Source organism: Pseudomonas sp. BT-42-2, from assembly GCF_025847435.2.
Lineage (GTDB): Bacteria > Pseudomonadota > Gammaproteobacteria > Pseudomonadales > Pseudomonadaceae > Aquipseudomonas > Aquipseudomonas urmiensis.
Map to the genome: position 1 here is coordinate 170858 of NZ_JAOYTM010000012.1, position 55761 is coordinate 226618.

51 protein-coding genes, 2 tRNA genes and 1 riboswitch (2 of these 54 only partly in view) are annotated in these 55761 nt (G+C 62.9%); of the genes, 33 read left to right on the plus strand and 20 right to left on the minus strand.

Going from position 1 to position 55761, the window contains the following annotated elements; genetic code table 11:
* Positions 1–668, plus strand: the 3' portion of a protein-coding gene (serA, locus tag OIU19_RS15465) for a phosphoglycerate dehydrogenase (protein WP_264235734.1). 562 nt of this gene lie to the left of the window's left edge; only the last 668 of its 1230 coding nucleotides appear in the window; its start codon lies off the left edge, out of view; it ends in the stop codon at positions 666–668.
* Positions 669–809: 141 nt separating this feature from the next.
* Here the strand turns inward: serA and OIU19_RS15470 are convergent, their stop codons facing one another.
* Entirely contained in the window at positions 810–1286 is a 477-nt protein-coding gene (locus OIU19_RS15470; protein ID WP_264235735.1) for a DUF4399 domain-containing protein, read from the minus strand.
* A 225-nt stretch (positions 1287–1511) separates the two neighbouring features.
* Here OIU19_RS15470 and OIU19_RS15475 point away from each other — a divergent pair, with 225 nt between their 5' ends.
* A complete protein-coding gene (locus OIU19_RS15475; protein ID WP_264235736.1) occupies positions 1512–2000 on the plus strand; it encodes a transporter substrate-binding domain-containing protein in 489 nt (162 codons plus the stop codon).
* Positions 2001–2207: 207 nt separating this feature from the next.
* On the opposite strand, the gene OIU19_RS15480 is transcribed toward OIU19_RS15475, so the two are convergent.
* From OIU19_RS15480 to purM, 3 genes are read right to left on the minus strand one after another with little or no spacing between them, the layout of a single operon-like run.
* Positions 2208–2918, minus strand: a complete 711-nt coding sequence (locus OIU19_RS15480) for a DUF3108 domain-containing protein (protein ID WP_264235737.1) — start codon at positions 2916–2918, stop codon at positions 2208–2210.
* 8 nt (positions 2919–2926) lie between these two features.
* Positions 2927–3580 (minus strand): phosphoribosylglycinamide formyltransferase, encoded by a 654-nt coding sequence (gene purN, locus OIU19_RS15485; RefSeq protein WP_264235738.1) that lies wholly within the window; start codon positions 3578–3580, stop codon positions 2927–2929.
* Positions 3580–4638: a phosphoribosylformylglycinamidine cyclo-ligase gene (gene purM / locus OIU19_RS15490; RefSeq protein WP_186554651.1), complete on the minus strand. Its 1059-nt coding sequence runs from the start codon at positions 4636–4638 to the stop codon at positions 3580–3582. The genes purN and purM overlap by 1 nt, the downstream gene beginning before the upstream one ends.
* A gap of 341 nt (positions 4639–4979) precedes the next feature.
* Here purM and OIU19_RS15495 point away from each other — a divergent pair, with 341 nt between their 5' ends.
* The 6 genes from OIU19_RS15495 (at position 4980) to OIU19_RS15520 (ending at position 12485) form a co-directional block, all read left to right on the plus strand.
* Complete coding sequence (locus OIU19_RS15495; protein ID WP_264235740.1) at positions 4980–6050, plus strand: DUF2066 domain-containing protein; 1071 nt, start codon at positions 4980–4982, stop codon at positions 6048–6050.
* A 15-nt stretch (positions 6051–6065) separates the two neighbouring features.
* Positions 6066–7139: an AI-2E family transporter gene (locus tag OIU19_RS15500; protein ID WP_264235828.1), complete on the plus strand. Its 1074-nt coding sequence runs from the start codon at positions 6066–6068 to the stop codon at positions 7137–7139.
* 166 nt (positions 7140–7305) lie between these two features.
* Positions 7306–8010, plus strand: coding sequence for a DnaA regulatory inactivator Hda (gene hda / locus OIU19_RS15505; protein WP_186554653.1), 705 nt, complete (start codon positions 7306–7308; stop codon positions 8008–8010).
* A gap of 127 nt (positions 8011–8137) precedes the next feature.
* Positions 8138–8776: a C40 family peptidase gene (locus OIU19_RS15510; protein ID WP_264235741.1), complete on the plus strand. Its 639-nt coding sequence runs from the start codon at positions 8138–8140 to the stop codon at positions 8774–8776.
* 135 nt (positions 8777–8911) lie between these two features.
* Positions 8912–9448, plus strand: a complete 537-nt coding sequence (locus OIU19_RS15515; protein ID WP_264235742.1) for a C40 family peptidase — start codon at positions 8912–8914, stop codon at positions 9446–9448.
* 475 nt (positions 9449–9923) lie between these two features.
* The gene (locus tag OIU19_RS15520; protein WP_264235743.1) at positions 9924–12485 is read left to right on the plus strand and encodes a dermonecrotic toxin domain-containing protein; all 2562 of its coding nucleotides are present in this window, start codon (positions 9924–9926) and stop codon (positions 12483–12485) included.
* Positions 12486–12491: 6 nt separating this feature from the next.
* On the opposite strand, the gene OIU19_RS15525 is transcribed toward OIU19_RS15520, so the two are convergent.
* Positions 12492–13409, minus strand: a complete 918-nt coding sequence (locus OIU19_RS15525) for a LysR family transcriptional regulator (protein ID WP_264235744.1) — start codon at positions 13407–13409, stop codon at positions 12492–12494.
* A gap of 124 nt (positions 13410–13533) precedes the next feature.
* Here OIU19_RS15525 and OIU19_RS15530 point away from each other — a divergent pair, with 124 nt between their 5' ends.
* Both OIU19_RS15530 and OIU19_RS15535 read left to right on the plus strand, forming a co-directional pair.
* Positions 13534–14592: a tartrate dehydrogenase gene (locus OIU19_RS15530; protein WP_186554658.1), complete on the plus strand. Its 1059-nt coding sequence runs from the start codon at positions 13534–13536 to the stop codon at positions 14590–14592.
* Positions 14593–14673: 81 nt separating this feature from the next.
* Complete coding sequence (locus OIU19_RS15535) at positions 14674–15981, plus strand: dicarboxylate/amino acid:cation symporter (RefSeq protein ID WP_264235745.1); 1308 nt, start codon at positions 14674–14676, stop codon at positions 15979–15981.
* Positions 15982–16020: 39 nt separating this feature from the next.
* On the opposite strand, the gene OIU19_RS15540 is transcribed toward OIU19_RS15535, so the two are convergent.
* Positions 16021–16599 (minus strand): hypothetical protein, encoded by a 579-nt coding sequence (locus OIU19_RS15540; protein WP_264235746.1) that lies wholly within the window; start codon positions 16597–16599, stop codon positions 16021–16023.
* Positions 16600–16751: 152 nt separating this feature from the next.
* Positions 16752–16959: riboswitch (cobalamin riboswitch) on the plus strand.
* Between the two features lie 121 nt (positions 16960–17080).
* Between OIU19_RS15540 and cobO the strand changes: the two genes are divergently transcribed.
* The 15 genes from cobO (at position 17081) to OIU19_RS15615 (ending at position 29640) form a co-directional block, all read left to right on the plus strand.
* Positions 17081–17692, plus strand: coding sequence for a cob(I)yrinic acid a,c-diamide adenosyltransferase (gene cobO / locus OIU19_RS15545; RefSeq protein ID WP_264235747.1), 612 nt, complete (start codon positions 17081–17083; stop codon positions 17690–17692).
* The gene (locus OIU19_RS15550) at positions 17689–18984 is read left to right on the plus strand and encodes a cobyrinate a,c-diamide synthase (RefSeq protein WP_264235748.1); all 1296 of its coding nucleotides are present in this window, start codon (positions 17689–17691) and stop codon (positions 18982–18984) included. Before cobO ends, OIU19_RS15550 begins: the two co-directional genes overlap by 4 nt.
* The gene (gene bluB, locus OIU19_RS15555) at positions 18981–19631 is read left to right on the plus strand and encodes a 5,6-dimethylbenzimidazole synthase (RefSeq protein ID WP_264235749.1); all 651 of its coding nucleotides are present in this window, start codon (positions 18981–18983) and stop codon (positions 19629–19631) included. The genes OIU19_RS15550 and bluB overlap by 4 nt, the downstream gene beginning before the upstream one ends.
* Positions 19628–20536: an adenosylcobinamide-phosphate synthase CbiB gene (gene cbiB, locus OIU19_RS15560; RefSeq protein ID WP_264235751.1), complete on the plus strand. Its 909-nt coding sequence runs from the start codon at positions 19628–19630 to the stop codon at positions 20534–20536. Before bluB ends, cbiB begins: the two co-directional genes overlap by 4 nt.
* A complete protein-coding gene (cobD, locus tag OIU19_RS15565) occupies positions 20529–21521 on the plus strand; it encodes a threonine-phosphate decarboxylase CobD (RefSeq protein WP_264235752.1) in 993 nt (330 codons plus the stop codon). The genes cbiB and cobD overlap by 8 nt, the downstream gene beginning before the upstream one ends.
* Entirely contained in the window at positions 21518–22972 is a 1455-nt protein-coding gene (locus OIU19_RS15570) for a cobyric acid synthase (protein ID WP_264235753.1), read from the plus strand. Before cobD ends, OIU19_RS15570 begins: the two co-directional genes overlap by 4 nt.
* Before the next feature lies 1 nt (position 22973).
* Complete coding sequence (gene cobU / locus OIU19_RS15575) at positions 22974–23495, plus strand: bifunctional adenosylcobinamide kinase/adenosylcobinamide-phosphate guanylyltransferase (RefSeq protein ID WP_264235754.1); 522 nt, start codon at positions 22974–22976, stop codon at positions 23493–23495.
* A complete protein-coding gene (cobT, locus tag OIU19_RS15580) occupies positions 23492–24547 on the plus strand; it encodes a nicotinate-nucleotide--dimethylbenzimidazole phosphoribosyltransferase (protein WP_264235755.1) in 1056 nt (351 codons plus the stop codon). The genes cobU and cobT overlap by 4 nt, the downstream gene beginning before the upstream one ends.
* Positions 24544–25113: an alpha-ribazole phosphatase family protein gene (gene cobC / locus OIU19_RS15585; RefSeq protein ID WP_264235756.1), complete on the plus strand. Its 570-nt coding sequence runs from the start codon at positions 24544–24546 to the stop codon at positions 25111–25113. Before cobT ends, cobC begins: the two co-directional genes overlap by 4 nt.
* 1 nt (position 25114) lies before the next feature.
* Positions 25115–25855 carry an adenosylcobinamide-GDP ribazoletransferase gene (locus OIU19_RS15590; protein ID WP_264235757.1) on the plus strand — a complete coding sequence of 247 codons (741 nt, stop codon included), beginning with the start codon at positions 25115–25117 and terminating at the stop codon, positions 25853–25855.
* A 163-nt stretch (positions 25856–26018) separates the two neighbouring features.
* Positions 26019–27197 (plus strand): glycoside hydrolase family 5 protein, encoded by a 1179-nt coding sequence (locus OIU19_RS15595; protein ID WP_372353321.1) that lies wholly within the window; start codon positions 26019–26021, stop codon positions 27195–27197.
* Positions 27198–27250: 53 nt separating this feature from the next.
* Positions 27251–27655 carry a MarR family winged helix-turn-helix transcriptional regulator gene (locus tag OIU19_RS15600; RefSeq protein ID WP_264235758.1) on the plus strand — a complete coding sequence of 135 codons (405 nt, stop codon included), beginning with the start codon at positions 27251–27253 and terminating at the stop codon, positions 27653–27655.
* 64 nt (positions 27656–27719) lie between these two features.
* Positions 27720–28922, plus strand: a complete 1203-nt coding sequence (locus OIU19_RS15605) for an MFS transporter (protein WP_264235759.1) — start codon at positions 27720–27722, stop codon at positions 28920–28922.
* Positions 28919–29041: a hypothetical protein gene (locus OIU19_RS15610; RefSeq protein WP_264082859.1), complete on the plus strand. Its 123-nt coding sequence runs from the start codon at positions 28919–28921 to the stop codon at positions 29039–29041. The genes OIU19_RS15605 and OIU19_RS15610 overlap by 4 nt, the downstream gene beginning before the upstream one ends.
* A 47-nt stretch (positions 29042–29088) precedes the next feature.
* Positions 29089–29640, plus strand: coding sequence for a glutathione peroxidase (locus OIU19_RS15615; RefSeq protein WP_264235830.1), 552 nt, complete (start codon positions 29089–29091; stop codon positions 29638–29640).
* A gap of 3 nt (positions 29641–29643) precedes the next feature.
* Here the strand turns inward: OIU19_RS15615 and OIU19_RS15620 are convergent, their stop codons facing one another.
* Positions 29644–29904: a DUF2798 domain-containing protein gene (locus OIU19_RS15620; protein ID WP_264235761.1), complete on the minus strand. Its 261-nt coding sequence runs from the start codon at positions 29902–29904 to the stop codon at positions 29644–29646.
* A 114-nt stretch (positions 29905–30018) separates the two neighbouring features.
* Between OIU19_RS15620 and OIU19_RS15625 the strand changes: the two genes are divergently transcribed.
* On the plus strand, positions 30019–30963 hold the full coding sequence (locus tag OIU19_RS15625; protein WP_264235762.1) for a LysR family transcriptional regulator: 945 nt from the start codon (positions 30019–30021) through the stop codon (positions 30961–30963).
* Between the two features lie 103 nt (positions 30964–31066).
* Here the strand turns inward: OIU19_RS15625 and OIU19_RS15630 are convergent, their stop codons facing one another.
* The 3 genes from OIU19_RS15630 to OIU19_RS15640 form a co-directional block, all read right to left on the minus strand.
* Positions 31067–32365, minus strand: a complete 1299-nt coding sequence (locus OIU19_RS15630) for an OmpP1/FadL family transporter (protein WP_264235764.1) — start codon at positions 32363–32365, stop codon at positions 31067–31069.
* Positions 32366–32512: 147 nt separating this feature from the next.
* The gene (locus OIU19_RS15635) at positions 32513–32995 is read right to left on the minus strand and encodes a hypothetical protein (RefSeq protein WP_186554677.1); all 483 of its coding nucleotides are present in this window, start codon (positions 32993–32995) and stop codon (positions 32513–32515) included.
* Between the two features lie 248 nt (positions 32996–33243).
* Entirely contained in the window at positions 33244–33468 is a 225-nt protein-coding gene (locus OIU19_RS15640; protein ID WP_264235765.1) for a hypothetical protein, read from the minus strand.
* 954 nt (positions 33469–34422) lie between these two features.
* Between OIU19_RS15640 and OIU19_RS15645 the strand changes: the two genes are divergently transcribed.
* Together OIU19_RS15645 and rmuC are read left to right on the plus strand one after the other, a co-directional pair.
* Complete coding sequence (locus OIU19_RS15645) at positions 34423–34839, plus strand: tetratricopeptide repeat protein (RefSeq protein ID WP_264235767.1); 417 nt, start codon at positions 34423–34425, stop codon at positions 34837–34839.
* A 271-nt stretch (positions 34840–35110) separates the two neighbouring features.
* Positions 35111–36469, plus strand: coding sequence for a DNA recombination protein RmuC (gene rmuC / locus OIU19_RS15650; protein WP_264235831.1), 1359 nt, complete (start codon positions 35111–35113; stop codon positions 36467–36469).
* On the opposite strand, the gene OIU19_RS15655 is transcribed toward rmuC, so the two are convergent.
* The 4 genes from OIU19_RS15655 to OIU19_RS15670 all read right to left on the minus strand — a co-directional run bounded on the left by OIU19_RS15655 (position 36441) and on the right by OIU19_RS15670 (position 42984).
* A complete protein-coding gene (locus OIU19_RS15655) occupies positions 36441–39920 on the minus strand; it encodes a NahK/ErcS family hybrid sensor histidine kinase/response regulator (RefSeq protein ID WP_264235768.1) in 3480 nt (1159 codons plus the stop codon). The two genes, rmuC and OIU19_RS15655, sit on opposite strands and share 29 nt — an antisense overlap.
* 121 nt (positions 39921–40041) lie before the next feature.
* A complete protein-coding gene (locus tag OIU19_RS15660) occupies positions 40042–41220 on the minus strand; it encodes an MFS transporter (RefSeq protein ID WP_264235769.1) in 1179 nt (392 codons plus the stop codon).
* An 82-nt stretch (positions 41221–41302) separates the two neighbouring features.
* Positions 41303–41872 carry a LemA family protein gene (locus OIU19_RS15665; protein WP_264235770.1) on the minus strand — a complete coding sequence of 190 codons (570 nt, stop codon included), beginning with the start codon at positions 41870–41872 and terminating at the stop codon, positions 41303–41305.
* Between the two features lie 2 nt (positions 41873–41874).
* The gene (locus tag OIU19_RS15670) at positions 41875–42984 is read right to left on the minus strand and encodes a hypothetical protein (protein WP_264235771.1); all 1110 of its coding nucleotides are present in this window, start codon (positions 42982–42984) and stop codon (positions 41875–41877) included.
* A 357-nt stretch (positions 42985–43341) separates the two neighbouring features.
* Here OIU19_RS15670 and OIU19_RS15675 point away from each other — a divergent pair, with 357 nt between their 5' ends.
* Positions 43342–45216 carry an MFS transporter gene (locus OIU19_RS15675; protein ID WP_264235772.1) on the plus strand — a complete coding sequence of 625 codons (1875 nt, stop codon included), beginning with the start codon at positions 43342–43344 and terminating at the stop codon, positions 45214–45216.
* 17 nt (positions 45217–45233) lie between these two features.
* On the opposite strand, the gene sugE is transcribed toward OIU19_RS15675, so the two are convergent.
* The 3 genes from sugE to rdgC all read right to left on the minus strand — a co-directional run bounded on the left by sugE (position 45234) and on the right by rdgC (position 47781).
* Positions 45234–45551 (minus strand): quaternary ammonium compound efflux SMR transporter SugE, encoded by a 318-nt coding sequence (gene sugE, locus OIU19_RS15680; RefSeq protein WP_186554686.1) that lies wholly within the window; start codon positions 45549–45551, stop codon positions 45234–45236.
* A 171-nt stretch (positions 45552–45722) separates the two neighbouring features.
* A complete protein-coding gene (locus OIU19_RS15685) occupies positions 45723–46688 on the minus strand; it encodes a bile acid:sodium symporter family protein (RefSeq protein WP_264235773.1) in 966 nt (321 codons plus the stop codon).
* Positions 46689–46860: 172 nt separating this feature from the next.
* The gene (rdgC, locus tag OIU19_RS15690) at positions 46861–47781 is read right to left on the minus strand and encodes a recombination-associated protein RdgC (protein ID WP_186554688.1); all 921 of its coding nucleotides are present in this window, start codon (positions 47779–47781) and stop codon (positions 46861–46863) included.
* Between the two features lie 206 nt (positions 47782–47987).
* Between rdgC and OIU19_RS15695 the strand changes: the two genes are divergently transcribed.
* The 3 genes from OIU19_RS15695 (at position 47988) to OIU19_RS15705 (ending at position 50018) form a co-directional block, all read left to right on the plus strand.
* A tRNA-Val gene (locus OIU19_RS15695) sits at positions 47988–48063 on the plus strand.
* A gap of 13 nt (positions 48064–48076) precedes the next feature.
* Positions 48077–48153 (plus strand) — tRNA-Asp (locus tag OIU19_RS15700).
* A 158-nt stretch (positions 48154–48311) separates the two neighbouring features.
* Positions 48312–50018 (plus strand): Hsp70 family protein, encoded by a 1707-nt coding sequence (locus OIU19_RS15705; RefSeq protein WP_264235774.1) that lies wholly within the window; start codon positions 48312–48314, stop codon positions 50016–50018.
* Positions 50019–50057: 39 nt separating this feature from the next.
* Here the strand turns inward: OIU19_RS15705 and OIU19_RS15710 are convergent, their stop codons facing one another.
* The 3 genes from OIU19_RS15710 to map all read right to left on the minus strand — a co-directional run bounded on the left by OIU19_RS15710 (position 50058) and on the right by map (position 54446).
* Positions 50058–52715 (minus strand): J domain-containing protein, encoded by a 2658-nt coding sequence (locus tag OIU19_RS15710; protein ID WP_264235775.1) that lies wholly within the window; start codon positions 52713–52715, stop codon positions 50058–50060.
* Positions 52712–53404, minus strand: a complete 693-nt coding sequence (locus OIU19_RS15715) for a DUF1266 domain-containing protein (protein WP_186554691.1) — start codon at positions 53402–53404, stop codon at positions 52712–52714. The genes OIU19_RS15710 and OIU19_RS15715 overlap by 4 nt, the downstream gene beginning before the upstream one ends.
* A 241-nt stretch (positions 53405–53645) precedes the next feature.
* Positions 53646–54446 carry a type I methionyl aminopeptidase gene (gene map / locus OIU19_RS15720; RefSeq protein WP_264235776.1) on the minus strand — a complete coding sequence of 267 codons (801 nt, stop codon included), beginning with the start codon at positions 54444–54446 and terminating at the stop codon, positions 53646–53648.
* A 343-nt stretch (positions 54447–54789) separates the two neighbouring features.
* On the opposite strand from map, the gene OIU19_RS15725 reads away from it, so the two are divergent.
* Positions 54790–55761: the beginning of a bifunctional nitrate reductase/sulfite reductase flavoprotein subunit alpha gene (locus OIU19_RS15725; RefSeq protein WP_264235777.1), read on the plus strand. It continues 3057 nt past the right edge of the window; the window shows 972 of its 4029 coding nt (coding positions 1–972); it begins with the start codon at positions 54790–54792; its stop codon lies beyond the right edge, outside the window.

Consider the following 55761-nt stretch of genomic DNA (forward strand, 5'->3'; position numbering starts at 1 on the left):
TGGGTAACGCCACTCAGGTCGCCAGCCTGAACGAGCTGCTGGGCCTGGCCGACATCGTCTCGCTGCACGTGCCTGAGCTGCCATCCACCCAGTGGATGATCGGCGAGAAGGAAATCCGCGCGATGAAGAAGGGCGCGATCCTGATCAACGCCGCCCGTGGCACCGTGGTCGAGCTGGACCACCTGGCCGCCGCGATCAAGGACAAGCACCTGATCGGCGCTGCCATCGACGTATTCCCAGTCGAGCCGCGCTCCAACGACGAAGAGTTCGAAAGCCCGCTGCGCGGCCTGGACAACGTGATCCTGACCCCGCACATCGGTGGCTCCACCGCCGAAGCACAGGCCAACATTGGCCTGGAAGTGGCCGAGAAGCTGGTCAAGTACAGCGACAACGGTACTTCCGTGTCGTCGGTCAACTTCCCGGAAGTGGCCCTGCCGGCTCACCCAGGCAAACACCGCCTGCTGCACATCCACCAAAACATCCCGGGTGTGCTCAGCGAGATCAACAAAGTGTTCGCCGAGAACGGTATCAACATCTCCGGTCAGTTCCTGCAGACCAACGAGAAAGTGGGTTACGTGGTCATCGACGTAGATGCCGAATACTCGGACCTGGCCCAAGAGAAACTGCAGCACGTCAAGGGCACTATTCGCTCGCGCGTATTGTTCTAAGTTCTCTGGTTGGATGAAAAAGGGAGGCCCTGGTGGCCTCCCTTTTTTCGTTGGGTCAGTTGCGGCGCATGGACTGGCGTGGGAGCGGGCTTGCCCGGCGATGAGGCGATAACCGCCCCAGCCAATCCTGTTAGATGCGCATTACTTGACCGTAACAGTGATCTTCTGCGACTCAACGCCCGGTTTGAACGGCACGTGATACTGGTCACCCAGCACCAGCTGCAGGGTGTGCTTGCCCGGCGTCAGGGTGATGGTGGCTTCTGTCTGCGCCTTGCCGAAGTGCAGCACCTGCGGCCCAGCCGGCAGCGGCGCGTTGTTCTCTGGCATCAGGCTAGTCGGCAGCGGCATGTCCTTGACCGGCTCTTTGTCGACATCCACCAGCAAGTGGTGATGGCCGCTGTGCGGGGTCTGGTCGCCCGCAGGTTTAAGCTCCATGCCCTCGATACCGAATTTGACGGTGAAGGTCTTCTCGACCGTAGCGCCATCGGCGGGGGAAACGATGAAGACCTTGGCGCCCGTCGGCGGCTCCTGGCTCTTGAGGGCATCTGCGGCACTGGCAAACAGCGACGCCCCCATCAGCAGACCGGCAACCGCAGCACGCGAAAATAGGCTGTTCATTCACTTCTCCTGTGATTCACTTCAATAACCGCTACCGATAAACGAAAGGCAGCGGAAGTTCAACATAGACCAATTGTGGCCAAAGGTGTCTAAAACCCGCGTTATAAAAAAATCAGGGCAGACTAAAACATTAATCGGGACACACGGTCATAGCCTGCGTTCGACCGAGGCAAGACAGAAAGCCGCGGCGAATGAAATTCACCTGCCGAACCAGAAGGGGCTCTCATGCGTTTGACCATTGGCGTACTGCTGGCAGTACTGATCACTCCGTTGGCTCAGGCCGAGCTGATAGACGAAATCAACGACCGGGGCGAACTGCGCATTGCCGTACAAGCCGACACACCGCCCTATGCGTTCAAGGACGCAGAGCACCTGACCGGGTTCGATATCGAATTGGGCCAGGCCCTGGCCAAGGAGCTGGACCTGCGCGCCGAGTTCATCGAGGCGCCGGCCGAAGAGGTGTTGCCGGGTGTGGAAAGCGGCAAGTTCGACATTGCCCTGAACCAAATGAGTGTCGAGCAGAAGGTCGAAGGGGCCTTGGATGTCAGCCAATCGTTTGGCAAAGCCAAGCTGGTTATTCCCTTCCAGAAAGACAACCCGGCGTTCGAGAGCTCAGTGAACAACGCATTGCAGCGGATCAAGGATGACGGACGCTTGGCGGCGCTGGAGAAAAAATGGCTTGAGGGCGGCGAGCAGGCTACGGCAGGTCAGTGACACCCTCATCGCGGGGCAAGCCCGCTCCCACGCTGTCAGCAGTGGGCCCTCATTCGTGGGAGCGGGCTTGCCCCGCGATAGCGTCAGACCAAGCAACGCTATCGCGGGGCAAGCCCGCTCCCACGCGCCATGTATCACCCACTACCAAAGGCAAAAAAGAAACCCCGCACGCGGCGGGGTTTGTGTGTCAGCAACAAGCCCAGGCGATCAGTTACCCTTCACCGACTTGCCATCGACCGTGCCATCCTGCAGCACGATCACGTACTCTTTGCCATCAGTTTCGACCTGACGCAGTTGCACCAGCAGGTAGTCCCAGTCCTTGGCGAACCACAACTCGGTGATGCGCTTGCTTTGGCTCGGGTCGCGCACGCGCTCGACCTTGACCGCATCGACCTGGCCGGTCTTGGTGCTGACTTTCTCAGTCCCCAGCACGCGGAAGTCGTAGGTGTCGATCTCGTCACCGTCGACCACCTGATAGGTCATGCTCTTCTTGCCAGCGGCCACATCATGCTGCAGCGCCAACTGATAGGACGACTTGTCCAGCACGCCGCGGTTGAGCGGCAGGCTGATGGCATCGCCACGGTCGCTACCGGTGACCTTCTTCGCGGTCCAGTCGAAGTCCAGATCGACTTTCTTCGCTTTGCCCAGGCCGCCACGCTCGAAGTGGTACTTCTGTGGCAGCAGGGTGTCGTTGTCCAGGCGCAGGGTGCTTTGCTCGGTGAGGCTGGCAATCATCATGGAAGCCTTGAAATTAAGGTCCCAGGTACCATTGGCATTCTTCACCAGGCTACGTTCAGCGGTGCCGCTCATGGGCAGCTGCTTCCAGTCGGCGGTGTAGCTGGCCGAGAACGGCTTCAGATCGGCTGCCTGGAGGGGCAGGGCAAGCACGGCGAGAGCCAAGAGCAGGGCGCGACGCATAAATTCTCCTAGGGTCGAATCAAGTGACCGCTGGCCGCCAGCGGCTGGCCATCCAGTAATGCACCGTGTTCGCCAAGACGCAAGCGCCCTTGAGCGAACCAGCGCACCGCCAGCGGGTAGATCTGGTGTTCCTGATGGTGAACCCGGTCGGCCAGGCTTTGCACGGTGTCGTCTGGCGCTACCGCAACCACTGCCTGTACGACCAGTGGCCCGCCATCGAGTTCCTCGGTGACGAAGTGCACGCTGCAGCCGTGCTCGGCATCACCCGCCTCCAGCGCACGCTGGTGGGTATGCAGGCCCTTGTATTTGGGCAGCAACGAGGGGTGGATGTTGAGCAGGCGGCCCTGGTAGTGGCGCACGAAGTCGCCACTGAGGATGCGCATGAAGCCAGCCAGGACCACCAGGTCGGGCTGCATGCCGTCGATCAGCGCCATCAGCGCTGCATCGAAGGCTTGGCGCCCATCGAAACCCTGGTGTTGCAGCACTGCGGTGTCGATCCCGGCGGCCTTGGCCCGTTCCAGGCCATAGGCGTCGGCGCGGTTGGAGATCACCCCGCGAATCTGCACCGGGCTGTCTTGACCCAGGCTGCTGTCGATCAGCGCTTGCAGGTTGCTGCCGGAACCCGACAGCAGTACCACGACGTTGCAGGTCTTGCTCGGCATCAGTGTGCCTTGAGGTTTTGCAGCTCGACCTGGGCAGCGCCTTCGGCGGCATCGGCGATCTGGCCGATGACCCATGGCTGCTCACCCGCTGCGCGCAGCACGTTCAGGGCGTTGTCGACCTGATCCTGAGCGACGCAGATGACCATGCCAACGCCGCAGTTCAGTACGCGGTGCATTTCGTGCTCGTCGACGTTGCCTTTTTCCTGGAGGAAATCGAATACGGCCGGACGCTGCCAGCTGGCCACGTCGATGATCGCCTGGGCGTTCTTCGGCAGCACGCGTGGGATGTTGTCGAGCAGGCCACCACCGGTGATGTGGGCCATGGCTTTTACCGCGCCGGTGTCTTTGATCAGCTTGAGCAGCGGCTTGACGTAGATGCGGGTCGGGGCCATCAGCAGGTCAGCCAGCGGCTTGCCGTCGAGCTGGGTGCTGTCGATGTCGGTGTTGGACACTTCCAGGATCTTGCGGATCAGCGAGTAGCCATTGGAATGCGGGCCGGACGAGGGCAGGGCGATCAGCGCATCGCCGCTGGCGACTTTCGAGCCGTCGATGATCTCGGCCTTTTCCACCACGCCGACGCAGAAGCCGGCCAGGTCGTAGTCTTCACCTTCGTACATGCCTGGCATTTCGGCGGTTTCACCACCGACCAGGGAGCAGCCAGCCAGTTCACAGCCAGCGCCGATGCCGGTGACCACGGTCGCGGCGACGTCGACATTGAGCTTGCCGGTGGCGTAGTAGTCGAGGAAGAACAGCGGCTCGGCACCACAGACCACCAGGTCGTTGACGCACATGGCGACCAGGTCCTGGCCGATGCTGTCGTGCTTGTTCAGGTTCAGCGCCAGGCGCAGTTTGGTGCCGACGCCATCGGTGCCGGAGACCAGAACCGGCTGCTTGTAGCCGGCCGGGATCTCGCAGAGGGCGCCGAAGCCGCCCAGGCCACCCATGACTTCAGGGCGTGCGGTGCGCTTGGCCACGCCCTTGATGCGTTCGACCAGTGCTTCGCCGGCGTCGATGTCTACACCGGCGTCCTTGTAGCTCAGGGAGGGTTGCTTGCTCATTGATCCAGGCCTTTAGGAGGGAGGGATTCAGGAAAACGACCGCGACGGCCAAGGCCGGCTGTTGAAGCGGCGGCTGCCTGTTCGTCACTGGTCTGCGAAGGCGCGCGATTTTATCAGGGTTGCCGGGCAGCGGCCATCCTCAGGCCGACCGACTGGCCGGGAATCGATTAAAAAACCTTGTTTAGGCGTGCGCGACTGGTTGCCACGCCAGCGCCTGTATAAGGTATAGAAAAGGCGGCGGACTCTGATTGCTGGCGTGAAGGAGCGATTTTCTCACGCGGTGGTCTGAGCCGGCAGGCGCGATGTTCGCCGTCACTTAGCTCACTGGACAGGAATCCTCCATGCGTTTTCTCAACTACCTGGCCGCCGGTTGCCTGGCCCTGGTCGGCACTGCCGCCCAGGCCGAGGCGGTATCCGGGCTGTATCAAGTTCGCGAACCGCTGCAAGGGCAGGGCAGCGAAGCGCGTACCCAGGCCACTCGCCAAGCCCTGGATACCTTGGTACTGCGCTTGACCGGCGACCCCAAGGCGCCGCAGAGCCCGGCCCTGGCCGCGCTGCGTAGCGACCCGCAGCAGATCATCAATCAGGTCGGTAGCGATGCTGGCCCGCCGGAGAGCGTGCTGGTGGAGTTCGACCCCGGCAGCACCGAGCGCGCCCTGCGCAAGGCGGGCCTGGCCCTGTGGGGCAATAACCGGCCCGCGATTCTCGGCTGGTGGTTGAATGATAGTGTCGATGGCAGCAGCCTGGTCGGCGACGGCCAAAGCGCTGCCGAACCGCTGCGCCGCGCCGCCCAGCATCGTGGCCTGCCGCTGCGCCTGCCGTTGGCTGATCTGCAGGAACAACTGGTCGCCACCCCCAAGCAGCTGGAAGGCAAGGACCCGGCGCCGCTGCGCGAGGCCTCCGAGCGCTATGGCGCCGATGCCCTGCTGGCGGTGCACGCCCATGAAGCCGACGGCAAGTGGCAGGGCAAATGGCAGCTGTGGCTGGGGGATCAGCGCGAACAAGGCGATGCCGAAGGCACTGATCAGGCCGCGTTGGCCGATGCGGTCATGCTCGCAGTCAGCAACCGCCTGGCACCGCGCTATGTCACCCGCCCGGGAGCCAGCAGTGAGCTGCAAGTGCAAGTGCAGGGCATGAACCTGCAGCGCTACGCTGAACTCAGCCGTGTGCTCGAGCCCTATGGCCCGCGCTTGCAGATGGCCGATGGCGCCACGCTGACCTATGCCGTCACCGGCAATCGTGAGCAGCTGCGCGCCCAATTGGGCCTGGCCAAGCTTCAGGAACTGCCAGCCGAACAACCGGCCAGCCCGGCTAATCCGCCAGCGCCCGCAGCACAGCCTGGGGCCGAGCAGCCTGCGGCGGTTCAGGCCGCTGCGCCCAAGCCGTTCGACGGCCTGCGTTTTGCCTGGTAAGGATGCGTGCAAATGATGACTGACCCGCGTCGCTGGGTATGGCTGGGCGTGGCCCTGCTGATCGCCGTGCTGCTATATAGCCTGCACAACATTCTTTCTCCGTTTCTGGTCGGCATTCTCCTGGCGTATCTGGCCGACCCGCTGGTCGATCGCCTGGAACGCCTGGGCCTGTCGCGTACCTGGGGCGTGGTGGTGGTGTTCAGCCTGTTCACCTTGATCTTCATGGCCATGTTGCTGGTGCTGATCCCGATGCTGGCCAAGCAGTTGGTGCGCCTGTACGAACTGACGCCGCAAATGCTCGACTGGCTGCAGCATGTTGCGCTGCCTTGGGTACAGAGCCGCCTGGGCCTGGCCGACGGCTTCTGGAAGTTCGACAAGATCAAGGCCGCGGTCGGCGCGCACATGGGCCAGACCACCGACATCGTCGGCATGCTGCTGTCGCAGGCCACTGCTTCGAGCCTGGCGCTGATGGCGTGGCTGGCCAACCTGGTGCTGATTCCGGTGGTGGGCTTCTACTTGCTACGCGACTGGGACGTGATGATGGCCAAGCTGCGCAGTCTGCTGCCACGCCAGCGTGAGTCGCAGGTGATGGGCCTGGCGGGCGAATGCCATGAAGTACTCGGCGCCTTCGTGCGTGGTCAGTTGCTGGTGATGCTGGCGCTGGGCGTGATCTATTCCAGCGGCTTGATGCTGGTAGGCCTGGAACTGGGTCTGTTGATCGGTCTGTTGGCCGGGCTTGCGGCGATCGTGCCGTACATGGGCTTCATCATTGGCATCGGCGCCGCTTTGATTGCCGGGTTGTTCCAGTTTGGCGGCGATCCGTATCCGCTGCTGGGCATCGTCGCGGTGTTCATGATCGGCCAGGTGCTCGAGGGCATGGTGCTGACACCGATGCTGGTGGGCGATCGCATTGGCCTGCATCCGGTGGCGGTGATCTTCGCGATTCTGGCCGGGGGCGAGCTGTTTGGCTTTACCGGGGTGCTGCTGGCCTTGCCCGTGGCGGCAGTGATCATGGTGCTGCTGCGTCATGTACATGACCTGTACAAGGAGTCAGACATGTACGGCGGCGAGGTCGATCCGGACCTGTGACACCGTCAGGGGCCGTGCAAAGGCCCCTTTTTTTGCATTTTTACCGCGCAACTCATTGATTTTACTTACGCTCTTGCGCTCGCCGATTGTGCCGCCCGCGCTGCGGGTATAGACTTTGCACACTGTTCACCAAAGGCCCCCGTGGTCCTCGCGACCGTCAGCCAGCATGAAACCGATCCAGTTGCCCCTGGGTGTGCGTCTGCGCGATGACGCTACCTTCATCAACTACTATCCGGGCGCCAATGCCGCGGCATTAGGCTACGTCGAGCGGCTATGTGAAGCCGACGCCGGCTGGACCGAGAGCCTCATTTATTTATGGGGCAAACAGGGTGTGGGCCGAACTCACCTGTTGCAGGCCGCCACCCACCGTTTCCAGCAACGCGGCGAACCTGCCGTGTACCTGCCGCTGGCGCAATTGCTCGAGCGCGGCGTAGAGCTGCTCGACCACCTCGAACAATACGAGCTGGTGTGCATCGACGACTTGCATGTGATCGCTGGCAAAGCCGATTGGGAAGAGGCCATGTTCCACCTCTTCAACCGCCTGCGCGACAGTGGCCGGCGCCTGCTCTTGGCGGCCTCCAGCTCGCCGCGGGAGCTGCCGATCAAACTGCCTGACCTCAAGTCGCGCCTGACCTTGGCGCTGATCTTCCAGATGCGTGGCCTGTCCGATGAAGACAAGCTGCGCGCCTTGCAACTGCGGGCTTCGCGCCGTGGCTTGCACCTGACCGATGAGGTCGGCCATTTCATCCTCACCCGTGGCGCGCGCAGCATGAGTGCGCTGTTCGATCTGCTCGAACGCCTCGATCAAGCCTCGCTGCAGGCCCAGCGCAAACTGACCATCCCGTTCCTCAAGGAAACCCTCGGCTGGTAAGTCCTTGAAAACACCGGGCCAGAGCGTTGCGTAGGAAAAGTCACATCTTTTTCGATAAAATTTGCAAATGGCCATGATAGAGGGCATAGTCTCACCCTTCTAAAGGATTACAGACACGGTCGTGCCCATGCTCAAGCGCTTCGCACCCCTCGTGCCACTCGCACTCGTGACCCTGCTTTTTGGCTGCGCGGCTCATGGCCCGGTTTCCCAGCCTCAGGATCAACCCCAGGTTGCCGCCCATTCGGCGGTCATGGCCAACGCTTCGGCCTCTTCGGTTTTCGCTGAAGAGCCAGTGGCCACTGAAGAAGACCTCGACGCCTTTTCCAGCACCAGCAAGCCGTACCAGTTGCCAGTCCTTGCCGACAGCATCCTGGAGCGTGGCATGTCGCTGATCGGCACTCGCTATCGCTTTGGCGGTACCTCGGAGAAATCCGGTTTCGACTGCAGCGGTTTCATCGGTTATCTGTTCCGTGAGGAAGCCGGCATGACCCTGCCGCGCTCGACCCGCGAGATGATCAACGTCGATGCGCCCAAGGTTGCCCGGAACAAACTCAAGCCAGGTGATCTGCTGTTCTTCAGTACCAATGGCCGTGGCCGCGTCAGCCATGCTGGCATCTACCTGGGTGACAATCAATTCATCCACTCCAGCAGCCGCCGCAGTGGTGGTGTGCGCATCGACAACCTCGGTGACCGCTACTGGAGCAAGACCTTCATCGAGGCCAAGCGCGCCCTGGCCATGGCGCCGACCACGATCTCGCGCAACTGATAGCGAATTGCTATATTCTCTCGCGGCGGCGATGCTGAAAAGCTCGCCGCCGTGCGCATTTACAGAAAGCGTCTAATCTAATTTCTCAACTCTTTTCGGCTGCGGTCGATCGGTCTCTGACAGGAAGTTTTGGCCATGGTGATGATGGCGCGCTTCGCACTACTTTCCCTGGTGGCCTTGCTGGCTGCCTGCTCCAGCCGTGCGCCTGCACCGGCGCCGCTGGTCAAGCCACAAACTACCTTCAATCAACAAGTTAGCGCCTCGCCGGTGGCGGAAGATGTGCTGTTCCGGGCGATTGGCTTGGTCGGTACGCCCTATCGTTGGGGCGGTAATACGCCCGATTCAGGGTTCGATTGCAGTGGCTTGATTGGCTATGTGTACCGCGATGCTGCGGGGATCAGTTTGCCGCGTTCGACGCGGGAGATGATCGTCATGCGCGCGCCTACCGTGGATCAGAAGGCGCTGCAGTCGGGGGATTTGGTGTTCTTTGCGACGAACGGTGGGTCGCAGGTTAGCCATGCCGGAATTTATGTGGGGGAGGGGCGCTTTGTTCATGCGCCTTCCACGGGTGGGACAGTGCGTCTGGATTATCTTTCCAATAGCTACTGGGCCAAGGCTTATTTGCAGGCCAAGCGGATCATCCCGCCGGGGCATTTGGCGCAGAATCCCTGATTTGTAGTGTTTATTCTGGCTTCTTCGCGGGCAAGCCCGCTCCCACAGGCATCGCGCCGTTGTTCCGGTTGGCGGTGAGTCTGTGGGGGCGGGCTTGTCCGCGAAAAGACCAGAGTAGTCATTGCCGGCAAGGTCGGTTCTCACAGAAAGACAGTTGCTCCCACAGGCACCGCGCCGTTGTTCCGGTTGGCGGTGAGTCTGTGGGAGCGGGCTTGCCCGCGAAGAGGCCGGAGTAGTCATCGACGATTCCACTTTCGCACCAACTGGCTGGCCCATCGCCGGGCCCTCCCATTAAAAAAAGCCAGTCCTGGGCAGCGTCAACATGCCTGCTGTTCTCCAGCGTTGGTCTGCGTAAATTCAGGGGCTGGCCGACGCTGCAGGTCATTTGGCAATTATGGGCACACACACATGTACCGCCTGATGCACACCTGACTGTCCATGATGGGCGCCTGATAATCAGGCCAGGAGGTGGCCATTGAACGGGATCAAGGACAAGAAACAGCGTCAACTAGAGTCGCTGGATGTGGCGCGGTCGTTGATACAGGTGGTGGAAGATTTTTTGCGTGACTATCCCGACCCGTATGTATTGGCACGCAAGCATGCAGCGCGAATAGTGCTTAAACATACCGGCAAGGCGATCGACCCGCGATTCGTCTGGTGGCACCGGTTCGAGACCTCCAGTTCCAGCAGCCGTAGCTTCAACGGCTGGCAGCACAGCGGCCCGCCAGTGAAATCTGTCACCCTCACTGAACTGGTTGTCGAGCGCTTCGAGCTACGTTTTCAAGATGCCAGTGACGAGTTGGACCTCTATGGCGGCTTCTACAAGCAAGGGGCACAGGCTGCTCATTTCGATGAACGCAACGAAGTGCGCATGCTGGGCAGTGCGGTGCAGCAAGATCTGTGGGCATTGGATTTCGCCGAGGTGTACCGCGCAGAGGTCGCCCAGTTCTGGGCAACGCAGACTGTCAATGTACAGGTACTGGCCAAGATCAATCTGCTCGGCGAATGCGTCAAGGCCGTCCGCGCGGGGCGCATCAGTCCGGCGGATGCCACGACTTTGCGTGCCATGGCAGCTGACGGGTTGGAGTCCTCGGGACAACTGCCGAGCCTCTTGCAGTTACGCCAAGACAGCACCAGTGGCTCGCTGGCAGTAAGTCGGTACGCATTGGGTCGTGGGGACAACGCTTGCATCTACAGTTTTCGCGCAGACAGTGGTCGCGTGCTGCTGTATCTGCCCTGGTCGACAGAGGCGCTGCGAGCGTTCGAGAGCGAACTGGCCATGGCTGGATGGTTGCGCGGCGAATTGAAGAGCACGCAGGGTCTGCAAGGGTTTCTCAGCAATCTGCTGACCAATCCACGCGACAAGTCGCTTGCTGAGTTGGTCCGAGTAACGCTTCGGGCAATCGCCAACACCCGTTCCGATCAGGCCGCCCTGGCGTTGCTGGCGCTTCAACAGGTGCAGATCAGCCAAGACATCTTCGTTTACCTGGCTGCACAGGCCCGCGCCCAGATGCAGGACAGTGCAGCGATCATGCTGGATAACGCCGGGCTGCGCGAGGCGATGTGGAGTGGCTATCTTGCCGCGTTCCTGAATGTATTCGGTGGCTTCGCACCCCTGGGCTGGCCGGTGACCCTGGTGTTGCTCGGTGCTGCGGTGGCAAAACTTGGCCTAGGAGTGGACATATCCCTGCATGCGCCCGGTGAAGAGGCGCGCAAAGCCGCTTTGCGGGATGCGTTGCTCGACAGCCTGTTCGCCGCTTTGAATATGGCTGATCTGGGCTTTCAGTCCAGTTATGCCTCGTTGGCCTACCAGGCACCGTTCCACGAGGCCAATGCATCGCTGTCACAGTGGACTGTTTGCTCTACGCCCGACGCCGTTCTTGCGGGTAAAGAAAGCAATGCGCTGAGCACCGGCGAGCATATCAGCAGTGGACGCTTGTCGGGGCTGCGGGTCACCCCTGACGGCGCTTGCTGGATTATGTTGCGTGGGTTGTCCTATCGCGTGCGTTATAGCCATGAATTGTCTGTCTGGCTCATCGTCTCAGCGGACAAGCCCTTTGCCTTTGGCCCCTTGCTACCGGTACGCCAGAATGATATCGGTGAGTGGGAGTTGCTCGAGCCCCCCAGGCTGCTAGGCGGAAGCCCGCCGCCAGTATCGGGTATACCCAGCCGTACTTCAGCGCTGTGGGACGAGTACATGAAGACTCACGGCGTCCGCAGCAAGCACTTGTCGGCGCAAGCACGAGCACGTCACAAAAAAATTCTGCTTGCATCGGGCATCCCTAGCCTGAGCCCGGATGCGACGCTGGATGTCGACAGTCACGGATTGTCCTGCGTCATGCTCAACGGCAAACCGCAGTACTCGTTTCGCTACGAAGGCGGGGAGTTCGTCAACTTCCTGATCGAGTATTACACCGATGAGGAATCGCAGATCAATCAGGTTTTTCGCGAAGGGGTGCATCGCTACGACGACTGCGCAAGCTACATCGACGATCTGGCTGACACCCTCGAATCATTGCCCAAGAGCAATGCGGTGACGCTGTATCGCGGTGGCCATGGCGGGCGTGGCACCAGTGGTGAGCACTTTCGCCGTGGCCAGTTGAGTGTCGGTGATGTATTGGTCAATACCGACCTGACGTCTTTTACCGAAAACCCCTACCTGGTGCGCCAGTTTTCCTCGTCAAGCACGGTCGGAGAAGCTAGCGGCCTGGATGGATCGTTCGACGATACCTCGGTGGTATTCGAACTGCCGGAAGGGCGTTATCAGAGCGGTATCCCGATCAGTGCATTTTCCATGTACTGGGATGAGGCAGAAACCTTGTTCTTGCCAGGGCATTACTTTCGTATCGACCAGCTGGAGCAAGTGTACGGTGATGGCTACCGGTTCATCCATGTGTCGCTGAGCCAGATCGACAAGCCAGCCGCCGGATCGGTGTACGACATGCGCACAGGTGAGCTGTTCGACCGCGCGGCCTACATTGCCAAAGTAAAATCCTCGGCATTGGTCGAGCGCTTTTTCCCAGTCGTTACCCAGTAGCGGTTGTTACTGGACATCCTCCAGATCCAGATGATCGATGCGCTCAAAACGTTCGATCAAAAAGTCGATCAGACGCCGAACCCGCGTCGAGAGATGTAATTGCTGCGGGTACACCGCATAGACGTCGGCGCGGCTAGGTGTCTGGTCTTCGAGTAGCAAACGCAAGCGCCCGCTACGCACGTAGCGGGCGATGTCCCATTCGGCGCGCAGCAGGATGCCATGCCCTTGCAACGCCCAGTTCAGCGCCACTTCACCATCGTTGCAGCTCAGGGCGCCTTGCACCTTGACGGTCTGCGTTCGCCCGCCGCTGGTGAAGCTCCACACGCCATAGGGCGACTCGTTCTGGCGCAGGAAAATGCAGTTGTGCTGGGCCAGGTCGGTCAGCTTCGACGGCGTGCCGTATTTGTCCAGATACAGCGGTGAGGCGCACAACAGGCGCCGATTGGAGGCGATCTTGCGTGCATGGAACGAGGCGTCGGGCAGGCTGCCAAAGCGGATGCCCAGGTCGAAGCCATGACTGGCCAGGTCCAGCGGATGATCACTGATTTCAAGTTGCACTTCGATATCCGGATAACGCGCGTAGAAGTCGGCGAGCGCCGGGCCGATGTAGCGTCGGCCGAAGCCCAGCGAGGCGTTTACCCGGATCAGCCCCTTGGGCTCGGCGCGATGACGGCCAAGCAATTGCTCGACCTCATCGACCTGCACCAGGATCCGCGCCGCGTGGGCAAAGTACAGCTCGCCTTCAGCAGTCAGGCTCATCGAGCGAGTCGTGCGATTGACCAAGCGCACCCCCAGGCGCGCTTCCAAAGCGCTCAAGCGCTTGCTCACGGCCGGGGGCGTAACCCCCAGCTCACGGGCAGTCGCGGCCAGGCTGCCTTGCTTGGCCAGCAGGTGAAAAAAGCCCAAGTCCTGTGTTGGATTCATTGTTAACCCTGAGTTACCTATGTAGTAATCCAGGGTTAACTGCTGCCCTGATTTCACTACATATACTCGGCCCATACCCGTCAGGACAAGCCCGGCGGGGCACAACAACAATGGGAATCGAGACATGAGCAACTACAAGATCGCAGCAATCCCAGGTGACGGCATCGGCGTGGAAGTGATCGCCGCAGGCGTTGAGGTGCTCAAGGCGCTGGCAGCCAAGCGCGGCACCTTCGGCCTGGACTTCGAGCATTTCGACTGGGGCTCGGAGCGCTACCTGCGAGAAGGCCAGTACATTCCCGAAGGTGGCCTTGAGGCGCTGAAGTCCTTCGATGCGATCTTCTTCGGCGCCGTCGGCAGCCTGGAGGTAGCCGACCATGTCTCGCTGTGGGGCCTGCGTCTGCCGATCTGCCAGGGCTTCGATCAATATGCCAACGTGCGCCCGGCGCGGGTCTTGCCGGGGGTGACCAGCCCGCTGGCCAAGGGCAAGGCGATCGACTGGGTGATCGTGCGGGAAAACTCAGAAGGCGAGTACTCCGGCAGTGGCGGGCGGGTGCATCAGGGCCTGCCGATCGAGGTCGCCACCGAGGTGTCGACCTTCACCCGCGTCGGCGTCGAGCGAATTCACCGTTTTGCCTTCGAGCTGGCCCGCAGCCGCCCGGCCAAGCACCTGACCCTGGTGACCAAATCCAATGCCCAGCGCCACGGCATGGTGCTGTGGGATGAGGTGTTCGCCGAAGTCGCTCAAGACTATCCGGACGTACGCACCACCCGTGAACTGGTCGATGCGGTGACCACCACCATGGTGCTCAAGCCTGAGCAACTGGACGTGGTGGTGGCCACCAACCTGCATGCCGACATCCTCTCCGACCTGGCCGCCGCGCTGTCCGGCAGCCTGGGTATCGCGCCGACCGCCAACCTCAATCCAAGCCGCGATTTCCCCTCGATGTTCGAGCCAATCCACGGTTCGGCCTTCGACATCACCGGCAAAGGCGTGGCCAACCCCATCGCCACCTTCTGGACGGCGGTGATGATGCTCGAGCACCTGGGCGAAACGGCGGCGGCGGCTGAATTGATGTCCGCCATCGAAGCGGTGACCGAGAGCGGCCTGCACACCCCAGACCTGGGCGGCAAGGCCACTACCCGTGAGGTCACCGATGCGGTGCTGGCGCTGATCCGCCGCTGATTCGCGCGACTTGCGCTGCGGGGCCGGTAACCGCCAGGCCCCAAGGCACTCCTGAACAAAAACAACAATCAGGGCCAAATCATGAAACGCATGCTCAGCAAGCTGTACGTGCAAGTCCTGCTCGCCGTCATCATCGGTGCTATCGTCGGCGTGCTCTGGCCGCAGACCGGCGAGGCGCTCAAGCCGATTGGCGATGCCTTCATCAAACTGATCAAGATGCTCCTGGCACCGGTGATCTTCCTCACCGTGGTCACCGGCATCGCCCGCATGGAAAACATGAAAGAGCTGGGGCGGGTGGGCTTTCGCGCGCTGATCTACTTCGAGGTGGTGTCGACCCTGGCGCTGGTGATCGGCCTGCTGGTAGTGCAGGTGTTCCAGCCGGGCGCAGGCATGAACATCGACCCGGCGAGCCTGGATAGCGGCAGCATCGCCAGCTACACCGCCGCTGCCAAGCACAGCTCGTTCCTCGACTTTGTCCTGGGGATCATCCCCGACACCGTGGTCGATGCCTTTGCCAAGGGCAATATCCTGCAGATCCTGCTGTTCTCCATTCTGCTTGGCGTAGCCCTGGCCAAGGCCGGTCCGAAGGCGCAGCTGTTTGTCGACAACCTCGACAGCTTGATGCGCGGCATGTTCGTGGTGGTCAACATGGTCATGCGCCTGGCCCCGATCGGAGCATTCGGGGCGATTGCCACCATCGGCAAGTACGGTTTCGAGTCGCTGTTCTCGCTGGGCAAGCTGATGGCCTGCGTCTACCTGACCTGCTTTGCCTTTGTGGTGGTGATCCTCGGGCCGATCTGCCGCTGGGCTGGCTTCAGCTTGTGGAAGTTCCTGCGCTTCATCAAAGAGGAGCTGTTCACCGTGCTCGGCACCAGCTCGTCTGAATCGGTGCTGCCGCAGATGATCGCCAAGATGGAACAGGCCGGGGTGTCCAAGCCCGTGGCAGGGATGATCATCCCCTCGGGGCTGACCTTCAACCCCGACGGCCAGGCGATCTACTACACCATCGCGGCGATTTTCATTGCCCAGGCGACCAACACGCCGCTGAGCTTCAGCGATCAGCTGATCGTACTGGCGGTGTTGATGTTTACCTCCAAGGGCTCGGCTGGGGTGACGGGGTCGGGGTTCATCATCCTCGCAGCGACCCTGGCTTCGCTGGGCACCATCCCGGTGGCTGGGATGGTCTTGCTGTTGGGCGTGGACCGGTTCATGTCCGAGGCGCGGGCGATCACCAATACCATTGGTAATGGGGTCGGGACGCTGGCGATTGCCAAGTGGGTGGGGGCGCTGGACAAGGACAAGTTGCGCGAGGCGATGGAAGCAGAGGTGGCGGTGAAACAGCAGGAGTCTGCTGCTGGCACCGTTCTTGTGCCTGAGCGATCGGTGTAAGGGGGCCGCTGCCAGGGGCTGCAATGCAGCCCCAAGTCTTCAGCCCTGCTTCACCATCAATGCCACCCCCGGAAAATACTGGCCCAGTTCGTTATGCAACTTGCGATACGCATACGGGAAATACCAAGCCACCATACACGCCGTGTGCTTTTGCAGATCATCCACCAGATCTTGCAGCTCCTCGGGGCTGGCATGCTGTCCCGCCTTCCACGGGCTGATGAACAACGCGCCGGCCTTGAGCTGACTGGGGTAGGCAATAGGCTTGGCCAGCGCCGTCGCCTCCTGCAGCGCCGCGTTCAAATCCAGCCGGGCAATCCGCGGCCAGCGCTGGCTGGCACGCAAATGAATCGACTCCTCAGCGTTGCTGATGGACAGATCGCAGCGCCCCTCACGCTCACCCTCATCACGCTGCTTCTTGCTCTGGTACTGCTCCAGCGCCACCAGTTCAGCCTGCCAGGCCGCCGCAGCCAGCATGCCGACGTTGGCCGCCGCGCCATGCCAGTAAGGCGCCTCATTGTCGCCCTGGACCTGATTGAAGCGGTCGATGCAATCGACCCAGCGCTCCAGTGCCGGGCGCAGGAACTCCAGGCGCGGGTTGTTGATGATCAGACCTTGCATGCTGCGCTCTCCTTATCGTTATTGGTCGCGTTCAGCTGAAAGTGATGGCTATGTGATATCACTGCTGACAGTCTGGCACAAGCTGCCGGATCGGCCATTGATCCAGGCCAAATCGGCCTTGTTTCATTGACGCTCCCGGTGCAACCCTCTAACCTTCGCGGCGTGTTTCAGGTGCCCTGCAGGCTGCGGTCTGGCGGGGTGAAACTGGGAAGCCGGTGGTATTCCGGCGCTGCCCCCGCAACGGTAGGTGAGTCAAGGTCGCGCATGGCCACTGGGTTGAATGACCCGGGAAGGCGCGCGGCGCAGAAGCCCGCGCTTCGCTCACGAGCCCGGAGACCGGCCTGTTACTGCCAATGGCATCACGGAGGGTGATGCGCGGTTGCCTGTGGCGTGGGTCACGGCGCCTGCGCGTTCTCCGTTTGCCTGCCTATCGATCTGTCGCCGCGCCCTTGCGTGCGTCGCCAGCCTGCGGAGAACCCTGATGAGCGAAACCCCCGAACGTGACGAACGCCACCTGGCGCGCATGCAGCGCAAAAAGGCGATCATCGACGAGCGTATCGCCAATTCCCCCAACGAATGCGGCCTGCTGCTGGTGCTGACCGGCAATGGCAAGGGCAAGAGCAGCTCGGCCTTTGGCATGTTGGCCCGGGCCTTGGGCCATGGCATGCAATGCGGCGTGGTGCAGTTCATCAAAGGCCGCAACAGCACCGGCGAGGAGCTGTTCTTCCGCCGCTTCCCCGAGCACGTGCGCTACCACGTGATGGGTGAGGGCTTTACCTGGGAAACCCAGGACCGCCAGCGCGATATCGCCGCCGCCGAAGCCGCCTGGGCGGTCTCGCGCCAATTGCTGCAAGACCCATCGATTCAATTCGTCGTGCTCGACGAGCTGAACATCGCCCTCAAGCACGGCTACCTCGACCTCGATCAGGTACTGACCGACATCCAGGCCCGTCCGCCCATGCAGCACGTCATCGTCACCGGGCGTGCAGCCAAACCGGAGATGATCGAGCTGGCTGACACCGTCACTGAGATGGGCATGCTCAAGCACGCCTTCCAGGCTGGCATCCGGGCGCAGAAGGGCGTGGAACTATGAGCCAAACCCGGCATTGTCCGGCGGTGCTGATCGCGGCACCGGCTTCCGGCCAGGGCAAGACCACGGTCACCGCTGCCCTGGCACGCCTGCACCGTAACCTTGGGCGTAAGGTCCGGGTGTTCAAGTGCGGGCCTGATTTTCTCGACCCGATGATTCTCGAGCGCGCCAGTGGTGCCCCGGTGTACCAGCTGGACCTGTGGATGATCGGCGCCGAGGAAAGTCGCCGCCTGCTCTGGGAGGCAGCGCTTGATGCCGACCTGATCCTGATCGAAGGCGTCATGGGGCTGTTCGACGGCACCCCATCGAGCGCTGATCTGGCGCGCCATTTCGGTGTGCCGGTGCTGGCCGTGATCGACGGCACGGCCATGGCCCAGACCTTTGGTGCGCTGGCGCTGGGGCTGGCGCGTTACCAGGCGGATTTGCCGTTTGCCGGGGTGCTGGCCAACCGAGTCGGCAGCCTGCGGCATGCCCAGTTGCTCGAAGGTAGCCTTACTGAAGGCCTGCGCTGGTATGGCGGGCTGTCTCGTGAACGCGGCATCGAGCTGCCCAGCCGCCACTTGGGGCTGGTGCAAGCGAGCGAATTGAACGATCTGGACCTGCGCCTGGACGCCGCCGCCCAAGCACTGGGCTCGAGCTGCGATGCAGCGCTACCGCCGCCGGTAGCGTTCGACGCCCCTCAACGCGCCGCAGCAGTGCCTTCGCTGGCCGGCCTGCGCATTGGCGTGGCCCAGGATGAGGCGTTCGCCTTCACCTATGGCGCCAACCTCGACCTGTTGCGCGAGATGGGTGCCCAGCTCGAATTGTTCTCGCCACTGCACGACCGCCAGTTGCCAGCGGTAGACAGCCTGTACCTGCCAGGTGGTTATCCTGAGCTGCACCATCAGGCCCTGGCCGCCAATGCGCCGATGCTGGAAGCGATCCGCGCCCACCATGCCCAGGGCAAACCGCTGCTGGCCGAATGTGGCGGCATGTTGTACTTGCTCGATGTACTGACCGATGTCGCTGGCGAGCGTGCGCCACTGCTTGGCCTGCTGCCCGGCGAAGCGGTGATGCAAAAGCGCCTCGCCGCCCTGGCCTTGCAGGCGGTCGAGCTGCCGGAAGGCACCTTGCGCGGGCATACCTATCACCACTCGCTGACCACCACCTCGCTCGAACCCATCGCCCGTGGCTTGAGTCCCAACGGCGGGCGTGGCAACGAGGCGGTCTATCGCCTGGGGCGCCTGACGGCGTCGTATGTGCACTTCTACTTCCCCTCCAACCCTGACGCGGCGGCGGCGCTGCTGCGACCATGAGCGAGCACGCCTTCAGCGCGGCCGAGCGCGCCGCAGTCTACCGAGCCATTGGGGAGCGTCGCGACATGCGCCACTTTGCCGGTGGAGAGATCGCCCCGGCGCTGCTCACACGCCTGCTCAACGCCGCTCACCAGGCGCCAAGCGTCGGCTTGATGCAGCCTTGGCGCTTCATTCGCATCAGCCAACGTGAACTACGCGGGCGCATCCAGGCCCTGGTCGAACAGGAACGGGCGCGCACCGCCGAGGCGCTCGGCGAGCGCTCCGATGAGTTCATGAAGCTCAAGGTCGAGGGCATCAACGACTGCGCCGAAGTGTTGGTCGCGGCGTTGATGGACAACCGCGAGCCGCACATTTTCGGCCGCCGCACCTTGCCTGAAATGGACCTTGCCTCACTTGCCTGCGCCATCCAGAACCTGTGGCTGGCGGCGCGTGCCGAAGGCCTGGGAATGGGTTGGGTGTCGCTGTTCGACCCGCAGGCACTGGGCGAACTGCTGGGCATGCCAGCCGGTGCCAAGCCAGTGGCGGTGCTGTGTCTGGGCCCGGTACAGGCGTTCTACCCAGCGCCGATGCTGGTCATGGAAAACTGGGCCGAGCAACGCCCGTTAAGCGACATGCTCTATGACAACCAATGGGGAGTGCGCCGATGAGCGTGGCTTTGCTGACCGTGGCCGGGGTGGCCGTGGACGCTTTGCTGGGTGAACCGCAGCGCCGCCATCCGTTGGTGGCCTTCGGCAATTTCGCCTCGCGCCTGGAGCAGCGGCTCAATGCCGGCGGCAGGGGCTGGCGCAGTCATGGCGTTAGTGCCTGGTTCCTGGCGGTGGTGCCGCTGACCCTGCTGGCGCTGATCCTCTCTTGGTTGCCCTACCTCGGCTGGCTGGTCGAGGTGCTGGCGCTGTACTGCGCGCTCGGCCTGCGCAGTTTGGGCGAGCACGTGCTGCCAGTAGCCGAGGCCTTGCGCCGTGGCGATCTGGATGAGGCCAGAAAGCGCGTGGGTTATCTGGTCAGCCGCGAGACCCGTGAGCTCGACGAGCCCGCTGTCGCGCGCGCAGCCACCGAGTCGGTGCTGGAGAATGGCAGCGATGCGGTGTTTGCCGCGTTGTTCTGGTTCATCGTTGCCGGCGCACCCGGTGTGGTGCTTTATCGCCTGAGCAATACCCTCGATGCCATGTGGGGTTATCGCAATGAGCGCTTCGAGCGCTTCGGCTGGGCCGCAGCGAAAATCGATGATGTGCTCAACTATATTCCCGCACGGCTGGTGGCCCTGACCTACGCACTGTTGGGCAAGACCCGCCTGGCGCTCAGCTGCTGGCGTCAGCAGGGGCCGCTGTGGGACAGCCCTAACGCCGGGCCGGTGATGGCCGCCGGCGCTGGTGCGTTGGGGGTCGAGTTGGGTGGCCCTGCGGTGTACCACGGCGAACTGCACGAGCGTCCGCGCCTGGGCCAAGGCCCGATGGCCGATGCCGATGCCATCGAGCGTGGCTGGGGCCTGGTGCAGCGCGGCGTCTGGCTGTGGCTGCTGGTGATCTGTCTGGGAGGCTACCTCAATGCTTGAACACGGAGGCCGCTTGCAGCGGGCCGTGCGTCACTACGGGATTGCCCGCGAGCAGTGGCTCGATCTGTCCAGCGGCATTGCCCCCTGGTCCTACCCGATCCCGCCCATTCCCATTGAGGCCTGGGCGCGCTTGCCTGAGACCGAAGATGGCCTGGAACAGGCGGCGCGCCGTTACTACGGGACCGAGCACCTGTTGGCGGTGGCTGGCTCGCAGGCGGCGATTCAGGCGCTGCCACACTTGCGTGCGGCAGGTCGGGTCGGGGTGCTGGGGCCTTGTTATGCCGAGCACCCGTACGCTTGGCAACGTGCTGGCCACCAACTGGTGGAGCTTGACGATGAGCAGGTCGAACAGGCGCTCGACCGCCTGCAGGTGCTGCTGCTGGTCAACCCGAACAACCCCACTGGACGCACTGTACCGCGCGAGCGCCTGCTCGACTGGCATGCCCGCTTGGCCCGCCGTGGCGGCTGGCTGGTGGTCGATGAAGCGTTCATGGACAACACCCCAGAGCACAGCGTGGTCGACTGCGCCGAGCGTGCAGGGTTGATCGTGCTGCGTTCGTTCGGCAAGTTTTTCGGTTTGGCCGGGGTGCGCCTGGGCTTCGTCATGGCTGAGCCGAGCTTGTTGCTGCGCCTGGCCGAGCTGCTTGGGCCGTGGACCGTTGCCGGTCCGACCCGAGTGCTGGGCCAAGCGTGCCTGGCCGATGAGCAGGCTCATGTCGCGCAGATCGTCAGTTGTCGCCAGGCCAGCCAACGCCTGGCAAGCCTGTTGAATGATGCAGGCCTGACGCCAAGTGGCGGTTGTGACCTGTTCCAGTACATCCGTGGCGAGCAGGCCGCGCGCCTGCATGACTTTCTCGCCCAGCGCGGCATCCTCGTGCGCTTGTTCGAGCACCCTGCGGCGGTGCGCCTCGGCCTGCCTGCCAGCGCGGCGGACGAACAGCGCCTGCGCTTGGCGCTCGATGATTACCAGAAGGAATCGGCATGACCACCCTCATGGTGCAAGGCACCACTTCCGATGCCGGCAAGAGCACGCTGGTCACCGCCTTGTGCCGCTGGCTGTTGCGCCAGGGCATTGCCGTGGTGCCGTTCAAGCCGCAAAACATGGCCCTTAACAGTGCGGTCACCGCCGACGGCGGCGAGATTGGCCGCGCCCAGGCGGTGCAAGCGCAGGCCTGTCGGCTGGCGCCACACACCGACATGAACCCGGTGCTGCTCAAGCCCAATAGCGATACCGGCGCCCAGGTGATCATCCACGGGCGGGCGGTCACCAGCATGAACGCCGTTGCCTACCACGACTACAAAGCCATCGCCATGCAGGCCGTGCTGGCCTCGCACCAGCGGCTGGCGGCGGCGTACCCGGTGGTGATGGTCGAAGGTGCCGGCTCGCCTGCCGAGATCAACCTGCGCGCTGGCGATATCGCCAACATGGGTTTTGCCGAGGCGGTCGACTGCCCTGTGATCCTGGTGGCCGACATCAATCGCGGCGGGGTGTTCGCCCACCTGGTCGGCACCTTGGAGCTGCTCTCGGCCAGCGAGCAGGCGCGGGTCAAAGGCTTTGTGATCAATCGTTTTCGCGGTGACATCGCCCTGTTGCAGCCGGGCCTGGACTGGCTCGAACAGCGCACCGGCAAACCGGTGCTGGGCGTGCTGCCGTATGTCACCGACCTGCACCTGGAAGCCGAGGACGCCATCGACGTGCGTCAGCCGAGCAAGGCCGAGCAGGTACTCAAGGTGATCGTGCCGGTGCTGCCGCGGATCAGCAACCACACTGACTTCGACCCGCTGCGCCTGCATCCCCAGGTCGATTTGCAGTTCATCGGGCCCGGCCAACCTATCCCGCCCGCCGACCTGATCATCCTGCCGGGCTCCAAGAGCGTGCGCGCCGACCTGGCGCAGTTGCGCGAGCGTGGCTGGGACAGCGCCATCGCGCGCCATCTGCGCTACGGCGGCAAGCTGATCGGCATCTGCGGCGGCTTACAGATGCTCGGTGGCGAAGTGCGAGATCCGCTTGGCCTGGAAGGCCCACCGGGTACCAGTGTCGGCCTGGGCCTGCTCGACTACGTCACCGAGCTTGAGGCCGAGAAACAGCTGCGCAACGTCGCTGGCACCTTGCAGTTGGAGCAGTCGGCGGTTGCCGGCTATGAGATCCACGCGGGGGTGACCCGAGGCCCGGCCCTGGAGCAGCCTGCCGTGCACCTGGCCGATGGCCGCTGCGACGGCGCGATCAGCGCCGATGGGCAGGTCCTCGCCACTTATTTGCACGGCCTGTTCGAAGGTAGCCAGTCGTGCGCCGCGCTGTTGCGCTGGGCCGGCCTGCAAGCGGTGCAAAGCATCGACTACGAGGCCCTGCGCGAACGCGATATCGAGCGCCTGGCCGACCTGATCGAGCAACACCTGGACACCGCGCACCTGCGCCAATTGTGTGGAGTCGCCTGAGATGCGCAACCTGATCCTTGGCGGTGCCCGTTCCGGCAAGAGTCGCCTGGCCGAACAACTGGCCCAGGACTCGGGCCTGGCGGTGACCTACATCGCCACCAGCGAGCCGCTCGATGGCGAGATGAATGCGCGGGTGCAGCTGCATCGCCAGCGCCGCCCCGATCACTGGGCGCTGATCGAACAGCCGCTGCAGCTGGCCGCGGTACTGCGCGCCGAGGCGGTGCCAGGACGCTGCCTGCTGGTGGACTGCTTGACCCTGTGGCTGACCAATCTGTTGATGCTCGACGACGACCAGCGCCTGGCGCAAGAGCGCGACGCGCTGCTCGACTGCCTGCAAAGCCTGCCGGGCACGATCATTCTGGTCAGCAATGAAACCGGCCTGGGCGTGGTGCCCATGGGCGAACTGACCCGCCGTTATGTCGATCTGGCCGGCTGGCTGCACCAGGCCGTAGCCGAGCGCTGCGAGCGCGTGGTGCTTACCGTCGCCGGCCTTCCTCTGATGCTCAAAGGACCTGCTCTATGACCCAATCGTGGTGGCGTGATGCCTGCCAAACTGTCGATAACGCCGCCATGGACCAGGCCCGCGCCCGTCAGCAGCAACTGACCAAACCCACCGGCTCGCTCGGTCAGCTAGAGGCCTTGGCCGTGACCCTGGCTGGCCTGCAAGGGCGTGAGCGGCCGAGCCTGGAGCACGTTGCGATCAGCATTTTCGCGGGCGACCATGGCGTGGTCGAGGAGGGCATTTCGGCCTATCCGCAGGCGGTGACCGGGCAGATGCTGCGCAACTTCGTTTCTGGCGGCGCGGCGATCAGCGTACTGGCGCGCCAGCTCGAAGCGAGCCTGGAAGTGGTCGACCTCGGTACCATCGATCCCACCTTGCAGCTAGCGGGCGTACGCCATCTGCGTCTGGGCGCCGGTACGGCCAATTTTGCCCAGCGTCCGGCGATGACTGACGAGCAACTGCGGGCGGCGTTGCAGGCCGGTCGTGAAACGGCATTACGCGCTGCCGAGCAGGGCGCCCAGCTGTTCATCGGCGGTGAGATGGGCATCGGCAATACCACTGCGGCCGCAGCCGTGGCGAGCACCTTGCTCGGTTGCCCGGCACGTGAACTGAGCGGTCCAGGCACGGGTTTGGACACAGCAGGGGTGCGGCACAAGGCTGAGGTCATCGAGCGTGCCTTGCTCCTGCACGGGCTGCGTGCCGATGACCCATTGCAGGCGCTGGCGTGCGTCGGCGGCTTCGAGATCGCCGCACTGACTGGCGCCTACCTGGCCTGTGCCCAGCAGGGTGTGGCGGTGCTGGTCGATGGCTTTATCTGCAGCGTCGCTGCGTTGGTCGCGGTGCGCCTGAATCCGCACTGCCGTGCCTGGCTGCTGTTCGCCCACCAGGGCGCAGAGCCTGGACATCAGACGCTGCTCGCGGCCCTTGAGGCCGAGCCGCTGCTGGCCCTCGGCCTGCGCCTGGGCGAGGGCAGCGGCGCCGCGTTGGCGGTGCCATTGATGCGCTTGGCCTGTGCCCTGCACGGGCAGATGGCGACCTTTGCCGAAGCTGCGGTGGCGGACCGCCCGGCATGATCATCGACCTGCTGCGCCATGGTGAAACCGAGCTGGGTGGCGGCCTGCGCGGCAGCCTTGACGACGCCCTGACCGAACGGGGTTGGGCGCAGATGCGTGCGGCGGTCGAACAGGCCGGGCCGTGGCACACGCTGGTGACTTCGCCGTTGCAACGCTGCGCGCACTTTGCTGACGAACTCGGCGCCCGCCTGGCGTTGCCGGTGCAGCTGGAAGCGGGCATCCGCGAGCTGCACTTCGGTGACTGGGAAGGGCGCAGTGCTGCGCAGATCATGGAGGATCAAGCCGATGCGCTTGGGCTGTTCTGGGCCGATCCCTATGCCTTCACCCCACCGGGCGGCGAGCCGGTCGAGGCCTTCGCTGAACGGGTGCTGACGGCCATCGAGCGTCTACACCGCGAGCATGCTGGCAAACAGCTGCTACTGGTGACCCATGGCGGGGTGATGCGCCTGCTGCTGGCCCGTGCGCGGGGGCTGCCCCGTGAGCAATTGCTGCAGGTCGAAGTCGGCCATGGCGCGCTGGTGCGTCTGCAACTGGAAGAAAACGGACAACTGCGGGAGCTGCCCTGAGATGCTGCCACTGTGGATCGCCTTGCAGTTTCTCAGCAGCCTGCCGGTCACCCTGCCGGGGATGCCTGAACCGCGTGAGACTGGCCGCTCACTGTTGTTCTATCCGCTGGTAGGCCTGCTGTTCGGCCTGTTGTTGTGGGCGGCCAGCCATTTGCTGCACGGCACTCCAGCACCGTTGCATGCCGCCTTGCTGCTGACCCTGTGGGTGCTGCTCAGTGGCGCCTTGCACCTGGATGGACTGGCCGACAGCGCTGACGCCTGGCTGGGCGGCTTTGGCGATCGTGAGCGCACCTTGCTGATCATGAAAGATCCGCGCAGCGGGCCGATCGCCGTGGTCACCCTGGTGTTGGTGCTGCTGCTCAAGTTCTGCGCGCTGTGGGTATTGGTCGAGCGCGGCGTCGGCGCCTGGCTGGTGCTGGCGCCCGTGGTTGGGCGGGCGGCGTTGCTGGGGTTGTTTCTCTGCACGCCCTACGTACGTCCCGGTGGACTTGGGCAAGCGCTCGCTGAGCATCTGCCTAAGCGCACGGCGCGCTGGGTGCTGCTGGCAAGTGCACTGGCCTGTGTGGCGTTGGGCGGCTGGGCGGCGCTGTGGCTGGTGCTGCTGGCGGGCGTGGTGTTTGCCTGGTTGCGTCAGCTCATGTGTCGAAGGCTGGGCGGCACCACAGGGGATACCGCCGGGGCGATGCTTGAGTTGTTGGAATTGGCAGTGGTGTTGGGGCTGGCGTTGCTGCCTCTTACGTGATTGCTGCATGGCTGTAGCTCGGTGCAATACGTGGGAGCGGGCTTGCCCCGCGATTGAGCCTTGGCGGTCAGTCGCAATCTCCAGCAATCCTTGAGGCAATGCTCCCCTGGCAGAGCAGGCGTACCCTTGAGCGCTTCTCAAGCCTGCCAAGGAGGCGCCGAGCATGCGCCATTGGATACTCACCAGCCTGTTCCTGCTCGCCATCCAATCAGCCCATGGCGCCGATCTGATCGAGTTCTGGAATACCCCCCGCCACGGCGGCAACAGCTTCAACCGGCTGCCACCGAACCAAGCCTACTTCCAAGCCCTGCAAGGCTATGGCGCCACTTGGGTGCGGCTGTCCTACGACAAATGGCAACCTGAGCAACGCGACTTCCTGCTGGGCAATGCCGATGCCTATCGGGGGCTCGCCACAGCCGACCTGGCCCAGCTCAGGCAGGTCCTCGACCATGCCCATGCCGCAGGCCTGAAAGTGGTGATCGCACCGCTTTCGCTGCCGGGGATGCGCTGGTCGCAGAACAATCACGACCAATTCGATGATCGCCTCTGGCAAGACAAACATTACTGGGCGCAAGCCACCGCCTTCTGGCGTGACCTTGCCCAGGCGCTGAAGGATTACCCGGCAGTCGCCGCCTACAACCTGATCAACGAGCCCGCGCCGGAGAAACTCGGCGGTGTGGCCGAACACGCAGACCCACAGCGGATGCAGCAGTGGTACGCCGCCCAGCAGGGCGGCCCCCGCGATTTGCCGGGCTTGTACCAGCAGTTGCTGGCGGCGATCCGTGAGGTCGACCCTGACACGCCGATCATGCTCGACGCCGGCTGGTACGCGGCAGCGGATGCGTTCGCCTACTGGCCAGCAGCGCTGAGCGATGAGCGGGTGCTGTATAGCGTGCACATGTACGAACCCTACGCGGCTACCAGTGCGCCAAACATGACCCGCAAAAAGCCCTTTGCCTATCCCGGGCCGGTGCCTTTTGCCGGGCGTACCGAGCAATGGAATGCCCAGCGGGTAGCGCAGTATCTGCAAGCGCCGCTTGAGTGGTTCGACCGAGTGAAACTGCCCCATTCACGGCTGGTGGTCGGAGAGTTCGGCTGCATGCGACGTCTGCCCGGTTGCCAGCAGTACCTTGAAGATGTGCTGACGGTGTTGGACAAAAACGCCCTGCATTGGGCTTTCTACAGTTTTCGTGAGGACAGCTGGGATGGCATGGACTACGAATTGGGCACTGCCAAGGTACCGTGGCGCTACTGGCAGGCGATCGAGCAGGGCGCCGAGGATCCGCTCAAGCGTGCGGCCACGGCGGCATTCGAGCCCGTCCGCAAGCGCTTGCAGCAATGATCCGCGTTTGAAACGTCTTGCAACATCAGTGATGCGGGTATATACACGTATCCATGCTGACCAGTGAATGCATCTGTACCCACCTGCGTCGAGCCGCTCGCGGGGTGAGCCGACATTACGACGAGGCCCTTGCCGGCTTCGGCATCAATGTCGCCCAGTTTTCCCTGTTGCGCCATCTACAGCGGCTCGATCAACCGAGTATCACCAGCCTGGCTGAAGCCATGGGCCTGGATCGCAGTACCCTGGGGCGCAATCTCAAGGTGCTCGAGGCCGAAGGCCTGGTGGCCCTTACTGAGGGGGCAGACCAGCGTAATCGAGTGGTGCTGCTGACCGAGGCTGGCAAAGCACGCTTGCAGGATGCCGGTCCGGCCTGGGAGCGCGCTCAGCTGACGTTGGTCGAGCAATTGGGCGAGGGGCAGCGCGATGAACTGGTGCGCTTGCTGGAGCGTTTGGCTTGACCGCGTACGATGATAAGCGGGTATATACCCGCATTAACCTTGCGATGTGCTGGAGACAACAACAATGACTTCCGTTTGGCGAACCAGTGGATGGGTACTACTGGGGGCGGCGCTGATTTTGGCGTTGTCTCTGGGGGTGCGACATGGCTTCGGGCTGTTTCTGGCGCCGATGAGCGCCGATTTCGGCTGGGGGCGCGAGGTGTTTGCCTTCGCCATTGCCTTGCAGAACCTGATCTGGGGTCTGGCCCAACCGTTCGCCGGCGCGCTGGCTGACCGTTTCGGCGCAGCCAAGGTGGTGGTCATCGGTGGGATTCTCTACACCGCAGGGTTGATCACCATGGGCATGGCCGACTCGGCCTGGTCGCTGTCGCTGAGCGCCGGCTTGCTGATCGGTATTGGCCTGTCCGGAACATCCTTCTCGGTCATCCTCGGGGTGGTTGGGCGCGCCGTGCCAGCAGAAAAACGCAGCATGGCCATGGGCATCGCCAGTGCGGCAGGCTCGTTTGGCCAATTCGCCATGTTGCCGGGCACGCTCGGCCTGATCCAGTGGCTGGGCTGGTCGGCGGCCTTGCTCGTACTGGGCCTGCTGGTGGCGTTGATCGTGCCGTTCGTGGGCCTGCTCAAGGATCGTCCGCTGCCCAGTCATGGCGCTGAGCAGACGCTGGGCCAGGCACTGCGCGAAGCGTGTTCGCATTCGGGCTTCTGGCTCTTGGCACTGGGGTTCTTCGTCTGTGGCTTCCAGGTGGTGTTCATTGGCGTGCACCTGCCGGCCTACCTGGTCGACCAGCACCTGCCGGCGACCATCGGCACCACCGTACTGGCGCTGGTCGGGCTATTCAATATCGTGGGTACCTACACCGCCGGTTGGCTCGGCGGACGCATGTCCAAGCCGCGCTTGCTGACGGCGCTGTACCTGCTGCGGGCGGTGGTGATCGTGTTGTTCCTGTGGGCGCCGGTGACCCAGTTCAGTGCCTACCTGTTCGGCATTGCGATGGGCCTGCTGTGGCTGTCTACAGTGCCGCTGACCAATGGCACGGTGGCCACCTTGTTTGGCGTGCGTAACCTGTCGATGCTCGGCGGCATCGTCTTCTTGTTCCATCAGCTAGGCGCCTTCCTCGGCGGTTGGCTGGGTGGGGTGGTCTACGACCGCACGGGCAGCTATGACCTGGTCTGGCAGATCTCCATCCTGCTCAGTCTGCTGGCTGCCGCGCTCAACTGGCCGGTGCGTGAGCGTCCGGTCGCCCGTCTGCAGGCGCAAGCGGCATGAACCGCTACCTGGGCGCTAGCCTGCTGGCAGCCGCAGCAATCGTGCTGCTGGCGTTGGCCTGGTGGGGCTGGCACCGGGGAGGCTTGGCGTTGATGCAACTGGGCATGAGCCTTTGTTAGGCGCTACCCTGCAAGTTCAAGGACTGTCTTGCAGGGGAACTACCATGATGCATGCACGCTGGCTGGCGATACCTTTCCTGGCCCTGGCGACACTGGCCTCAAGCTGGGCCGCAGACTGCCCGGCCGTGTTGAAGGGCAGCCTGCCGGAGCTTAGCGGCAAACAGCAGATCGACTTGTGCGAGCGCTTTGCCGGCAAGCCGCTGGTGGTGGTCAATACTGCCAGCTACTGCGGTTTCGCCCCGCAGTTCGAGGGGCTTGAGGCGCTGTACAAGGAGTACCAGGGGCAAGGTCTGCAGATGCTTGGCGTACCTTCCAATGACTTCAAGCAGGAAGACCCCGACAGCGAGAAAACCGCCAAGGTCTGCTATGCCAATTATGGTGTGACCTTCGCCATGAGCAAGGCGCAGCACGTGCGTGGCGATGATGCGGTGCCGTTGTTCAGCGAGCTGGCCAGGCAGAGCAGTGCGCCCAAGTGGAATTTCTATAAGTACGTGGTGGATCGTCGCGGCAAGGTGATCGCCAACTTCTCCAGCCTGACCAAGCCTGACGATCCTGAGTTCAAGGCGGCGATCGAAAAAGCCATTGCTTCTCAGCCCTGAGGCTTAGTGGGGGTGCACGGTCAGGGCCACCAGGCGCACGACCACGGGGCGCACCATCAACACGCAGACAAAGGCCACCGGCATTGCCAGCTGGTAGGCCTTGAGCACGTTGGCCAGATAGTCGGGGGTAACCCCGGCATTGGCTGCAGTGATCACAAAGCACATCAGCAAGGCCATGATGGCCGACATATACAACGCGAACACATAAGGCGTGGCACCTGGGCGCAAGCGCCGCCGGCTACGGGTGGGAGACAGTTCGCTCATCGATGACCTCCAGCAGTGGGTGGAGGCGCAGGTTAACAAGCGGGCAAGGCGGGCTGTAGACCGTCGCGGCTGAGTTCTTTATAAAGAGATTCTTACGAATCATCAGGGCTCGCCATGGATCTGCTCAACACCATTCGCAGTTTCATCAAGGTGGTCGAGGCGGGCAGTATCGCCGGTGGCGCGCGTCTGCTGGGGATCAGTCCCGCGGCTGTCAGTCAGAACCTGGCCCGGCTTGAGGCGCACTTGCAGGTGCGGCTCGTGTCTCGCACTACCCGCAGCATGACCCTGACCCCGGCGGGCAGCCTGTATTACCAGCGGGTCAGGCAAATCGAGCATGACCTCGCCATGGCCGAGCAAGCGGTGAGCACGCCTGACAGCGAACCGCAGGGGCGCCTGTGCATTGCATCGACCTCGGCATTCGGCCGGCATGTGCTGGCGCCGTTTATCCCTGCCTTCAGTGCACGCTACCCGCAGCTTTCGATAGAGTTGATTACGACTGATCGCAAGGTCAACCATGCGCGCGAGGAGGTCGATGTCAGCGTGCGAATTACCCCGCAGCTCGAAGACCACCTGATCGCTCGGCATATCGCACGCATTCCCTTCATCTGCTGCGCATCGCCGGGCTATCTGGCGAGCGCTGGCCTGCCGCCTACGCCGCAGTCGCTGCGTGACCATCGTTGCCTGGTGTTCCGCTATCCGGTGGATGGGCGTTTCTTGCGCTGGGGCTTTGTGGGGGACGGCGTGCGTTTCGAGGCCCAGTTCGGTCAGGTGCTGATCAGCGACGATATCGATGCCCTGACCCAGATGGCGCTCAACGATGGCGGGATTGCCCGGTTGGCCGAGTTCATCGTCCGGCCGTATCTCGACGCTGGGGCGTTGGTGCCTTTGTTCGAGTGCTCCGAGGCTGGTCTGGTTTATGCGCAGACCGAGCCGATGGATGTTTTCCTGTGCGTGGCTGACCGCTTTGCCATGACAGCCAAGGTGCGGGTATTCATGGATTATCTACAAGAGTGCCTGGGGCAGCGGTGGGGCGTGCAAGCGGATTCATCTGTTTGGTAGTGGCTGGTGGGCCGGAAAGTGCTTACGCAAAACTCAAAAAAAACCGCCACGAGGGCGGTTTTTTCATGCAGCCTGGCTTTCTCAAGAGCGGCTCAAAAGCAGCTCAGAAGCGGTAGGTCAGCGAAGCACCTACCCCGTGAGCGCTGTTCTCGTACTTGGCTTGGTACGAGCCTTTCAGCGCGCCTACAGTTGGTGAGTCCGGCTGATTGTTGACTTTGGTGTCTTCTTCCCACAGGTAGGAATAGGCCACGTCGATGGTCATGTCTTCGGTCGGGCTCCAGCCTGCGCCAACACTGAAGATCTTGCGATCGCCAGTCGGAATGCGTGGCGAGCGGTCATGGTTGTTGGTCGGCGATTGATCGACCGAGAAGCCGGTACGCAGCGTCCACTCCTTGTTGACCTTGTAGGACACGCCAATAGCGTGAGCCCAGGTGTCATGCCAGTTCTGCTCTTCGCTGATGGTGCCGAAGGCGCCGCCAATCGGGTTTGCAGCCAGCGCAGCAGGCAGGTCGTTGTTGACGGTGATGGCCTCCAGACGGCTCCAGCGAGTCCAGGTGCTACCTGCGTAGAGGGTCCACTGATCGTCAAGTTCGTGAGTGATGGAGAAGTCCACCGACTCAGGCGTCTTGATCTTCAGGGTGGCGTCGAACTTGTCGTCGATATTGATGCCCAGGGGCGGTACGGAATAACCGACCTTGGTCTTGCCTTCCAGTTTGTAGTCGACCATCGAGTGGTAAGTCAGGCCCAACCGGGTACGGTCAGTTGCTTGCACCAAAAGGCCGATGTTGTAGCCAACTGCGGTGTCGTCGCCCTTGATCTTGACTTCACCATCCCCACCGCCTGGAACCAGGTTGTGCAGGTTGGAACCCAGCTCACCCTTGATCCGGTTGAAGGTAGGGCCAAAACCGATCGATACCTTGTCGTTGAAGGCATAGCTGACGGTCGGCTGAAAGGTGATGACTTCTACGTGGCTTTTCTTGCCCCAGTAACGTGCGGCGTCGTCTCCACCGTAGTCGGTAACCAGACCGAACGGCACGTACACGCCAAAACCTACGCTCCAGTGATCATCGATTGGCTTGACGTAGTAACCCATCGGTACGCCAACCACAGGGACCATGTCACCGTCAGTTTCCCCCCCATAGTTGCTGCCTGGGCCCGAGATGTCGGATTTTGCGATAACGGCGGCGCCACCCACGGTGATCTGTTCACGCTTGAGGCGCGACATGCCAGCAGGGTTGCCAAACACGGTGCTGGCATCTTCGGCAGAAGAAGAACGACCCGCGAAACCTGTCCCCATGCCGCTGATGCTTTGCTCGTTAAGGGCAAAGCCGCTGGCCAGCAATTGGCTGGAAGCGAGAGCAACGGCGACGCCGAGGGAGGTTTTGAGCATTACTTTTTTCATTATTGTGAAACTCCTTGGGATCTCCGGGGCGAAAAGCTACCAACAAATCACGCGCCGCGCCATAGCCTCAAACGCAGGAGATAGAGCGGTTTTGTAGGACAATCCGACCAAAATTCCCGTTTTTTCCGGTTTTTTGTAGGATGACGCTTAGGAGGCTTCCGACAGGATTGGTTCAATGCAGGTGTGCCAAGCGTGAGTGAAGTCACGCAGGCGTCCCTGGGGTTGGAAGATTTGCCGCCAGATTCGGGCAAGCCCAAGCAGATCATCGGGCGCGGGGAGGGCGGTGGATTGCTGTTCGATGAGCATCCAGGCGATGGCGGTGGAGTAGCGCAGGTTGACTGTCAGCTCCAGGTGCGGCCCGCCCAGGAAGGCGTGCTGGCTGGCAAGGCCGCGGACCAGGCTGGCCAGGTCCGGATCGCGGGCGAGGTAGTCGTCCCACAGGGCCTGGTGACGTGTCTCACCGATTCGGTAAAGACCGTGTCCGCGTCGGTCGTGCAAGGCTGAACCGAGTGCCGATTGGCTGGCGGCGACACCGAGTAGCAAAGCCTCGGCGCTGGCGCAATGACGGTTCAGGTAGACCAGGGTTGGTCGGATCACATACTGACACAATTCATTCGCAGCGATACCCATGATGCCCTCGTTCTATAAAGGGCCGACGGGCGCTGGAGCTTGGCAGCTGGTGAAGGATCAGGCCCGCCGGAAGCGGCTTACACCACTCGAGTTGAAGTGTAGTGTGATAATCACGGCGTAAAGGCCTGTTTTTAAATCGATTGCTGCCTGAGGTCGTTCGCCATATGCCATACAGCAATTAGGCCAAGAACCAACAGGCAGCAGGGAAATGCGCCGATTCAACCCATGAATGGGCTGGCATTCGCCAATCACGCGGTCAGCGATTGGCGGGCCCGATCGATGACCGCTTGCAGCGGTTCGGCGCGGTTGTACTGCTCGGGATACAGGCGCTCGCTGTGGCAAGCGATACCGTGTTCGTCGACCAGGGTGAAGCTGAAGCTGCCCTTGCGTGGGGCAACGATGAGGCACTTCAGTGGGGCGAAGGCCTGAGAGAGAGTGCCGACGGCACGCTGAAACTGATGATGATTTGTCATTATGTGGAGGTTCCTGCATTAGTCATGGAATACGATCCATGCATCTTAGAAACGTTCCAGTGACGCCTTTATTAAGGAGGCGTTGAACCTGACTGGAACAGGGCAGCCAGAGGTGGCGCATTCAATAGGTAGGCGCTGGGCTGACTGGTAGGTACGTCAAAAGTCGGGCAGGCACACCGAGGCGAAGGTTCAAGGCCTCTGGGTGAAGATCCCGATCAATCTGCGAGGTGATTCGTGCTGGAGCAGCGTTGGCTGCCGAGTGAATCATCGAAAGGGCCGGTCCTGTTTCAGCAGGTGCTGCTCTTGGGGGGAGCTGGACGCTGCAGGGACCTTACTGGCCAGAATTGATTTTCAGCTGGGTACTAACGAGGCGCACCCTACAGGAAAAAAACAGAGAGTGCAAGCGTCACTGCTTTTTAGCCGCGAAGCCGATCAGTATGTCTGTTCTTTGCCCTCTTGTGAAGTGGGGTAGCAACCAGGCCAATCGGTCGCATGGACTATTTTCGTGCATCCAAATGCGGGGTTTCGGTGCACTTGTACACATTTGAGGCGTAGCTTGTAACAGCACTGCAACAACCGCCGGCGGCCTCGCCAATGCCTTGACTGCAAGCTTAAGTCAATGAAAAAAAACACTAATTTTAGCTGGTGAAAAAATCGACAGTTTGACTGTAGGCCCCATTTCATGGGGGTTTGAAGGCAACATGAAGTGGTTGTCCACCGAGTTATCCACAGGATCTGTGGATTGTCCCGAGCGCTTGCTCTAGGACGGGCGTGCCAGCAATATTCATAACTGTCCGACAATCGTCGTGAATCGCCTGGGTGATAAATGCCGGTGAGAAAACGTCAAGAAAAGATCATCGAATTTTTTTTGAAATTTCATCAAAAAACGCTCAGGCCATCGCGCAAAAAATGGAGTAGAGTGGCGCGCCTCACGAATTGCCTTCGCTGTCAGTCATGAATTTTCGCGGTAAAAACTTCGCTCAACCCCCCGCATCGTCCGAGCCTGTTCCCAAGCGCTTTTCCCTGAAAGTAGCCCTGTGGCTGCTCGACAGCCCGCGCCTGGGTGACAAGCACAGCGTCAAGCACCTGGCTGGGCGCTTGCTCAAGCAGCCGGCGCGCCAGGGTGTGGTGGTGGCACAGAGTCGCCTGGGGCAGATGCTTTGCCGCGACTGCGGTAATGCCCGGGATCGGCGTATTGGCCATGAACTGCTGCGCCAAGCGGCGCGGGCGGGGGATCGTCGTGCTCAACTGGAATATGGCCGCTTGTGCCAGCGCAGCGAGCCGGAGCAGGCGCGCTATTGGCTGGAGCTGGCGGCAGGGCAGGGCTCGCAGGAGGCGGGGCGGTTGCTCAAGCAGATGTCCTCTACCTGACCATTGTGGGCCATCGCAAGCACAGCCAGTTGCTACAGGCCCCGCAGTCACTGTAGGCGCAGGCTTGCCTGCGCAGGCCCGCAACGCTGGCCCGAGGACCGAACAGCCTGCGTACTGTTAAGCTCCATCCACCGAAATCGAACTAATTGGGGTAGCTATGGCAGTAGATCTGGCCAGCATTCTGCTGGGCATCGTGGCGGCGGCAGTTCCCTGCCTGACCTGGATCCTGCAGAACCAGCGTCGCCAGTCGGCCCGGCAGAACGCGTTGGCGCTGCTCGAAGAGCGCCTCAGCGCGGCCCTGCTCGCCCACGAAGGCCTACAGGCCCAACTCGACGCCAGCCGCGACGAAATCAGCGACCTTAGCGAAGCCAACGGCGTCAAGCAAGCCAACCTCGCGGCCCTCGGCCGTGAGCTGGAATTGCTCCAGATCGACCGCGACAACGCCCGCGACGCCGCCCATGCCTGGCAACTCGAACGCACCAGCCGTGAAGCCGAATTACGCCGGCTGGAGGCCCAGTCAGCGCGCCTGGAGGCTGAGCTGCGCGAGCAGCAGGAAAGCCACCAGCAGCGTCTGGAAGACTTGCAGCAAGCCCGTGACACCCTGCGTGCGCAGTTCGCCGAGATGGCCAGCAAGATCTTCGATGAGCGCGAACAGCGCTTCGCCCAGACCAGCCAACAGCACCTGGGCCAACTACTCGATCCGCTTAAGGAACGCATCCAGGCCTTTGAAAAACGCGTGGAAGAAAGTTACCAGCAAGAGGCCCGCGAGCGGTTCTCCTTGAGCAAAGAACTCGAGCGTCTGCAGCAGCTCAACCTGCGCCTGTCCGATGAAGCGACCAACCTGACCCAGGCCCTCAAGGGACAGAAAACCCAAGGCAACTGGGGCGAGCTGATCCTGGAGCGAGTGCTGGAGCATGCCGGCCTGGAAAAGGGCCGCGAGTACCAGACCCAGGTCAGTCTGAAAAGCGCCGACGGCGAGCGTTATCAGCCCGATGTGCTGATCATGCTGCCCGGCGACAAGCAGGTGGTGGTCGACGCCAAGGTCAGCCTCACCGCCTACCAGCAGTTCGTCAGTAACAATGACGAAGCGGCGCTCAAGCAACATGTGCAATCGCTGCGCAGCCACGTCAAAGGCCTGTCCAGCAAGGACTACAGCCGCCTGGAAGGGTTGCACAGCCTGGACTTCGTGCTGCTCTTCGTGCCCATCGAAGCGGCCTTCTCAGCCGCGCTGCAGGCCGAACCCAACCTGTTCCAGGAAGCCTTCGACCGACAGATCGTCATCGTCAGCCCCACCACCCTGCTGGCGACCCTGCGGGTCATCGACAGCCTCTGGAAGCAAGAGCGCCAAGGCCAGAACGCCCGCGAGATCGCCGAGCGCGCCGGTTGGCTATACGACAAGTTCGTGCTGTTCATTCAGGATTTGGACGAGCTTGGCGCGCGCTTGCAACAAGTCGACAAAGCCTATTCGGCGGCCCGTAACAAACTCTGTGAAGGGCGCGGCAACCTGATCAGTCGTAGCGAGCAGCTCAAGCTGCTCGGCGCTCGCGCCAGCAAGAGTCTGCCGGCCGAGCTGCTCGAGCGCGCCTTGAGCGACGAAGCGCTTACTGAACCAGGCTCAGATGCCGATTGAGCAAGGCGCGTAACGCTGCGGGCTTGACTGGCTTGGCCAAGTAATCAAGGCCAGCGGCATGGACCATGGCGATGGTCTCGTTGCGCCCATCGGCGCTGATCACCACCCCTGGCACCGGCTCACCCAGGCGGGTCCGTAGCCAGGCCATCAGCTCGGTACCGGTGTCGCCATCGTCCAGGTGATAGTCGACCAATGCCAGGTGTGGGCGCATGCCTTGGGCCAGCAACGCTTCACATTCCTCGCGGTTGCGAGCGGTCCAGACCTGGCAGCCCCAACGGCTTAGCAGGCTGTTCATGCCGATCAAGATGCTCGCCTCGTTGTCGACGCACAGCACGTGCAGGCCAGCCAGCGGTTGCCCGGGCTGCTGCTCGGCAGGGGCACTAGGCGCGGCTGTTGCGGCGCTGGCGATTGGCACGCTGACACGGAACACGCTGCCCTTGCCTGGCCATGAGCGCACCTCAAGCGTATGCCCCAGCACACGGCACAGGCCATCGGCGATCGCCAGGCCCAGGCCCAGGCCTTTCTCGGCGCGCGTCTGGTGGCTATCCAGGCGCTTGAACTCCTGGAAGATCACCTGCAGCTTGTCGTCGGTAATGCCCGGCCCGCGATCCCATACCTCTAGCCACAGGCGCTCGCCCTGGCGGCGTACGCCGAACAGGATCGGGCTCTTGCCATAGCGCAGGGCGTTGGTGAGGAAGTTCTGCAGCACCCGGCGCAGCAGCTTGATGTCGCTGTTGACCCGCAGGCGACTGCCGCGCAAGCGGAACTCCAGGCCTTTTTCCGCCGCCAGCACTTTGAACTCGGCGCCCAGCGTGTCGAACAGGTCGCTGAGGGCGAAGGGCTTGATGTCCGGGGTGATCTTGCCGTTTTCCAGGCGCGAGATGTCCAGCAGGTCGCTGATCAGCTCTTCGGCAGAGCGCAGCGAGCTGTCCATGTGCTGGACCAGTTGCTGGGCCTCGTCCGACATGCCTTCGGCCTGCTGCGACAACGCCGCGGAGAACAGCCGGGCGGCATTGAGCGGTTGCATCAGGTCATGGCTGACCGCCGCCAGGAAGCGGGTCTTGGATTGGCTGACTGCCTCGGCGCGGCTCTTGGCCTCGGTCAGTGCCTGGTTCAACTGAGACAGCTCATGGGTACGCTCGGCGACCCGCTGCTCCAGCCCTTCGTTGGCTTCTTTGAGCGCCTGCTCAGCCTCGCGGAACGGGGTGATGTCGGTGAAGCTCATGACGAAGCCACCGCCCGGCATCGGGTTGCCGATCAGCTCGATGACCCGGCCATTGGGGAACAGCCGCTCGGAGGTGTGCGCCCGGCCTTGGCGCATCCAGTGCAGGCGCCGCGCCACGTGCACCTGGGCCTCGCCAGGTCCGCACAGCCCGCGCTCGGCGTTGTAGCGGATGATGTCGGCAATCGGCCGGCCCACGCTGATCAAGCCGTCCGGGTAGTTGAACAGCTCCAGGTAGCGGCGGTTCCAGGCCACCAGGTGCAGGTTCTGGTCGACTACGCTGATGCCCTGGTTGATGTTCTCGATCGCTCCTTGCAGCAGGGCGCGGTTGAACTGCAGCACCTCGCTGGCCTCGTCGGCGATGCGCACCACGTCTTCAAGCTGCATGTCGCGGCCTTCGATGGCGGCCTTGACCACTGCCCGGGTAGAGGAGGTGCCGAGCACCCCGGCGAGCAAGCGTTCGGTGTGTTCGATCCAGTCGCCGTCGGCATTCTGGTTAGGGTTGAAACCCTTGCCCTGGCGGTAGGCGAAGCGGATGAAGCTCTGCCGCGCCCGCTCCTCGCCGACGAAGCGCGCCGCGAGCTTGAGCAGGTCATCGATCTGCACCGCCAGCAGCGAGCGGCTGTTGGGCCGGGCGCTGGTCTGCTGGCCGATGAAGCGGCCGGCCTGCCAGTGTTCCGACACCCGCGTGCGCGACAGGATCGAGACCCAGGCGAACAGGGTGAAGTTGCCCGCCAGCGACAGCACCACGCCTTGGGTCAATGGGGTGATCGGCAGGTTCAGAGGGTTGCCATGCAGCCAGGCCAAACCTGGGAACAGGTCCAGCGACCAACCCAGGCTATGCGCGGTAATCGGCAGCACCAGGGTGTAGAACCACAGGAAGATACCGGCGGCCAATCCTGCGAACACGCCGCGGCGGTTGGCCTGCTTCCAGTACAGCGCGCCGAGCATCGCTGGGGTCAGTTGGGTGACGGCGGCGAAGGCGATTTGGCCGATGGTCGCCAGGCTTGCGGTAGAGCCGAGCAGGCGGTAGCTGACATAGGCCAGCAGCAGGATGACCACGATAGTCACCCGGCGTACCGAGAGCATCCAGTGGCGGAACGCCTCGAACGGCCGTTCGGCATTCTTGCGCCGCAGCAGCCAGGGCAGCAGCATGTCGTTGGAGACCATGGTCGACAGCGCCACCGCCTCGACGATGACCATGCCGGTGGCGGCCGAAGCGCCGCCGATGAACGCCAGCAGCGCCAGGCTCGGATGGGCTTCAGCCAGCGGCAGGCTGATGACGAACGAGTCGGAGATCACCGTGCCCGGCAGCAGCATCTGCCCCGCCAGGGCAATGGGCACCACGAACAGCGCCGCCAGCACCAGGTACATCGGGAACACCCAGCGCGCCATGCGCATGTCCTGGGCTTCGATGTTTTCCACCACGGTCACATGGAATTGGCGTGGCAGGCAGATGATCGCCATCATCGCCACGCCGGTCTGGACCACCATCGACGGCCAGTTGATGGTCTCCTGCCAGTAGCTCTCCAGGTGCGCCGACTGGCGCGCCTGGGTGAACAGGTCGTCGAAACCGTCGTACAGGTTGAATACCACGAACACGCCCACGGCCAGGAACGCCAGCAGTTTGACCAGCGCCTCGAAGGCAATCGCCAGGACCATGCCGCGATGGTGCTCGGTGACGTCCAGGCTGCGCGTACCGAACACGATCGAGAACAGCGCCAGCACCAGCGACACGACCAAGGCGGTGTCCTGTACGCGGGTACCGGTGGCGTCGGCGTTGGCGCCAATCAGCAGGTTGACCCCGAGCACGATGCCCTTGAGCTGCAAGGCGATATAAGGCAGTACGCCGACCAGGCAGATCAGCGCCACTACCACTGCCAGGCTCTGCGATTTGCCATAGCGCGCGGCGATGAAGTCGGCAATCGAGGTGATGTTCTGCTGTTTGCTGATCAGCACCATCTTCTGCACCACTTGCGGCGCGAAGATCAGCAACAGTACCGGCCCCAGATAGATCGGCAAGAACGCCCACAGCTGTTCGGCGGCCTGGCCGACGGCGCCAAAGAAGGTCCAGCTGGTGCAATAGACGGCCAGCGACAGGCTGTATACCCAGGCACGCAGGCGCGGCGGCAACGGCGTGCTGCGGCGATCGCCATAAAAGGCGATGGCGAACATGATGGCCATGTAGGCCAGGGCGACCACGGCGATCAGCCCGCTGGATAACGACATGAAGACTCCGGAGCAAAAAAACCTACGCGGTCCCGATCAACCAGTCTGGCACGCTGCTCGGGCTTCGTCAGCGCCGACCATGGTCGCAGTGGCAGGACGTCGCAGGGCCCTGAGCCGATATCTAGTGCTTTTGCGTGCCCAGGTAATAAAACACTGCCGCCAGTATCACCGACAACACCAGCAGGTAGAAGGCCGTCACCGGCACCCACTGCCCCAAGGCAAACCCGACGATCACCGGCCCTAGCGCCGCGCCGAGGTTGGACAGGTTCTGCGCGCCATAATAGACCCCGCGCAGAGGCTCCGGCGCAATCAGGTCGATGAACATGTATTCGGCCGGAATGACGATGATCTCGCCCAGGGTGAACACCAGCATCGCCAGGCACCAGGCCAGCGCCGAATCAGCCAGGGAGAAGCCCAGCAGCCCGGCGATGAACAGCCCCATCCCGGCCAGCAGCCAGGGCATCAGGCGTTGGCGGCTGATACGCCGGCCAATCAGGTACTGAAGCGCAATCACGGTAACGGCGTTGGTCGTCACCAGGTACCCCACCAGCCGCGCCGCTTCGGCGGGGCTGGCGGTGACCACCAGGTACTGCGACAGGTACGCGGTGAACTGGCCGAACACCACTGCGCTGAGCACCCCACCCAGGGTAAAGCAGACCAGTCGTCGATCCCGCGCCAGGCGCAGGGCCACCTGGCCAAAGCCGGCGCCTGTTTGTCCCGGACTGCTCGCGCGCAACTGCCGATCGCCCAGGCGCGCATAGCAAAGGCACATGCCCAGGCCGATCGCTGCCGAGACCAGAAACGGCAGGTGATCGTCCAGCTCGATCAGCGCCACGCCCAGCAGCGGGCCGATGGCGTAGCCGATATTGCTCAAGGTGTACTTGATGGCGAACACCTCGGCGCGCTCCTCGACCGGCAGCAGCGCGCAGAAGCCCGCTTTGGCGGCAATGTCGACCACCGCCAGGGCCAGGTTGATCAGCACCAGGCAGACGAAGAACAGCAACGCCGAGCGGCTGGCGATGGCAACGCCGAAGGCCAGCGCGAACAGCAGCGTGGCGCTGATTACCAAGGTGTGGTTGCGCAGGGTGTCGACCAGGTGCCCGCCGTACAGACTCAGCAGCGACGCGAGCATCAACGCGCCGCCGATCAGCAGGCCGATCTGGCTGACTGCGAGCTGGAAGTTGTCCGCCAGGTAGACCACCAGGTAGGGCAGGGTAATCGCACGGGCCAAGGTCAGGACGAAGGTGGTCAGCAGCAGCAGGTTGACCGCAGGGGGATAGCGCTTGAGTGCAGCGAGCATTGCCACGTCCTTGTCGTCGGAGTACCGCAGGAAGCCCAGTATAGGTCTCAGTCGACGCCGCCCTCGGCGACGTCTGCATTGCCTACAGGTTCGGTCGGTACGAGAAACCCTGCGCAGCCTGTGCATCGGTAAACGGCGTGATCGTGGACTTCTTGTTCAGCACGCCATTGACCAGGGAACCTGGGAACATCTGGACGGTATTGTTGAAGCGTTCGACCTCACCATTGAAGATGACGATGGCTGCGCCGACGTTTTCCTGCTGTTCGGTAATTTCGCGCATCAGATTGTTCAGCACCTCGGACGCCTTGAGGTCCGGGTAGGCTTCGAAGGCGACCCGCAGCCCGCTCAACAGCGCCTGGGTCGCCTGTTCGGTCTTGGCCAGCGAGTTGCCATCGGCCGCAGCCGGCAACTCGGCAATGGCGCTGCGCAGACGGGTGATCTCGCCAAGCAGGCTCTGCTCGTACCCTTGGTACTGAGTGACTTGCTCCTGCAGGGCATCGAGCACCTTGGTTTTCTGCCGTTCATAGGTCAGCACATCGGCCCAGGCGCGTTGCGCGCGGTTGTGCCCGCCGATGATCGAGTTGTACAGGCCGATCACCGTTAACGACACGATGACGGCGATGACCAGCCCGATGATGACCGGGATATCCATTGTCAGTTCTCCATATGAGGGGTTGCCTGGCGAGGCAGGTTGAAGTTGTCGTCATGCTGCTCGGCAAGCGTGTGGATCGCTTCGAACAGTTGGGTAAGCGCGGGCAGTGGCACTCCAGCGTCGATCAATGCGTAGAATTCGCTGGGCGAATGCAAGTCGCACGGCATCTGGAAGCCAAGCAGGTCGCTGTTGTCGAAGCTGATGCACAACCCGCCCTGGTTCAGCGAGAACTCAAGGTTCAATTGGCTGAACCTCGGCTTGAGGCCAAGCAGATGCACAACTGTCACAGGCTTGGCGAAGCGCGCGCAAGCCATGGCGCTGGCACCGGTCAGGGTGAAGGCGCGGTTGAAGTCGGTCGAAGAGGTCTGGTGCTTGTGCTCGAAGTCGATGGCGCTCGGCCCGCTCGAGCGCACGGCAATGCCCTCGATCCAGGGGAAGTCCAGCACCAGGCTGAAGCGATCATGATGGTCGTAGACCACGCGGGTTTGCTGGCGCGTACCGCCTTTGCCGTCCGACACCTCTTCCTGTTCCAGGCGTCTGACCACGTAATGCAACTGGTAGTAGGCGTATTCGAAACTGTACAGCGGGCCTTGATAGCGCCCCCGTAGCGCACGGGTGATATCGCGGCTGTGGTTGCCGCGTTGATAATCTTCGAAGTGCTCGCACAGTTGCTCAAGGATCAACCCAGGTGGGCTGTCGATAGGGCTCAGTCCGGCGCTGAACAGGCTTGAGCGTCTGGCCAGGTCAGTGGACAGACCTGACAGCAGGTTGGCCCGCTTGAAGATCGCGCGCAGGCTGAGCACGGTCAGGGTCAGCAACCCTGCTATCACGGCCAGCAACAGCAGATGGGCTTTGTCCGGGGTGACCTTGGCGGCCCAAGTGGTTGCCTGCATGGGGTACTGGTAGCAAAGGCCAACGACAACCAGGGTTAGGCTGGCAAGCAGCAGCGTCAGGCACCAGGGCAGGGTATTGTCGAAGCGTAATGGGCCTTTGAAGTCGCGGATCGCCTGCACTGCATGCAGAAGATCTTGTTTGCTGCTGGCGCTTTGCCCAGTCTGGGTAGCGAATTCAATTACGCCCTTCAATTGAGCGTTGTGCGTGCGATTACCCATCGATCCCTTCTGTCATCCTTGAATAGCGCCCGCAACTTGCGATGGGGCCGGCGTCCAGCCTGCCGAGCGGCTGGCCGCGGACTGCGCGCAGTGTGCCTCAGCCTCGATCGAGCTGCCAGCGTTGCGCGCGATGGATATCAAGCGCGAAGCGATCGGGCAACGGCAAAGCTGAAGGGCGCATGGGGTCCATTCCTGGATTTCCAGCCTCTGCCAGCGGTCTGCCACAGCATTGGCTAATGCGCCCTTGCGCTGCCACTGGTAAAAATCGCAGTTGACAAGCGGGATGTGGCTTTCAACCCTATGCACGCATTCTAATAAGGCATAAGCCCTCCGCGGCTCTATTCAGGGATACGATTGATGAGTCACCCCTCGCAATTCACCTTGCTCGGCAAGCGGCGCTTTCTGCCGTTCTTCATCACCCAGTCGCTGGGCGCCTTCAATGACAACCTGTTCAAGCAGTCGCTGATCCTGGCGATCCTGTACAAGCTGAGCCTGGAAGGTGATCGCTCGATCCTGGTCAACTTGTGCGCGTTGCTGTTCATTTTGCCGTTCTTCCTGTTCTCGGCGCTGGCCGGGCAGTTTGGCGAGAAGTTCGCCAAGGACGCGCTGATCCGCATGATCAAGCTGGCGGAGATCGTCATCATGGCCATCGGCGCGGTGGGCTTTGTCAGCAATCACCTGGTGCTGATGCTGCTGGCGCTGTTTGCCATGGGTACCCATTCGGCGCTGTTCGGTCCGGTGAAGTATTCGATCCTGCCGCAGGCCCTGCGCGAAGAAGAGCTGGTCGGTGGCAATGGCCTGGTGGAGATGGGCACCTTCCTGGCGATCCTGGCCGGGACCATCGGCGCCGGGGTGATGATGTCGTCGAGCAACTACGCCACGGTGGTGGCTGGCGGCATCGTCGGCACCGCGGTGCTGGGCTACCTGGCCAGCCGCTGGATCCCGCGCGCGGCAGCGTCGGCGCCAGAGATGAAACTGGACTGGAACATCTTCAAGCAGTCCTGGGTCACCTTGCGCCTGGGCCTGGGGCAGACGCCGGCGGTGTCGCGTTCGATCGTCGGCAACTCCTGGTTCTGGTTCGTCGGTGCGATCTACCTGACGCAGATTCCGGCCTATGCCAAAGACTGGCTGCACGGCGATGAAACCGTGGTGACGCTGGTGCTGACCCTGTTCTCGGTCGGCATCGCCGTGGGTTCACTGCTCTGTGAACGGCTCAGCGGGCGCAAGGTGGAAATCGGCCTGGTGCCGTTCGGCTCGTTCGGCCTGACCCTGTTCGGCTTGCTCTGGTGGTGGCATTCGGGCGACGTGCCGAGCGGCGCCGTCGCGCACGACTGGCTGGCCCTGCTGGGCATGCACCAGGCCTGGTGGATCCTGGTCTCTATCGTTGGCCTGGGGGTGTTCGGCGGCTTCTATATCGTGCCGCTGTATGCCCTGATCCAGGCGCGCACTGCCGAGGGCGAGCGGGCGCGGGTGATCGCTGCCAACAACATTCTCAATGCGCTGTTCATGGTGGTCTCGGCGATCCTTACCATCGTCTTGTTGAGCCTGGCCGAGCTGAGCATCCCGCAGCTGTTCCTGGTGGTATCGCTGCTCAATATCGCGGTCAACACCTACATCTTCCGCATCGTGCCTGAGTTCACCATGCGCTTCTTGATCTGGCTGCTCAGCCACTCGATGTACCGCGTCGAGCACCGTGATCTGCAGCGCATTCCCGATGAAGGCGCGGCGCTGCTGGTGTGCAACCACGTGTCGTTCGTCGACGCGCTGCTGATCGGCGGCGCGATCCGGCGGCCGGTGCGTTTCGTCATGTACTACAAGATCTACAACTTGCCGGTGCTCAATTTCGTCTTCCGCACTGCTGGGGCGATTCCGATTGCCGGGCGTGGTGAAGATGAAGCGACTTACGAGCGGGCCTTCGCGCGGATCGCCCAGTACCTGGCGGCGGGCGAGGTGGTATGCATCTTCCCCGAAGGCAAGCTGACCGCCGATGGCGAGATCGATGTGTTCAAAGGTGGGGTCAATCGGATTTTGCAGGAGACCCCGGTGCCGGTGATCCCCCTGGCGTTGCAGGGCTTGTGGGGCAGCTTCTTCAGTCGCGATCCGGGCAAGGGCCTGTTCAAGCGACTGTGGTCGCGGGTGACCCTTGTGGCGGGCGCCGCCATCCCGGTGGAGGCGGCGCAGCCGGAAGCGCTACGCGAGCAGGTCAGTGCTCTGCGCGGCGATCTGCGTTAACAGGTAGGAGGGGGAGGTCAGCTGGCGCTGACCTTCAGGCCGACCAGGCCGGTGATGATCAGGGCAACGCTGAGCAGGCGGACCAAGGCCATGGATTCACCGAACAGGATGATCCCGGCAATCACCGTACCGACGGCGCCGACTCCGGTCCAGATGGCATAGGCGGTACCCAGTGGCAGTTCTTTCATCGCCAGGCCCAGCAAGCCGAGGCTGATCACCATGGCGCCGACCGTGAGCACGGTCGGCAGTGGCCGGGTGAAGCCGTCGGTGTATTTCAGGCCTACCGCCCAGCCCACTTCAAACAGGCCGGCGAAGAACAGAATGATCCAGGACATGAGTGTGTCTCCATCGTTTGAATGATGGGGCCGTCCCCTGATTGGTCACGCGGTGCGTCGTGAGGTCGTCCTCACAGTGCGCAGTATATTGCCCAATTGCAGGGGGGATGTCCATAGCGCCTTCATCGCGGGGCCCGAGGGAGCAGGTCCGCGATGAAGCTTCTGAAGGCATCAAGGGTTGGCGGGTTTAGCCTCGGCTTCTACTGTTACAGGCTCTTGCATGCGCCGGAACCAGGTCGACAGCAACGCCCCAGAGATATTGTGCCAAACGCTGAACAGCGCACTGGGCACCGCCGCCAATGGCGAGAAATGCGCCGCCGCCAACGCCGCGCCCAGCCCCGAGTTCTGCATGCCCACCTCCAGCGCCAGCGACTTGCGCTGCGCCAGCGGCAGTTTGCACAGCTTGCCGGTCAGATAGCCCAGCAGATAACCAAAGCTGTTGTGCAGCACTACCACCGCCATGATCAGCAGGCCTGACTCGGCGATCTTCGCCTGACTCGCCGCGACCACCGCACAGACGATCATCACGATACTCACCACCGACACCAGCGGCAGCACCTGCACCGCCAGTTGCACTCGCTCGCCCAGCAGTTTCTGCGCCACGACACCGAGCACGATCGGCAGCATCACCAGCTGCAGGATCGACCAGAACATGTCCATGAAGGACACCGGCAACCAGGCCGAGGCCAGGAACCAGATCAGCGTGGGGGTGAGCAGTGGCGCCAACAGCGTGGTCACTGCGGCAATCGCCACGGCCAGCGCCAGGTCGCCCTTGGACAACCAGACCATCACGTTGGACGCCGTGCCGCTCGGGCAGCAGCCGACCAGGATCACGCCGACGGCGATCTCCGGCGGCAGGTGAAACAGCTGGCACAGCAACCAGGCCATGCCTGGCATGATCACGAAGTGCGCCACTACACCCAGGGCCACGCGCCAGGGTTGGCGGGCGAGGGCGGCGAAGTCGTCGAGTTTGAGGGTAAGACCCATGCCGAACATCACCAAGCCCAGCAGCGGCACGATGGCCACTTTCAGGGCGATGAACCATTGCGGCTGAAGGAAGGCCAGGCAGGCGAACAGCAGCACCCAGATGGCGAAGGTGTTGCCGACGAAGCGGCTGAAAGCGGCGAGGGCACGCATGGGTAGATCCTTATTCTTTTAATCGGCGTAGTTGGGGCTGCTTTGCAGCCCTTCGCGGGCAAGCCCGCTCCCACAAGGACCGCGCCGTTCTGAAGGGCAGCGTAATCCCTGTGGGAGCGGGCTTGCCCGCGAAGGGCCGCAAAGCGGCCCCAAAATGCTACTGCGACAACGCTCAGACCCCTTGCGGAATCTCTTCGCCACCCAACGCCTCGAACAGCGCCGGCAGGAACTCGGTAAAGGTCATCATCATCAGCAGGAAGCTGGCATCGAACTGCTGCTGCGCTTCATCACCGCCATCCTGCTCGGCCTGCTCTTGCAGCAGCTCCTCGAACTTCAGGCGCTTGATGACGGTCTTGTCGTCGAGTACGAACGACAGCTTGTCCTGCCAGGCCAGGGCCAACTGAGTCACCACCTTGCCGGTGCCCAGGTGCAGTTGGATCTCGTCGCTTTTCAGGTCCTGGCGCTTGCAGCGAACGATGCCGCCGTCTTCATGGGTGTCACGCAGTTCGCACTCGTCCAGCACATAGAAGTCTGGCGCGGCGGCTTGCGACTTGACCCAGTCGGTCATGGTCGCGCTCGGGGCGATCTTCACGGTCACCGGCCGCACCGGCAGCGAACCCATCACTTCGCGCAGGGTCGACAGCAGGTCTTCGGCGCGCTTGGCGCTGGCCGAGTTGACCAGGATCAGGCCCAGGCGCGGGGCGATGGCGGCGAAGATCATCGAGCGGCGAATGAAGGCACGCGGCAGGAAGGTCTGGATGATGTCATCCTTGATCTGGTCGCGTTCCTTCTTATAGACCTTGCGCATCTGCTCGGTCTCGATTTCCTCGACCTTCTCTTTGACCGCGTCGTTGACCACGCTGCTGGGCAGGATGCGTTCTTCCTTGCGCGCGGCAATCAGCAGGAACTCACCGCTGACATGCACCAGAGGAGCGTCTTCGCCTTTGCCGAACGGCGCGACGAAACCGTAGGTGGTCAGCTCCTGGCTGGCGCATGGGCGGGCCGGCTTGCTGGCCAGGGCGGCTTCCAGTGCCTCAGGCTCGAATGGGACTTCCTGGGTCAGGCGATAGGTCAGCAGGTTCTTGAACCACATGAGGGTAGATCTCTCCTTAATGCATAAGGCGGGCATTATTCTCCGACTGGTGCCATGCGGCCAACCCTGTCAGAGCGCCATCAGCCACTTATTAGTAAGGAAAAGGGCGGTTGCGCTAGGTCCTTGAAAGCCCTGCAAAAAATTTTTAAAAAAGTGCTTGCCAGGGTGGTACGTCCTCCGTAGAATGCGCGCCACACCGAGACGAAGGGTGATTAGCTCAGCCGGGAGAGCATCTGCCTTACAAGCAGAGGGTCGGCGGTTCGATCCCGTCATCACCCACCACTCGATGTATAGCGCAGCGGTAGTTCAGTCGGTTAGAATACCGGCCTGTCACGCCGGGGGTCGCGGGTTCGAGTCCCGTCCGCTGCGCCATATTCAGCTTCAAGGGGCCACTGAACACCCTGAAGCAACAGAGAAAGCGACCTTAGGGTCGCTTTTTTTGTTTCTGGCATTGCGTCAGAATGCCCCTGTCCGCCGGAAGCGGCCAGCAGGTTCCGCTCCGGCTCTTCACCGCAAGCAAGAGACCGACCATGCAGGATGCCAGTACCTCTCACTCCCCCGCAGTTGCCACGCCATTGCTGGGCATCGACCTGGGCACCACCAATAGCCTGATTGCCGTCTGGCAAGACGGGCAAGCGCGGCTGATCGCCAACGCCTTGGGCGAGGTGCTGACGCCGTCGGTGGTCAGTGTCGATGACGATGGCAGCATTCTCGTAGGCAAGGCCGCCAAGGCGCGCTTGACCACCCACCCGCAGCGCACGGCCGCCGCGTTCAAGCGTTTCATGGGCAGCGACAAGCGCTTCGAGCTGGGCGAGCATCGCTTCACCCCTGAAGAGTTGTCGGCACTGGTCCTGGGCGCGCTCAAGCAAGATGCCGAAGCCTATCTGGGCTGCCCTGTGAGTGAGGCGGTGATTTCGGTGCCAGCCTACTTCAGCGACGAGCAGCGCAAGCGCACGGTTTTCGCCGCCGAGCTGGCTGGGTTGAAGGTACAGCGGCTGATCAACGAACCGACCGCTGCGGCAATGGCCTATGGGCTGCATGAGCAGAAATTCGAGCGCACCCTGGTGTTCGACCTGGGCGGCGGCACCTTCGATGTCACCGTGCTGGAGTACGCGCTGCCGCTGATCGAGGTGCATGCTTCCACCGGGGACAACTACCTGGGCGGCGAAGACTTTACCGATGCCTTGCTGCTAGCGTGCTTGCGCGATTGGAATCTCAAGCTGGACGACCTGCAGCCGCAGGCGCTGGCCAGCCTGCATGACGCCATCGAGCAGTTCAAACATGAATTGGGCGAGGGCAATTGGACCCTGAGCTGGAACGGCGATGCGCAGCCGCGCCAATGGCAACTCGATGAACTCAAGTTGCAAGCGATCTGGGCGCCATTGCTGGCCCGGGTGCGTGCGCCGATCGAGCAGGCCCTGCGTGACGCGCGCTTGAGCCCCAAGGAGCTGGACAGCCTGGTACTGGTCGGTGGGGCGACGCGCATGGCGCAGGTGCAGCAGCTGGTGGCCAAGTTGTTTGGCCGATTGCCGTATCGGCACCTGGACCCGGACACCATCGTCGCCCTCGGCGCTGCCAGCCAGGCGGCGTGCAAGGCGCGAGACGAGGCTATCGATGAGCTGATTCTCACCGATGTCTGCCCCTACACCCTGGGCATCGCTGCCCAGCGTGGCGGGGAGAGCAGCGGGGCGTTTTCGCCGATCATCGAGCGCAATACCGTGATCCCGACCTCGCGGGTCGAGCGCTTCTATAGCAGCCATGCCGATCAGAAAGTGGTGCGCATCGCTGTTTATCAGGGCGAGCGGCCTTGGGTGCGCGACAATATTCTGGTGGACAGCTTCGAGATCCCGTTGCAGCAGACCGGGCAGATTCAGTCGCTGGATGTGCGTTTTAGCTACGACATCAATGGCTTGTTGGAGGTGGATGTGACCTTCCAGGAAACCGGTCAGAAGCACAGTCACAGCATCGACCGTAGCCCGACCGGGTTGGATGAGCCGGCGCGCCAGGCCAGCCATGAGCGGCTGTCGCGGCTGAAGATTCACCCGCGCGATGCGCTGCCCAATCGCACCTTGTTGGCGCGCTTGGAGCGGGCGTGGATGCAGAGCCTGGGCGAAGAGCGGGAGTTGATTGGCAGTTGGCTGGATGCGTTCAATACCGTGCTGGCGGGGCAGCAGGCCGGGGAGATCAGTCGCCAGCGCCAGCAACTGAGCCAAGCGTTGGATGAGTTGCGCTATTGACAGTGTTGGGGCCGCAATGCGGCCCCGGCTGCTTATCGTTCAACCGTTCAAACGCCGCAACGTCGCCTGCAACCCACCGTCCAGCTGCTGCGCCTTACCCGGCGGCGGCCCATAACGATTGGGCAGCTTGTCTCCCGGCAGCCCCAGCAACATCAGCGGCAACACCGGCAACACCCGGCTGACCACCAGCAGCAACAGCAGCGCCGGCACCCCTTGGCCAATGTCACGCAAGCGCCTGAGAAAGCCGCTGACCAACAGCAACCCCATCACCACCACGATCATGGGCGCAGTCAGCATGAAGCTTCCGCACAACGCAATCGAGCCCAGGTGCAAGGCAAAGCCTGTGCGGTTGAGCCGGCTCTTGAGCTTCCACACCGCCCAGAACGGCGCGGGTGCCTGCTTGAGATCGTTGCGCAGCATACGCTCGCTCCACGACAGCAAGGCCATGATCGCGCAGCGCAGGCCTGGATCGAGCTCGGCGTCGTCCTTGGCTTTTTGCAGGGCGCGCAGCAACCGGGTCTTGGGCGGGGCGCAGTGGTTGAGCAGGCTGTCCAGCGCATCCAGGGCATCGTTGAACGGGCGGCTGGCGACGCCCTGCTTGTGCAACAGGTCAGCCGGCGGATGCTTGGTCTTGCCCTCGACCAGATTGCGCCGCAGCGGTTCGTACCCGTAGTCCTCGATGTACAACGCCTCGATGCGGTTGCGCAGGCGCGTGCGTTGCTCCTCGTCCAAGCTGCGGTCGTGATAGAGCACCGCGCAGAACAGCAGTTTGCCCAGCGGGTAGTCGTCGAGCACGTTGGGCTCGTTTTCCAGGCTTGCCAAGAGCTGCGCGGCGCTGGGCAGGTGGGCACTGTCGAGCAGCGTGCGCAAGGTCAGCATCTGGTTGGCCACTAGCGCTTGTGCCGGATCGGCGCTGTCCAGCGCGCCGAACAGGCCGTTGCTGCCGTCTGGGCTGGCCAGGGTTTGCAGCAGCACGCCATGCAGCGGGGCGAATGGATGCTCGGCGGGATAGTGCAGTTGGCCGGGCAACTGCGCCGGTATCAAGCTCAGCCAGCGCGTCGGGTGTTCGAGCAGGGCGAGCATGAACAATTGCTGGCGATGCCAGTTCCAGGCGGCTTCGCCATCAGGCATCGGCGGCAGCAACAGGCCGCGCTCGGCGAGTTTGTCCTGTGTTTGCAGGGCGAAGGGGACGGTGAACATGCGCCGCATCTCGAAGTTGCGGTTGAGGCTGTGCAGTGCTGGCGCGCCGTAGTTGCGCATGCGCCGCAGCCACTCGCGGCACGCCGGGTGCAGCTGTTGCGTGGCGAGCGCCTCGGGCAATGATGCGGCAGGGTCTTCACGCTGGCAGAACTGCACCAGGGCCTGCACCACCGGTGCCTGTTGCAACCAGTGCAGTTGTTGCTCGGCCTGGCGTTGGAAGCCTTCCAGGATCAAGGCGTCGAGGGCATCTTCGCCGGGCGTTTGCGCAAGGATCTGCCGTAACAGCTCGGCTTCACCGCGCTGCAACGCCCAGGCATACCAGTACAGCCGGTGCAGGGCGCGGTCTTGCGCCTCTGTCGGTTCATCCAGCAGCAGGGCCAGCAACGGCAGTTCATCGTCGCCGTCCAGGCGCCAGTCGATGAACTGGCTGGCGATACCGCCCAGCTCCAGGCGCGAGGCTTGCAGCCAGCGCGCCAGGGTTTGCGGGTTTTGTGCCGGGGTGCCCAGCAGCTGCGCAGGATCGGCTAGATCCTCGGGCCAGGAAACGGGCTGCGACACACTGTCGAAGGCCTGGATCAGCAGCGGCAGGCGTTGCGACTGGTACTGCGTGCAGAACTCGATCAGCCAGCGCTCGGCCTGCGGATGGCGGTGTTCGCGCCACAGCTGCAGCCAGCAGTCCATCGCCTGCTGCTTGGCACCCAGGGCGTCGGCCTGGCAGGCCAGCAGGTAGAGCAGGTCCTGGTCGTCCGGGGCCTGGCGTTGACGCTCTAGCAGCAGCGCATGCAGGGTTTGGCTGGCGACCCCTGCCTGGCTGAACTGCACCAGCAGGCGCTGGATCAAGCCCTGATCGTCGGGGAAGGCCAGGCAGGTGTGGGTTTGGGCGAACTGTGCGTACTCGAACAGCGGCCGTTGCTGGAAGCAGTACTCCAGGCTGCGGAAGTACCATAGCGCCTCCAGCTGCGCCGCCGGCGGCCAATCGCGCATCAGTCCGGTGTCGAATGGATCGGGTTGCTCCAGGCGCTGGAGGAAGGCTTCCACCTCGTGTGGATCTTCCAGGCGCAGCAGTTGTTCGGCCCAGCCCAGGCGCTGGGCCAGCAGGCCGACACAGCGGTGCGAGATCGGCCCGCAGTTGCGCAGTTCGTGCAGCAGGCGCCAGCTCAGCGCTTCCAGATCGTCCAGCGGCAACTCGTCGAGCTCGGCGATGTATCCCTGCCAGGCGACCGGATCGAAGCGCAGGGCCGGCTCTTCCAGCAGGCGGTGGAAGGCCTGCAATGCAGGGTGTGGTGCGTCATCCTGGGCCGCGGCGTCAGGTTCGGAGGCGGCGCTCGATTCACCTTCGCGGGCCAGGCGCAGGGCCTCTTCATAGGCCTCGCGCAGTGCTTGGAAACCTTGCGGGTCGGTTTCTGGGTGGTGCGACGGCAGCAGGCCACGGTAGGCCTGGCGGATGCTGTTCAGGTCCTGGGTCGGTTCCAGGCCCAGGCGTATCCAACAACTCATGACCAGCAGTCCTCTTCCAGTGAGGCAGGGCGTTGCGGTTCGGGCAGCTCCAGGTCCCACGGCAGGCTGGCCAGCAAGTCGCTGGCGCCGTGGCGCAGGTTGAGCACGATGCAGCGGTTCCAGTGTTCGCTACCTTGGCGTTCGAGTTCGGCGGCCAGGGTGTCGTCGCTGCTGTCGGAGGCATTCCACAGCGCCTTGCCGATCAGGTAGCCGGCCAGGTAACTGTCCCAGCGGTTGTAGTAGTGACGGGCGCGCAGGGCCAGGCGGTAATGCAGGTAGAGGCTTTCATCGAGTGTGATGAAGTCCTTCTTGAGCCCGGCCCGCAGCAGAAAACTCATCCGCCCCAGGTCCCACGCGCGGGTGCCACCGGGGCCGCAGTCGGGGAAGGTGCGGGCGGCGTATTCGTGCTTGATGCGTTCGCGCAGTGGCAGGCTGGCCAGCAGCGCCTGCCACTCGCTCGGCAGGCGGCGCTGGAATTGCCAGTAGGCTTCGGTCAGCTCGGTGGCGTGGCCGTTATCGGCCATGCCGAGCATGTCCAGCAATTGCGCCCGGTTGCTGATGCCCCACCAGCGTTCGAGGTCAGTCTGATCGTCGCCTTCGAAGTACTGCGCGGCGGTGTAGCTGGCGCCATTGAGGGCGGCCATGGGGGCGGACAAGGCATGCAGCCAGTGCTGCGCGGTTTCTTCCATGAGGGGCTCCTGGGCCGGCACGAAACAGAGAAGGCGGCCGGCCTTGCTGGGGGCGATTGTAGAGAGCGAGGGGGGCGGGGGCAAATGTCGCTGGTTGGCTTTTTGGGGGGCTGTGCCGGCCTTATCGCGGGGCAAGCCCGCTCCCGCGGGAGTGGCATTGTTTGTGGCCTATCACCGGGCACACTGGGCAACGCGCAATCAGCGCAGAACCCTGTGGGAGCGGGCTTGCCCGCGAAGAGGTCTAGGCGATTTGACTGGCTGAAACGAAACGCCCCAACTCTTCATCGCGCAAGGTCAGCACTTCAAAGCCGTCGGCAGTCACTGCCACGGTGTGTTCCCACTGCGCCGACAAGCCGCCATCGCGGGTGATCACTGTCCAGCCATCTTTGAGCGTGCGCGTGCCACGCGCGCCCTGGTTGATCATCGGCTCGATGGTAAACACCATCCCTGGCTTGAGCTTCAGGCCCATGCCGCGCTGGCCGTAGTGCAGCACCTCCGGTCCTTCGTGCATCTGTTGGCCAATGCCGTGCCCGCAGTATTCGCGCACCACGCTGTAGCCGGCGGCCTCGGCATGGCTCTGGATGGCATGGCCAATGTCGCCCAGGGTGGCGCCGGGGCGCACTTGCTCGATGCCTTTGCACAGCGCGTCATAGGTTGTGTCGACCAGGCGTTGGGCGTCTTCGCTGATCGCGCCGATGCGGTACATCTTCGACGAGTCGGCGATGTAGCCCGCTTGCTCCAGGGTGATGTCGACGTTGATGATCGAGCCTTCCTTGAGCACTTCGTCAGCCTTGGGGATGCCATGGCACACCACGTGGTCGACCGAGGTGTTGAGCGAGTAGGGGAAACCGTACTGGCCCTTGCTTGCTGGCCGGGCGCGCAGGGTCTGGACGATGAACGCCTCGGCGCGGTCGTTGATCTGCAGGGTGGTGACGCCGGGGCGGATGAAGCCGTCGAGGTCGGCGAACACCTGGGCCAGCAACTGGCCGGCGCGGCGCATCAGGTCGAGTTGCTCGGGGGTCTTGAGGATCACCTGGGACATTGGGGCTATGCGAATCTCGGTTGAATAGGCGTTCACAGCATATCCCCAGGCTGGTTGCCGGTGCTACCGGTTGGTGCGCAGCTCACCAACTCGGTGCAAGGCCGCTGCCAGGGCTGCACCCACTAGGAGGGTGGCGGCCCCGCAAATCCAGGTGGGCAGGGCGGGTATGGCAGTGTTGGCCTGCGCGAAACCGCAACTGGCCCAGGATTTGCTCAATCCCCTGTACCCGGGTCGTCAATGCCGATGGCCCACCTCTTTTCACGACAAAGGCGCCGTGTTGCCCCGCTTGCTTAGGCAAGCCCAGGGCAGCCGGCGCCTTTTTCGTTTTTGCCGGGAGAAGCCGATGGCCACTAGCCAAGTGCGCAGCGTTTGCCCTTATTGCGGGGTAGGGTGCGGCATCGTCATGTCGGTGGAAAATGGCCAGGTGCAGAAGATCGCGGGCGATAAACAGCACCCCGCCAACTTTGGTCGCCTGTGCACCAAAGGCCTGACCGCGCACCTGCCGCTGACCGCCGCTGGGCGCATGGCCAATGCCTACGTCCGCCAGCAGCGCGCCCAGCAGCCGGTGCGCAGCAGCTTGGACGCGGCGATCGAGCAGGCCGCCGCGCGCCTGCGCGCAATCATCGACGAGCATGGCCCGGATGCCGTGGCGCTGTATGTCTCCGGGCAGATGTCGCTGGAGGCGCAATACCTGGCCAACAAACTGGCCAAGGGCTTTATTCGCACCCGCCATATCGAGTCCAACTCGCGCCTGTGCATGGCCAGTGCCGCCAGCGGCTATAAACAATCGCTGGGCGCCGACGGCCCGCCCGGCAGCTATGAGGATTTCGAGCAGGCGGAGGTGTTTCTGGTGATCGGCGCGAACATGGCCGATTGTCACCCGATCCTGTTCATGCGCCTGCTCGACCGGCTCAAGGCCGGGGCCAAGCTGATCGTCGTCGACCCGCGGCGCAGTGCCACGGCCGACAAGGCCGAGCTGTTCCTGCAACTGCGTCCCGGCAGCGACCTGGCCCTGCTCAATGGCTTGCTGTACCTGTTGCACCAGAACGGCCACACCGATGCCGAGTTCATCGCTCGCCACACCGAAGGCTGGAGCGATCTGCCCAGCTTTCTTGAGGACTATCAACCCGAGCGCGTGGCGGCCCTGACCGGGTTGTCCGAGGCTGACATCCGCCAGGCCGCACAGTTGATCGGCAGCGCCAACAACTGGATGAGCTGCTGGACCATGGGCCTGAACCAGAGCATCCACGGCACCTGGCACAGCAATGCACTGTGCAACCTGCACCTGGCAACGGGCGCCATCTGCCGCCCCGGT

Excerpts from the sequence above, each read along its gene's own strand:
- bluB (WP_264235749.1), top strand. The coding sequence starts at position 18,981 with ATGAGCGAGCACGCCTTCAGCGCGGCCGAGCGCGCCGCAGTCTACCGA.
- OIU19_RS15620 (WP_264235761.1), bottom strand. The coding sequence starts at position 29,904 with ATGAGCGAACTGTCTCCCACCCGTAGCCGGCGGCGCTTGCGCCCAGGT.
- OIU19_RS15630 (WP_264235764.1), bottom strand. The coding sequence starts at position 32,365 with ATGAAAAAAGTAATGCTCAAAACCTCCCTCGGCGTCGCCGTTGCTCTC.
- OIU19_RS15705 (WP_264235774.1), top strand. The coding sequence starts at position 48,312 with ATGCAGGATGCCAGTACCTCTCACTCCCCCGCAGTTGCCACGCCATTG.
- OIU19_RS15510 (WP_264235741.1), top strand. The coding sequence starts at position 8,138 with ATGCTCAAGCGCTTCGCACCCCTCGTGCCACTCGCACTCGTGACCCTG.
- OIU19_RS15665 (WP_264235770.1), bottom strand. The coding sequence starts at position 41,872 with ATGGATATCCCGGTCATCATCGGGCTGGTCATCGCCGTCATCGTGTCG.
- cbiB (WP_264235751.1), top strand. The coding sequence starts at position 19,628 with ATGAGCGTGGCTTTGCTGACCGTGGCCGGGGTGGCCGTGGACGCTTTG.
- cobO (WP_264235747.1), top strand. The coding sequence starts at position 17,081 with ATGAGCGAAACCCCCGAACGTGACGAACGCCACCTGGCGCGCATGCAG.
- OIU19_RS15515 (WP_264235742.1), top strand. The coding sequence starts at position 8,912 with ATGGTGATGATGGCGCGCTTCGCACTACTTTCCCTGGTGGCCTTGCTG.
- OIU19_RS15540 (WP_264235746.1), bottom strand. The coding sequence starts at position 16,599 with ATGCAAGGTCTGATCATCAACAACCCGCGCCTGGAGTTCCTGCGCCCG.
- OIU19_RS15670 (WP_264235771.1), bottom strand. The coding sequence starts at position 42,984 with ATGGGTAATCGCACGCACAACGCTCAATTGAAGGGCGTAATTGAATTC.
- OIU19_RS15480 (WP_264235737.1), bottom strand. The coding sequence starts at position 2,918 with ATGCGTCGCGCCCTGCTCTTGGCTCTCGCCGTGCTTGCCCTGCCCCTC.
- OIU19_RS15590 (WP_264235757.1), top strand. The coding sequence starts at position 25,115 with ATGCTGCCACTGTGGATCGCCTTGCAGTTTCTCAGCAGCCTGCCGGTC.
- purN (WP_264235738.1), bottom strand. The coding sequence starts at position 3,580 with ATGCCGAGCAAGACCTGCAACGTCGTGGTACTGCTGTCGGGTTCCGGC.
- OIU19_RS15600 (WP_264235758.1), top strand. The coding sequence starts at position 27,251 with ATGCTGACCAGTGAATGCATCTGTACCCACCTGCGTCGAGCCGCTCGC.
- map (WP_264235776.1), bottom strand. The coding sequence starts at position 54,446 with ATGTCCCAGGTGATCCTCAAGACCCCCGAGCAACTCGACCTGATGCGC.
- cobC (WP_264235756.1), top strand. The coding sequence starts at position 24,544 with ATGATCATCGACCTGCTGCGCCATGGTGAAACCGAGCTGGGTGGCGGC.
- OIU19_RS15635 (WP_186554677.1), bottom strand. The coding sequence starts at position 32,995 with ATGGGTATCGCTGCGAATGAATTGTGTCAGTATGTGATCCGACCAACC.
- OIU19_RS15675 (WP_264235772.1), top strand. The coding sequence starts at position 43,342 with ATGAGTCACCCCTCGCAATTCACCTTGCTCGGCAAGCGGCGCTTTCTG.
- OIU19_RS15615 (WP_264235830.1), top strand. The coding sequence starts at position 29,089 with ATGCATGCACGCTGGCTGGCGATACCTTTCCTGGCCCTGGCGACACTG.
- sugE (WP_186554686.1), bottom strand. The coding sequence starts at position 45,551 with ATGTCCTGGATCATTCTGTTCTTCGCCGGCCTGTTTGAAGTGGGCTGG.
- OIU19_RS15530 (WP_186554658.1), top strand. The coding sequence starts at position 13,534 with ATGAGCAACTACAAGATCGCAGCAATCCCAGGTGACGGCATCGGCGTG.
- OIU19_RS15550 (WP_264235748.1), top strand. The coding sequence starts at position 17,689 with ATGAGCCAAACCCGGCATTGTCCGGCGGTGCTGATCGCGGCACCGGCT.
- OIU19_RS15715 (WP_186554691.1), bottom strand. The coding sequence starts at position 53,404 with ATGGAAGAAACCGCGCAGCACTGGCTGCATGCCTTGTCCGCCCCCATG.
- cobU (WP_264235754.1), top strand. The coding sequence starts at position 22,974 with ATGCGCAACCTGATCCTTGGCGGTGCCCGTTCCGGCAAGAGTCGCCTG.
- OIU19_RS15595 (WP_372353321.1), top strand. The coding sequence starts at position 26,019 with ATGCGCCATTGGATACTCACCAGCCTGTTCCTGCTCGCCATCCAATCA.
- OIU19_RS15645 (WP_264235767.1), top strand. The coding sequence starts at position 34,423 with ATGAATTTTCGCGGTAAAAACTTCGCTCAACCCCCCGCATCGTCCGAG.
- OIU19_RS15535 (WP_264235745.1), top strand. The coding sequence starts at position 14,674 with ATGAAACGCATGCTCAGCAAGCTGTACGTGCAAGTCCTGCTCGCCGTC.
- OIU19_RS15475 (WP_264235736.1), top strand. The coding sequence starts at position 1,512 with ATGCGTTTGACCATTGGCGTACTGCTGGCAGTACTGATCACTCCGTTG.
- OIU19_RS15610 (WP_264082859.1), top strand. The coding sequence starts at position 28,919 with ATGAACCGCTACCTGGGCGCTAGCCTGCTGGCAGCCGCAGCAATCGTG.
- OIU19_RS15655 (WP_264235768.1), bottom strand. The coding sequence starts at position 39,920 with ATGTCGTTATCCAGCGGGCTGATCGCCGTGGTCGCCCTGGCCTACATG.
- hda (WP_186554653.1), top strand. The coding sequence starts at position 7,306 with ATGAAACCGATCCAGTTGCCCCTGGGTGTGCGTCTGCGCGATGACGCT.
- OIU19_RS15660 (WP_264235769.1), bottom strand. The coding sequence starts at position 41,220 with ATGCTCGCTGCACTCAAGCGCTATCCCCCTGCGGTCAACCTGCTGCTG.
- purM (WP_186554651.1), bottom strand. The coding sequence starts at position 4,638 with ATGAGCAAGCAACCCTCCCTGAGCTACAAGGACGCCGGTGTAGACATC.
- OIU19_RS15640 (WP_264235765.1), bottom strand. The coding sequence starts at position 33,468 with ATGACAAATCATCATCAGTTTCAGCGTGCCGTCGGCACTCTCTCTCAG.
- OIU19_RS15605 (WP_264235759.1), top strand. The coding sequence starts at position 27,720 with ATGACTTCCGTTTGGCGAACCAGTGGATGGGTACTACTGGGGGCGGCG.
- OIU19_RS15710 (WP_264235775.1), bottom strand. The coding sequence starts at position 52,715 with ATGAGTTGTTGGATACGCCTGGGCCTGGAACCGACCCAGGACCTGAAC.
- cobD (WP_264235752.1), top strand. The coding sequence starts at position 20,529 with ATGCTTGAACACGGAGGCCGCTTGCAGCGGGCCGTGCGTCACTACGGG.
- OIU19_RS15685 (WP_264235773.1), bottom strand. The coding sequence starts at position 46,688 with ATGCGTGCCCTCGCCGCTTTCAGCCGCTTCGTCGGCAACACCTTCGCC.
- OIU19_RS15500 (WP_264235828.1), top strand. The coding sequence starts at position 6,066 with ATGACTGACCCGCGTCGCTGGGTATGGCTGGGCGTGGCCCTGCTGATC.
- OIU19_RS15570 (WP_264235753.1), top strand. The coding sequence starts at position 21,518 with ATGACCACCCTCATGGTGCAAGGCACCACTTCCGATGCCGGCAAGAGC.
- cobT (WP_264235755.1), top strand. The coding sequence starts at position 23,492 with ATGACCCAATCGTGGTGGCGTGATGCCTGCCAAACTGTCGATAACGCC.
- OIU19_RS15625 (WP_264235762.1), top strand. The coding sequence starts at position 30,019 with ATGGATCTGCTCAACACCATTCGCAGTTTCATCAAGGTGGTCGAGGCG.
- rdgC (WP_186554688.1), bottom strand. The coding sequence starts at position 47,781 with ATGTGGTTCAAGAACCTGCTGACCTATCGCCTGACCCAGGAAGTCCCA.
- OIU19_RS15495 (WP_264235740.1), top strand. The coding sequence starts at position 4,980 with ATGCGTTTTCTCAACTACCTGGCCGCCGGTTGCCTGGCCCTGGTCGGC.
- OIU19_RS15470 (WP_264235735.1), bottom strand. The coding sequence starts at position 1,286 with ATGAACAGCCTATTTTCGCGTGCTGCGGTTGCCGGTCTGCTGATGGGG.
- OIU19_RS15525 (WP_264235744.1), bottom strand. The coding sequence starts at position 13,409 with ATGAATCCAACACAGGACTTGGGCTTTTTTCACCTGCTGGCCAAGCAA.